This window comes from Salinivibrio costicola subsp. alcaliphilus (assembly GCF_001996185.1).
GTDB classification, from domain to species: domain Bacteria; phylum Pseudomonadota; class Gammaproteobacteria; order Enterobacterales; family Vibrionaceae; genus Salinivibrio; species Salinivibrio costicola.
The window spans coordinates 1-44181 of sequence record NZ_MUFR01000029.1 but is presented as its reverse complement, the minus strand read 5'-3'; the positions used below and the strand labels follow the sequence as shown (position 1 = coordinate 44181).

General features: G+C 50.0%; 36 protein-coding genes and 3 tRNA genes. 15 read left to right on the top strand and 24 right to left on the bottom strand.

From position 1 onward, the window contains the following. Positions 1-143: 143 nt before the first annotated feature. Complete coding sequence (locus BZJ21_RS10855; RefSeq protein WP_077461683.1) at positions 144-761, bottom strand: c-type cytochrome; 618 nt, start codon at positions 759-761, stop codon at positions 144-146. Positions 762-910: 149 nt separating this feature from the next. On the opposite strand from BZJ21_RS10855, the gene yihA reads away from it, so the two are divergent. Beyond that, positions 911-1555: a ribosome biogenesis GTP-binding protein YihA/YsxC gene (yihA, locus tag BZJ21_RS10850; RefSeq protein ID WP_021022591.1), complete on the top strand. Its 645-nt coding sequence runs from the start codon at positions 911-913 to the stop codon at positions 1553-1555. 333 nt (positions 1556-1888) lie between these two features. On the opposite strand, the gene BZJ21_RS16925 is transcribed toward yihA, so the two are convergent. Next, complete coding sequence (locus BZJ21_RS16925) at positions 1889-1936, bottom strand: hypothetical protein (protein WP_438616993.1); 48 nt, start codon at positions 1934-1936, stop codon at positions 1889-1891. Between the two features lie 198 nt (positions 1937-2134). Beyond that, complete coding sequence (gene polA / locus BZJ21_RS10845) at positions 2135-4885, bottom strand: DNA polymerase I (protein ID WP_077669779.1); 2751 nt, start codon at positions 4883-4885, stop codon at positions 2135-2137. Positions 4886-5340: 455 nt separating this feature from the next. Here polA and elbB point away from each other — a divergent pair, with 455 nt between their 5' ends. Continuing rightward, positions 5341-5991, top strand: a complete 651-nt coding sequence (gene elbB / locus BZJ21_RS10840; protein ID WP_077669778.1) for an isoprenoid biosynthesis glyoxalase ElbB — start codon at positions 5341-5343, stop codon at positions 5989-5991. A 642-nt stretch (positions 5992-6633) separates the two neighbouring features. On the opposite strand, the gene BZJ21_RS10835 is transcribed toward elbB, so the two are convergent. The 3 genes from BZJ21_RS10835 to recQ all read right to left on the bottom strand — a co-directional run bounded on the left by BZJ21_RS10835 (position 6634) and on the right by recQ (position 9584). After that, entirely contained in the window at positions 6634-7302 is a 669-nt protein-coding gene (locus BZJ21_RS10835) for a 7-cyano-7-deazaguanine/7-aminomethyl-7-deazaguanine transporter (protein ID WP_077669777.1), read from the bottom strand. A gap of 112 nt (positions 7303-7414) precedes the next feature. Continuing rightward, complete coding sequence (locus BZJ21_RS10830) at positions 7415-7717, bottom strand: DUF3630 family protein (RefSeq protein WP_077577289.1); 303 nt, start codon at positions 7715-7717, stop codon at positions 7415-7417. Then, on the bottom strand, positions 7704-9584 hold the full coding sequence (gene recQ, locus BZJ21_RS10825; protein ID WP_077669776.1) for an ATP-dependent DNA helicase RecQ: 1881 nt from the start codon (positions 9582-9584) through the stop codon (positions 7704-7706). Before recQ ends, BZJ21_RS10830 begins: the two co-directional genes overlap by 14 nt. A gap of 171 nt (positions 9585-9755) precedes the next feature. Between recQ and rarD the strand changes: the two genes are divergently transcribed. Beyond that, positions 9756-10688, top strand: a complete 933-nt coding sequence (rarD, locus tag BZJ21_RS10820; RefSeq protein WP_077461710.1) for an EamA family transporter RarD — start codon at positions 9756-9758, stop codon at positions 10686-10688. Beyond that, complete coding sequence (locus tag BZJ21_RS10815; protein ID WP_077669775.1) at positions 10685-11329, top strand: LysE family translocator; 645 nt, start codon at positions 10685-10687, stop codon at positions 11327-11329. Before rarD ends, BZJ21_RS10815 begins: the two co-directional genes overlap by 4 nt. Before the next feature lie 96 nt (positions 11330-11425). On the opposite strand, the gene uvrD is transcribed toward BZJ21_RS10815, so the two are convergent. From uvrD to lptM, 7 genes are all read right to left on the bottom strand, one after another. Further along, a complete protein-coding gene (uvrD, locus tag BZJ21_RS10810) occupies positions 11426-13606 on the bottom strand; it encodes a DNA helicase II (protein WP_077669774.1) in 2181 nt (726 codons plus the stop codon). Positions 13607-13794: 188 nt separating this feature from the next. Beyond that, complete coding sequence (locus tag BZJ21_RS10805) at positions 13795-14523, bottom strand: HAD-IA family hydrolase (protein ID WP_158075525.1); 729 nt, start codon at positions 14521-14523, stop codon at positions 13795-13797. A gap of 1 nt (position 14524) precedes the next feature. Beyond that, positions 14525-15487, bottom strand: coding sequence for a tyrosine recombinase XerC (gene xerC, locus BZJ21_RS10800; protein ID WP_077669772.1), 963 nt, complete (start codon positions 15485-15487; stop codon positions 14525-14527). Next, the gene (locus BZJ21_RS10795; protein WP_021022158.1) at positions 15484-16176 is read right to left on the bottom strand and encodes a DUF484 family protein; all 693 of its coding nucleotides are present in this window, start codon (positions 16174-16176) and stop codon (positions 15484-15486) included. The genes xerC and BZJ21_RS10795 overlap by 4 nt, the downstream gene beginning before the upstream one ends. Continuing rightward, entirely contained in the window at positions 16173-17003 is an 831-nt protein-coding gene (gene dapF, locus BZJ21_RS10790) for a diaminopimelate epimerase (protein WP_077669771.1), read from the bottom strand. Before dapF ends, BZJ21_RS10795 begins: the two co-directional genes overlap by 4 nt. A gap of 8 nt (positions 17004-17011) precedes the next feature. Beyond that, complete coding sequence (gene lysA, locus BZJ21_RS10785; RefSeq protein WP_077461693.1) at positions 17012-18265, bottom strand: diaminopimelate decarboxylase; 1254 nt, start codon at positions 18263-18265, stop codon at positions 17012-17014. A 24-nt stretch (positions 18266-18289) separates the two neighbouring features. After that, positions 18290-18400, bottom strand: coding sequence for an LPS translocon maturation chaperone LptM (gene lptM, locus BZJ21_RS16670; protein WP_236719551.1), 111 nt, complete (start codon positions 18398-18400; stop codon positions 18290-18292). Between the two features lie 77 nt (positions 18401-18477). Here lptM and cyaY point away from each other — a divergent pair, with 77 nt between their 5' ends. Further along, positions 18478-18789, top strand: a complete 312-nt coding sequence (cyaY, locus tag BZJ21_RS10780; RefSeq protein ID WP_021022161.1) for an iron donor protein CyaY — start codon at positions 18478-18480, stop codon at positions 18787-18789. 55 nt (positions 18790-18844) lie between these two features. Here the strand turns inward: cyaY and BZJ21_RS10775 are convergent, their stop codons facing one another. Further along, positions 18845-21430 carry a class I adenylate cyclase gene (locus BZJ21_RS10775; protein ID WP_077669770.1) on the bottom strand — a complete coding sequence of 862 codons (2586 nt, stop codon included), beginning with the start codon at positions 21428-21430 and terminating at the stop codon, positions 18845-18847. Positions 21431-21819: 389 nt separating this feature from the next. On the opposite strand from BZJ21_RS10775, the gene hemC reads away from it, so the two are divergent. From hemC to BZJ21_RS10755, 4 genes are read left to right on the top strand one after another with little or no spacing between them, the layout of a single operon-like run. Then, the gene (hemC, locus tag BZJ21_RS10770; protein ID WP_077647405.1) at positions 21820-22755 is read left to right on the top strand and encodes a hydroxymethylbilane synthase; all 936 of its coding nucleotides are present in this window, start codon (positions 21820-21822) and stop codon (positions 22753-22755) included. After that, positions 22752-23516, top strand: coding sequence for a uroporphyrinogen-III synthase (locus BZJ21_RS10765; RefSeq protein WP_077669769.1), 765 nt, complete (start codon positions 22752-22754; stop codon positions 23514-23516). Before hemC ends, BZJ21_RS10765 begins: the two co-directional genes overlap by 4 nt. Further along, positions 23509-24645 carry a uroporphyrinogen-III C-methyltransferase gene (locus BZJ21_RS10760; RefSeq protein WP_077669768.1) on the top strand — a complete coding sequence of 379 codons (1137 nt, stop codon included), beginning with the start codon at positions 23509-23511 and terminating at the stop codon, positions 24643-24645. The genes BZJ21_RS10765 and BZJ21_RS10760 overlap by 8 nt, the downstream gene beginning before the upstream one ends. Continuing rightward, positions 24642-25838, top strand: a complete 1197-nt coding sequence (locus BZJ21_RS10755) for a heme biosynthesis HemY N-terminal domain-containing protein (protein ID WP_021022166.1) — start codon at positions 24642-24644, stop codon at positions 25836-25838. The genes BZJ21_RS10760 and BZJ21_RS10755 overlap by 4 nt, the downstream gene beginning before the upstream one ends. A 143-nt stretch (positions 25839-25981) precedes the next feature. Here BZJ21_RS10755 and BZJ21_RS10750 read toward each other — a convergent pair whose 3' ends face one another. From BZJ21_RS10750 to BZJ21_RS10715, 8 genes are all read right to left on the bottom strand, one after another. Next, entirely contained in the window at positions 25982-26809 is an 828-nt protein-coding gene (locus tag BZJ21_RS10750; protein WP_021022167.1) for a hypothetical protein, read from the bottom strand. Positions 26810-26929: 120 nt separating this feature from the next. After that, positions 26930-27868: an ABC transporter permease gene (locus BZJ21_RS10745; protein ID WP_077577298.1), complete on the bottom strand. Its 939-nt coding sequence runs from the start codon at positions 27866-27868 to the stop codon at positions 26930-26932. 3 nt (positions 27869-27871) lie between these two features. After that, a complete protein-coding gene (locus tag BZJ21_RS10740; RefSeq protein WP_021022169.1) occupies positions 27872-28849 on the bottom strand; it encodes an ABC transporter permease in 978 nt (325 codons plus the stop codon). A 59-nt stretch (positions 28850-28908) separates the two neighbouring features. Next, complete coding sequence (locus BZJ21_RS10735) at positions 28909-30462, bottom strand: ABC transporter substrate-binding protein (protein WP_077647396.1); 1554 nt, start codon at positions 30460-30462, stop codon at positions 28909-28911. A 90-nt stretch (positions 30463-30552) separates the two neighbouring features. Beyond that, complete coding sequence (locus BZJ21_RS10730) at positions 30553-32271, bottom strand: ABC transporter ATP-binding protein (RefSeq protein ID WP_077669767.1); 1719 nt, start codon at positions 32269-32271, stop codon at positions 30553-30555. A 710-nt stretch (positions 32272-32981) separates the two neighbouring features. Further along, positions 32982-33058: transfer RNA gene (locus BZJ21_RS10725), tRNA-Pro, on the bottom strand. A 24-nt stretch (positions 33059-33082) separates the two neighbouring features. Then, positions 33083-33158, bottom strand: a tRNA-His gene (locus BZJ21_RS10720). 32 nt (positions 33159-33190) lie between these two features. Beyond that, positions 33191-33267 (bottom strand) — tRNA-Arg (locus BZJ21_RS10715). 323 nt (positions 33268-33590) lie between these two features. Between BZJ21_RS10715 and BZJ21_RS10710 the strand changes: the two genes are divergently transcribed. Beyond that, entirely contained in the window at positions 33591-34025 is a 435-nt protein-coding gene (locus BZJ21_RS10710; RefSeq protein WP_077669766.1) for a c-type cytochrome, read from the top strand. A gap of 69 nt (positions 34026-34094) precedes the next feature. Here the strand turns inward: BZJ21_RS10710 and rep are convergent, their stop codons facing one another. Further along, positions 34095-36122 (bottom strand): DNA helicase Rep, encoded by a 2028-nt coding sequence (rep, locus tag BZJ21_RS10705; RefSeq protein WP_077669765.1) that lies wholly within the window; start codon positions 36120-36122, stop codon positions 34095-34097. A gap of 167 nt (positions 36123-36289) precedes the next feature. Here rep and BZJ21_RS10700 point away from each other — a divergent pair, with 167 nt between their 5' ends. The 4 genes from BZJ21_RS10700 (at position 36290) to ubiK (ending at position 41450) form a co-directional block, all read left to right on the top strand. Further along, positions 36290-36850 (top strand): TetR/AcrR family transcriptional regulator, encoded by a 561-nt coding sequence (locus BZJ21_RS10700; RefSeq protein WP_025744533.1) that lies wholly within the window; start codon positions 36290-36292, stop codon positions 36848-36850. A 21-nt stretch (positions 36851-36871) separates the two neighbouring features. Then, the gene (locus BZJ21_RS10695) at positions 36872-37978 is read left to right on the top strand and encodes an efflux RND transporter periplasmic adaptor subunit (RefSeq protein ID WP_077577389.1); all 1107 of its coding nucleotides are present in this window, start codon (positions 36872-36874) and stop codon (positions 37976-37978) included. A gap of 12 nt (positions 37979-37990) precedes the next feature. Continuing rightward, positions 37991-41083 carry a multidrug efflux RND transporter permease subunit gene (locus tag BZJ21_RS10690; RefSeq protein WP_077669764.1) on the top strand — a complete coding sequence of 1031 codons (3093 nt, stop codon included), beginning with the start codon at positions 37991-37993 and terminating at the stop codon, positions 41081-41083. Between the two features lie 100 nt (positions 41084-41183). After that, a complete protein-coding gene (gene ubiK / locus BZJ21_RS10685) occupies positions 41184-41450 on the top strand; it encodes a ubiquinone biosynthesis accessory factor UbiK (RefSeq protein ID WP_021022177.1) in 267 nt (88 codons plus the stop codon). 124 nt (positions 41451-41574) lie between these two features. On the opposite strand, the gene ilvC is transcribed toward ubiK, so the two are convergent. After that, the gene (ilvC, locus tag BZJ21_RS10680) at positions 41575-43059 is read right to left on the bottom strand and encodes a ketol-acid reductoisomerase (protein WP_077669763.1); all 1485 of its coding nucleotides are present in this window, start codon (positions 43057-43059) and stop codon (positions 41575-41577) included. Between the two features lie 131 nt (positions 43060-43190). Between ilvC and ilvY the strand changes: the two genes are divergently transcribed. Continuing rightward, complete coding sequence (gene ilvY / locus BZJ21_RS10675) at positions 43191-44054, top strand: HTH-type transcriptional activator IlvY (protein ID WP_077669780.1); 864 nt, start codon at positions 43191-43193, stop codon at positions 44052-44054. Positions 44055-44181: the final 127 nt, after the last annotated feature.

Here is a 44181-nt window from a genome sequence, read left to right as displayed (position 1 = left end):
AGCAACGCCCTTGCGAGTCGGATTATCTTCCCCTCAGTCGGGGCGATTCAGGTTTCTTTCAACCTGACGGGTTTGCCAGCTTCGCTGGGCAAACAAAAAGCGGCTGCGTTATTCACAACCGCCTTTGCTGTCACGTTCGGTAATTAATGCAGACCACCGAGATAGCTCGACAGCGCATCAATTTCCTCGTCAGTGAGCTTGGCAGCCACCGATCGCATCATGTTATTCATATCATTATGACGTTCCTCTGCACGGAACATCTTCAACTGACTCGCCAAGTAGTTTGCGGGCTGGCCAGAAATTTTCGGGAAACCAGAAGAGGGAGTGCCATTACCGCGTGGACCGTGACAAGCGACACACGCCGCAATGCCTCGCTCTGCATCGCCCGCCATATAGAGTTGACGGCCAATTTCAACCGCGCCTTCGGGGGTTGTGCCAGGCTTGGGCGTGAGCGTTGCGTAATAAGCAGCCAGGTCAGCCATATCCTGCTCCGATAAAGGAGCCACCATGCCAGCCATCACCGCGTTGTATCGCCCTTGCTCACCGCCGCTTTGCGCGCCAAGCTTAAATTCCTTCAACTGCTTTTCAATGTAGTTGGCGTGCTGACCCGCCAAGTTTGGGTAATCAGGCAAAACACTGTTACCGTCAGCACCGTGACAGGCGGCACAGGTATTGGATTTGGCTTTGCCCGCTTCAGCATCTCCTTGGGCCCAGACTGAAGTGCTGGCCAGGAGAGTCAATATTAGCGCTAATTTCTTCATGACATTCCGTTTATAATTATCAAGCTTCCAGTACCACTACTTAGTTACCGTCATGGTACAATTACCGATCAAAAACCGAGCACGGTTATTTTACACAAATTCACACAAAAGTAATCAGTCTACTACACCAAGACGAGACGGAGTTAACAGTGGAGCAATCACTTAATTACCGTAACACCCAGTTTGTTACTAGCGCACCAGACATCCGCCATCTTCCTGATAATACAGGAATCGAAATCGCTTTTGCTGGCCGCTCAAACGCCGGTAAATCTAGCTCCCTTAACCGTCTATGTGACCAAAAGAGCCTAGCGAAAACCAGTAAAACCCCCGGTCGGACACAATTGATTAACCTATTTAAGGTGGACGAGGGTTGCCATATTGTCGACCTCCCTGGCTATGGTTATGCCCAAGTCCCTCTAGAAATGAAAGAGAAATGGCAGCGATCGCTGGGAGAATATTTACAAAAACGTGATCAACTTGGCGGATTAGTGGTGTTGATGGACATTCGCCACCCGATGAAAGACTTGGATCAGCAGCTGATTTATTGGGCCGTTGAGTCAAAATTGCCCGTTTTAGTGTTACTGACCAAAGCGGACAAGCTTAAAACCGGTGCACGTAAACAGCAATTGATGAAGATTCGAGAAGCGTCACTGGCATTTTGCGGCGATGTCGAGGTCGAATTGTATTCGTCACTCAAGGGCATTGGCGTGGATAAATTACGTCAAAAACTGGATGCCTGGTATCACACCACGCCGCCATTGCTTGCCGAAGAGCAACCACTGCCTAGCGAGTAATCGCCTTTTATCGGCGTAAGGGACGCACAACGTCTTCCCTCACGGATCTGGCGCTAAAAGACGAAAGCTAAAAAAAAGCCGACCCTCATCGAGGGTCGGCGAATCTTTGTGCGTGCGTGATCTGAATCAGACCCTGTAAACACATAAAGAACAAGAAGCTGTGCGTATTATAACCAGGTTTCCCAACAAAATTAAAGTAATTGCTCTAATTTTTTGGAATACAGGATCAACACAGCTGAAAATAGTTAAAAAGGCAGTGGCAGGGCTGCTCGCGTCGCGGCATATCAACCAATAAAAAAAGCCCCAGTCAGTATCCTGACTGGGGCTGCTGAATCAGCCAAATCCAATAACGTGAAACAAAAGGTCTGAAAGATAGAACATCTTACCTCTGTACCCTACGCTGATAACTGTATATCAATCACCCAGCCTTGAAAAGTATATTACGTAATTTTTTTTCATAAAAATACACAAAAAAGAACGAAAACCACCATAGATCAGTTGGATACTAAACAAAAAAAAGCCGAATTCGCATTCGGCTCTTTATACTAAAAGGTCGATATATAGATAAAAACCGTAAACTTAGTGGGCTTCTCCCCAGTTATCGCCAAATCCTGCCTCAGCGATTAAGGGCACATCAAGTACAGCCGCCGACTCCATCAATTTTCGTACTTGGCTTTCAACTTTGGACATAGATGACGTTTTTACTTCCAACACCAGCTCATCGTGAACTTGCATCACCAGACGCGCGTCATTCGCGGCGTTGGCCTGAATCCACTGATCAACCAATATCATTGCACGCTTAATAATATCGGCGGCGGTACCTTGCATCGGCGCGTTGATAGCCGCACGTTCGGCTCCTTTGCGACGCATGCCATTGCGTGATTTTATTTCAGGTAAGTACAAACGACGGCCAAAGATAGTCTCCACATAACCTTTTTCTGCGGCTTGCTCACGGGTGCTATCCATATATGCTTTCACGCCTGGATAACGATCGAAGTAGGTGTCCATGTAGGTTTGCGCTTCATGGCGACCAATACCAAGCTGGCGTGAGAGGCCAAAGGCACTCATACCATAAATCAAACCAAAGTTGATCGCTTTGGCGCGGCGACGCTGCTCATTGGTGACCTCATCAAGACTCACCCCCATCACTTCGGCCGCCGTGGCCACGTGAATATCTTTGCCCTCACGGAACGCTTCTAACAAGGCTTTATCACCGGATAGGTGCGCCATAATCCGCAATTCGATCTGCGAGTAATCCACCGCTAAAATCGTATGATCCGGTTCCGCGGTGAAGGCTTCACGAATACGGCGACCCTGCTCGTTCCGAATCGGGATATTCTGTAAGTTTGGATCGGTTGACGATAAACGCCCAGTGGCTGTGACCGCTTGATGATACGAGGTATGCACGCGGCCCGTTTGTGCATTGATCATGCGTGGCAGTTTATCCGTGTAGGTTGATTTGAGTTTCGCAAGGCCACGATACTCCAAGATACGCGCAGGCAACGGGTAATCGAGCGAGAGCTCTTGCAGCACTTCTTCATTGGTCGACGGGCTACCTGACGGGGTTTTCTTGACCACAGGCAGACCCATCTTCTCAAATAAAATCGCCTGTAATTGCTTCGGCGAGCTTAAGTTAAACTCTTCGCCGGCAATCTCAAACGCTTCACGCTCAAGCTCAATCAAACGGGTATGCAGCGCTTCTGATTGCGTCGCCAGCTTGTCTTTGTCAATTAATACACCATGACGTTCCATGCGCGATAGCACACTGACCAGTGGCATTTCATAAAACTCAAAAATGGTTTTTAACTTTTCATCACTGGTGACTCGTCCAATCAAATACTGATGTAAACGTAGGGTAATATCCGCATCTTCCGCGGCATAGGGTGCGGCCTGTTCCAACGGGATCTGATTGAAGGTGAGCTGCTTTTTTCCTTTACCCGCAATTTCTTCAAAGCTAATGCAGGTATGCTGTAAGTAACGCTCAGCGAGACTGTCCATGTCATGACGCCCCGCGACACTGTTGTAAACGTACGACTCCAGCATGGTGTCGTAGGCTATCCCTTTTAATGTGATCCCGTGGCGCGCAAAGACACTGGCATCATACTTTAGGTTTTGGCCGACTTTCGCCGCCGAGGGATCTTCCAACCAAGGGCGCAATACAGTGATCACATCTTCCAGTGATAGCTGCTCAGGCGCTTCGAGATAATCATGGGCCACCGGTACATAAGCCGCTTCGCCCGGCGCCACCGCAAATGAAATACCAACCAGGTTGGCTTCCATATAGTTAAGGCTATCGGTTTCCGTATCCACCGCCACCACGTCAGCTTGACGAATTTTCTCTAACCATGTTTCCAGTGACTCGCGCGTGAGTACGGTTTGATAATGATCACGATCGATACTGACTGCCTGCGATAAAGGCTCATCAGAGGTTGATTCCTCTGGCGCATCTCCCTCGTCGAGCTCTTTTAGCCAACGACGGAACTGTAAATCGCGATACATGGCCACCAAGGTGTCATTATCAGGTGCTTGCTTAATCAGTTGTTGCGGGGTGAAATCAAGCGCCACATCTAATTTGATAGTAGCCAACTGATAGGAAAGATAGGCGCCCTCTTTATTGTCCGTTAGCTTTTTTGCCATGCTCTTGGCGCCGCGGAAGCTCAGCTCAGCAATTTTATCCAGATTGGCGTAGATATCATCCAAGCCGCCGAGGTTGGCAATCAACGCCGTCGCAGTTTTATCGCCCACCCCCGGCACACCAGGAATGTTATCGACTTTATCCCCCATCAGCGCGAGATAATCAATAATATGCTCAGGACCAAAGCCATACTTATCACGCACCGCATCCGGGTCCATCACCACATTAGTCATGGTGTTGATTAAGGTGACATGCTCGTCCACTAATTGAGCCATATCTTTGTCGCCGGTGCTGATCAGTACCGGCATTCCGGCTTGTGAGGCCTGAGTGGCCAGTGTGCCGATAACGTCATCGGCTTCGACCCCCTCTACCGCAAGTAAAGGCAACCCCATTGCTTTAATGATCTTATGCAGGGGGGCTATTTGCCCACGTAAATCATCTGGCATCGGTGGACGATTCGCTTTGTACTGTTCGTACATGTCATCGCGGAACGTCTTCCCTTTGGCATCAAAAATCACCGCGACATGAGAATGCGGGTATTGGCGCAATAAACTGCGCAGCATATTCACCACACCATAGACCGCACCCGTCGGCTCACCTTCACTATTGGTGAGGCTGGGTGACGCATGGTAAGCCCGGTAAAGATAAGAGGATCCATCCACCAGGATGAGGGGGTTATCGGGAAGAGTTGCCATATCAGTATCTTGATTGCCAGTTAAACACGTTAGTCGTTAAGCATGCCACGAGTCGTGACCCCTGTTAACCATGGTTTTTCCCATCGCGTCGTCTATCTGTGGATAACTTTGTTGGTAAATATTTTATAGGGTTTTTGGCTTGTCTAAATAGAGAAGAAAAATAAATTTTTAACCTTTAATAATCAAACAGATAAATAAAAACAAAGGATCCTGATCTTGATCGAACAAGGATCTTGTGGTGTGGAAAAAGAAATCGCTATGGGTCTCAAGGTTGCAGAGAAAGTCATCATAAACTGCGGAGATAATCACCAATTTCATTGCCGAAGTTCGCTAAGCTTTCGCCTAACCCAGTACCAATGCGACACTGATAAACGTAGCCTATATTAGCGTCGTTGATCGTTGTGCATTGCCCACACTGATTGCGATATTTTTAATCTCGATACAAGGAGAGCGTGATGAAAAAGGTGGCTGTGATCTTATCTGGCTGCGGCGTGTTTGACGGCGCAGAGATCCAAGAGACCGTATTGTCGCTGCTAGCACTAGAACAAAACAATGCGCAATGGCAGTGTTTCGCACCAGATATCGATCAGCACCATGTGATCGATCATCGTACTGGTGAGCCGATGAACGAAACGCGCAATGTGCTCACCGAAGCCAGCCGTATTGTTCGTGGTGAGATTCTTCCGCTTACCGATTTAAACGTCGATGACTTCGACGCCTTACTGGTCCCCGGTGGCTTTGGTGCAGCCAAGAACTTGTCAGACTTTGCTTACAATGGCGATCCGGTGCAGGTACACCAAGATATGTTTGCGGTTTGCCAAGCTTTTATGCGTGCAGAAAAGCCCGCCGGTTATATGTGTATCGCACCAATCATGATCCCGCAGATCTATCCAAAAGGTGTAAAAGGCACCATTGGCAATGAACCTGATATCGCTGCCGCCTTTAATCGTATGGGGGGTGAACATATTGACTGCCCAGTATCGGATTATGTGCTGGATCAGCGCCATCATCTGCTATCCACACCGGCCTATATGCTAGCAACGTCTGTTTCGGACGCAGCTAGTGGTATCAATCGGATGGTGAAAAAACTGGTTGAGCTCGCCTAAGCAAATAATAACGGGAAAAAGAAAGACACAAAGAAAAAAGCGACGCCGAGGTGGGCGTCGCTGTAACAAGTGAGCGCAAAAACAAAGCTGTCTAGTAACAGTTTGCTGGCCCCAATACACTGGAAGCAATGTGAGCAATGTCGTGCCTTCAACGCCTAGCTTGTGGGCTTTGCCCTGAAGACAAGTTAACAATAACCATTCTCATTACCATTTTCAACACTTAGTTGATAATCTTTTTCATTTATTGATCTTGTGCTCAGACTCATTCGCTGTCATCAAACTGTTATTGCACCCACCGCCATCACGCCAACACTCCTGGTTCGAAAAGCCAGCGCCCAAAAAGAAAAAAGCGACATCCCGAAAGATGTCGCCTAGCAAAAAACGGACTAACTTAATCACTGTTTGATAAGCGCCCCGCTAATACACTGGAAGCAATGTGAGCAATGTCGTGCCTTCAGGAACGTCGTGTCATGTCCCTGAGCGCAAGTTAATAATAACCATTCTCATTATCGTTAATCAAGAAGAAAATACGTTTATTTTTTATTCGCTGTACATTTATTGATCTGCTTCTCAAAATAAAGCCGGTAATCGGCAGGCTGACATAAAAAAGAGCCGCGATGCGACTCTTTATTCTGCGACTGACTAGGACGTTTGCTGCACCGCCCCCGACGGCGTCACCTGTGTGATTCGTCGAATAATCACATTGAGCAACACCCCGTACATAGGAATAAACAGCCCCAAACTAATAATCAGCTTAAAGGCGTAGTCGACCAGGGCAATTTCAACCCAGTGCTCCGCCATAAAGGCATCTTGGCTTTGGTAAAACGCAATCGCAAAAAAGGCGAGCGTGTCTGAGGCATTACCAAACAAGGTAGAACAACTCGGCGCCACCCACCATTGGCGCTGTTGGCGTAAGCGATTGAACACATGAATATCTAAAATCTGACCCAGTAGATAGGCCATAAAGCTGGCAATCGCAATCCGAGCCACCGTGAGATTAAACGTGCCCAGCTCCGCGAATCCTTGGTAACTGCCCTGATAAAACAAGACGGATAACACATAGGAAATCAGCAAAGCTGGCATCATCACGAATAAAATGATGCGACGCGCTAATCCAGGGCCATAAATTCTGACAGTCAGATCGGTAGCCAAGAAAATAAACGGAAAGGTAAATGCTCCCCAGGTGGTGTGGAAACCCCAAACGGTAAAAGGGATCTGCACCAAGTAATTACTGGAGGCAATAATGATAAGATGGAATATCACGAGGTAACTCAGCGCTTTACGCTGCTGAGCGAGAGAAAAGTGGCTCATAGTGCACCTTTTTGTTATTGGGGGCGAGGGAACCCAAAATACTTAGCTACCTATCAACAGGCAGCGCGAGGTGGCGAATTATACAGCAATCAATCGGCGGTGCCAGTGTAATTTAAAGAGGCGGATGACGTATCCACCAGCGCCGCAAGAAGGCTATCACTTCATCACCATCACTCTCCAATGGCTCCAACCATACGCTCTGGGTGTAATGGGCCGCTTTGAGCATCAGACGCGTGCCTTCAAAGTCAATTAGCCAGGTCATCATGTCGGCGTCTTGCTGACTTTCCAGTACTTGAGCTTGTAACACGTCAAGCAATGGCTGACAGATAACCTCGGCATTATCCGCATCCAGCTGTGGCTGAGAAAATGCCAAGGCACAGTCTGATTCAATCAAAGACCAATTACTCGGTACCATAACCGTACTCACTGATGCCAAGGTGATCGTCAATTAAATCTAAAAACGCATCGCCGAATTTTTCCAGTTTGCGCTGGCCGACGCCACTGACCGCCAACAGCTCAGCGTGTGAGGAAGGCAGCATCTCGGCCATTTCCATCAAGCTGGCATCGTTAAACACCACATACGGTGGAATATCTTCCTCATCGGCAATCGCTTTACGTAACTTACGCAACTTGGCAAATAGCTTTTTGTCGTAATGGCGCTGACTCAGCTTATTGGCTTTGGTGCGTGGGCTGAGGCCGATACGTGGTACCGCCAATTCAAGCGCCATTTCGCTACGCAATAGTGGCCGCGCTTGTTCAGTCAACTGCAACACCGAGCTGCGGGCAATGTTTTGCACCAGATAACCGCGGTGGATCAATTGGCGAATAATGCTCACCCAGTATTCATGACTCCACTCTCGCCCGATGCCATAGGTCGATAGCTTATCGTGACCATGATCTTTAATGCGCTGATTTTGCATACCGCGCAATACTTCCACCACATACCCGACCCCGAAGCTTTGGTTGACACGGTACACGCATGACAGCGCTTTTTGCGCTTGCTCAGTGCCATCGAAGTGAGTAGGTGGGTCGAGACAAATATCACAGTTGCCACACGGGGTTTGGCGGTTTTCGCCAAAGTAGTTCAGGAGCACTAAACGGCGACAGGTTTGCGCTTCGGCAAACGCGCCCATCGCAGTCAATTTATGGCTTTCGACCTGCTTTTGTGGCCCCTCGGGCTTTTCTTCCAAACAGCGATGAAGCCATCCCATGTCGGAGGGGTCGTACAACAACACCGCTTCAGCCGGTAGTCCGTCTCGTCCGGCACGGCCGGTTTCTTGATAGTAAGACTCAATATTGCGCGGCACATCGTAATGCACCACAAAGCGAACATTGGGCTTGTTAATCCCCATGCCAAATGCCACGGTTGCCACCACAATATTGACATCATCACGTTGGAACGCCTCTTGCACCGACCCGCGCGCCTCTGTGGTCATCCCTGCATGGTAAGCAGCGGCGAGCATATTGTTGTCGCACAGTTTTTGCGCGACCTGCTCTACTCGCTTGCGACTATTGCAATACACAATGCCCGACTGACCGCGTAGGCCAGTTAAAAAATGTACCAATTGCGCTAAGGGTTTATGCTTTTCTAATAGCGTGTAACGAATATTCGGGCGATCAAAGCTGCCCAGGTGCACCAGCGGATCGTTCAGGGTAAGGCGAGATAGAATGTCCTCGCGCGTGGTGGCATCCGCGGTCGCCGTCAGCGCCATCACCGGCACATCGGGGAAATGCTGTTTCAGCTGACCCAAAGAGGCATATTCGCGGCGAAAGTCATGCCCCCACTGGGAAATACAGTGCGCTTCATCCACCGCCACTAATCCAAGTTGCCAATCACTTAAGCGATGAAGAAAATCACGGCCCAGGGCACGCTCAGGCGACACGTACAGCAGTTTCACCTCGCCATGGTTTAAGGCGCGCAAAGTCTCCGCTTGCGCCTCGGGGGTCATCGCCGAGTTTAAGCAAGCCGCCGTGACGCCATTGGCATTGAGCTGATCGACCTGATCTTTCATCAACGAGATCAAAGGCGAAATCACCACGGTCAAACCAGTACGTACCAACGCAGGGATCTGATAGCACAGTGATTTCCCGCCTCCGGTTGGCATAATCACCAAGGCATCACGGCCAGCAATCGCCGCGTCAATCACCGCTTGCTGACCCTCGCGAAATTGATGATAACCAAACACAGCTTTGAGTACCTGGTGGGCAGGACTCGTGGCAGGGTCAATGGTAGCGGCGTCGGTCGCCGTTGGTGTATCGACATGAGCGGGGATGGCGGACATAATCAAGCTCGTTACTCAAACTGGCGCTCATTCTACCGACACCCTCTGACTGATGAAACCCTGAGCACTAAGAAAGGTGCTTGCGCCGGTGCTTACAACTTGTTACATCTAGTCAACATGCATGAATACGCGTTCATTCCTTATCGATACCCATAACGAGAAAGCACCGTGATTCCAGATCCGAAACGCGCCCGCCAAGGCGTGCTATTAGCCCTTGCAGCTTACATTATGTGGGGAATTGCCCCTATATACTTTAAAACGGTCAACCATATTCCGGCGCCAGAAATCTTGTCGCATCGGATTATTTGGTCGTTTGTCTTTTTGGCATTGCTGCTGTTTTTTACCCGTCGTTTTTATCAGCTTAAACCGATTATCCGCGAGCCGAAAAAGCTGTTGATGTTGATGCTCACCTCTTGCTTTATTGGCTGTAATTGGCTGATTTTTATCTGGGCGATTGTCAATAACCGCATGCTGGATGCCAGCCTTGGCTACTACATTAATCCACTGGTGAACGTGGCACTGGGGATGATCTTCCTTGGTGAGCGTTTCCGTCGTCTACAGTGGCTTGCCGCCGCGCTAGCGTTGGTGGGGGTATTGGTACAATTGATTACCTTTGGCTCACTGCCTTGGATAGCCCTGGTGCTGGCCACCAGCTTTGCGATTTACGGCTTACTGCGCAAAAAAATCAATCTCCCTGCGGTGCCAGGGTTGTTTGTGGAAACCTGCACACTCTTGCCCGTTGCGCTGATTTATCTATGGCAGTTTGCCGATACACCTAGCGCTAACCTGCTCGATAACCCCATCAGTCTAAATATGCTACTGGCCGCTGCCGGCTTGATCACCACGATACCTTTACTGTGCTTTACCGGCGCCGCCACCCGCTTACCTTTAACGGTATTAGGCTTTTTCCAATACATCGGCCCAAGCTTAATGTTTTTACTCGCCGTCGGCTTGTATGACGAACCTTTCACCCTCGACAAGGCCACGACGTTCGGCTTTATTTGGGCCGCCTTGGCGATATTTAGCGTTGATGCCTATCAGAACAAACGACATCAAGTCACCAACATTAAACGTGCCGCGTTATCAACAGGAAAACCAGAATGAACGAGCTGACTATTCTCGCCACGCTAGCGGGGGTACATATGATTGCGCTGCTCAGCCCCGGGCCCGACTTTGCCTTGGTGCTCCAAAATGCGACCCGTTATGGCCGTGCCACTGGCTTAGCGATTGCGCTAGGGTTATCGCTCAGTATTTTGGCACACACAATATTGAGCATTACCGGCATCAGTCTGTTGGTGCATCAGCACCCGCAACTGTTTATGTGGGTACAGGTGGCGGGGGGCAGTGTACTGATGTATTTAGGCCTTAGCGCCATTAAAGGTTTGCTCGCCGCCACCACAGCGCCAGTGCAAACCGCCAATGATGCGCCTGCGGTACGCGGCCAAAAACAGGCCTTTTGGAAAGGGGTGCTGACCAACCTTTTTAACCCGAAAGCCTTGGTGTTTTTTATTTCGTTGATGAGTACCTTGGTACCGGCCAGCATGTCTGCCAGTGGCAAAGCCATGGTCGTGGCGGTGGTGTTTCTGCTTTCATTAGGGTGGTTTTCTTCGCTCGCCTGGCTGCTATCAGGCAGTCGCGTACAGCAAGTGCTCACCAAAGTCGCCCCAGTTATCGATGGCCTGTGTGCGTTGTTGTTTTTGCTGCTAGGTGGCGCGGTCGTGTGGCAAGCCGGCGTATTCGGCTAACGCCGCGGCTGCAAAAATGCAGGCGATGGAGCAAATACCAATACGCCCAGCCGAGGCTGGGCGTATGTTACGTTTTCTAGCGTTAAGCAGCGGGGATTAAAGCGCTTCCAGTTTGGCGTACTGAGTTACCAACCACTTAATCCCTTCCCCATTAAAGGCGACTTGCACGCGGCTTTGTCCGCCACTGCCTTCAAAGTTGATGATGGTGCCTTCACCAAATTTAGGGTGTTGAACCCGCTGACCCAAACTAAACCCGGTTTGGTTAAAGTTCTCCTGAGTCTGCGTTTTGGAAAAACGACCACCGCTTGCAGCAGGGCGTGAGACATTGGCACGCATCCGCACTTCTTCCAAGCAGGCCTCGGGCAGCTCACGAATAAAGCGCGAGATCTTATGGAACATGTCTTTGCCGTACACACGCCGCATTTCTGCGTAGGTCAGATAGAGTTTTTCCATCGCTCGCGTCATGCCGACATAGCAAAGACGACGCTCTTCTTCTAGGCGACCCGCTTCTTCGGCTGACATCTGGCTGGGGAACATGCCCTCTTCCACTCCGACCATAAAGACTAAGGGGAACTCGAGACCTTTGGCACTGTGCAAGGTCATCAATTGGACCGCGTCATCAAACTCGTCCGCTTGACCTTCACCGGCCTCAAGGGCGGCGTGGGCCAAGAATGCCGACAGCGGTGTCATCCCTTCCGCTTCCGCCTCTTCGGGTGGCGTAAATTGGCGCGTGGCCGTCACCAACTCTTCCAAGTTATCGACGCGTGCTTGCGCTTTTTCGCCTTTTTCTTGCTCGTACATGGCGCGCAAGCCGGAATGACGGATCACGGCATCGGTTTGTTGATACAGTGCCATGTCACGGGTGTCATCTTCTAGCGCATTGACCAGCTCGATAAACCGGCCCAATGCATTGGCCGCACGCCCTGCCAGCGCTTTTTCGGCCAAGATTTGCTCGGCAGTGTGCCACAAGGTTTGGCCACGATCGCGCGCCGCACCACGAAGCGTCTCAAGAGTGCGATCACCAATCCCTCGAGTGGGCGTGTTTACCACCCGCTCAAACGCCGCATCGTCATTGCGATTCGCCATCAAACGTAAATACGCCAATGCATCTTTGATTTCCTGACGCTCAAAAAAGCGCATACCACCGTAGATACGATAAGGCAAACCGGCTTGAATTAAGGCTTCTTCCAGCACCCGGGATTGGGCGTTGTTGCGGTATAAAATGGCGCTGTCACTCAGTACGCCCCCTTCGTCTTGCCAGGTTTTAATTTTCCCGACTACAAAGCGCGCTTCATCTAGCTCATTAAACCCGGCATACACCGAAATAGGCTCGCCCTCTTTGCCCTCGGTCCACAGGCTTTTGCCCATCCGGTCGGCGTTGTTTTCAATCAGGGTGTTCGCCGCTTGCAAAATCGTACTGGTCGAGCGGTAGTTTTGCTCCAAACGGATAGTCTGCGGGGTGGTGAAATCGTCCAGAAAACGCTGAATATTTTCGACTTTCGCGCCACGCCAGCCGTAAATGGATTGGTCGTCATCGCCGACAATCATCACTCTAGCCTGTTGACCGGCCATCATGCGTAGCCACGCATATTGGATGTTGTTGGTATCTTGGAACTCATCCACCAAAATGTGCTGGAAACGTGCTTGGTAATGATCACGGATCACCGCTTTATCGCGCAATAACTCTAAGGTTCGCAGCAAGATCTCGGCAAAATCGACCAAACCGGCGCGATCACAGGCTTCTTGATACGCCTGATAAATCCGTAGCCAAGTGCTTTCAACCGGATCATGGCGGGTATCAATGTGCTTGGGACGCAAGCCTTCATCTTTTTTGCCATTGATGTACCAACTCGCTTGCTTGGCGGGCCAGTGTTTTTCATCCAAGTTTTGCGCTTTAATTAACCGGCGTAGCAAGCGCTGCTGGTCGTCTGAATCAAGAATTTGGAAGTCTTGTGGCAGGTTGGCATCCAAATAGTGGGCACGGAGAATACGATGGCAAATGCCGTGGAAGGTGCCACACCACATGCCCGAGGCGGTGCCTTGCATCAATTGCTCAATACGGCCACGCATTTCGGCTGCTGCTTTGTTGGTGAAGGTCACCGCCATCACTGAGAACGGCGACGCCTCTTCCACCCGCATTAGCCAAGCCATACGATGAACCAGCACCCGGGTTTTACCACTACCGGCCCCGGCAAGCACTAAATGGTTGCCAAGCGGCGCGGCTACGGCGTCACGCTGTTTGTCGTTGAGTCCGTCAAGAAGAGTTGATACGTCCATCGCCACCTGCCATTTTACTGGGTATTTATACACTGGTTGGCGATTATACCAGCTCAGCGCTAAATTGCGCGCCCGATAACGATCAGCGCTTCAACCGAGTGAATGGTGGAAATATCAGTACTATGAGTAATATCGGAGCTATGAGTAATACCGGTAGTATGCGTAATATCGCATAGCAGTATCGCGGCCTAACGGTGCCACTGCTGAATTAAGCTATCGAGCTCAGATAAATCATCGATCGCCACATCCGGCAAGGTGCGCCCTTTGTGCATCATGGGTGATTGCCGCTCTGGGCGAATCCAGCATGCTTGCATGCCCGCTTGACGCGCGCCGGCAACATCCGAGCTTAAATGATCGCCGACATGTAGAATGCGCGCTGGGGCGAGGCCCAAGGCCTGCGCGGCTTGAGCAAACATCTCAGGGCTTGGCTTGGCCGCGCCGTGTTCACCGGCACGGAAAATATGCTGGAAAAACGGCGTCATTCCAATCGCATCGGTGTCGACGTTGCCATTGGTGATCGCCACCAATGGCAGCGTCTCCGACCAGGCTTTTAAGTAAGCCAAACTTTGTGCCGGCGGAGTAAAATCACTGCGATAACCGCAGAAGAAGGTCGTGGCCGCTTGAGCTTGTGCGCGCGCCTTCTCCGCGGTTAAACCAACATGTTCACCGGCAAGCGTCAGCTGGGCAACCCGCATCGCGGTCACATCAAAGCGTTGTGCTGGGTTCTGGTCGCGCGCTTGGCGACGAAACCCCGCCATCGTCGCGTTATCAAGCGCGGCAATTGGCGGACAATGCTCGCGCAAATAGTCAGTTAACGCCGCCTCGGCGCGTGCGATCACCGGCCAGTTATCGTACAAGGTGTCATCCAAGTCAAAACTCACCGCATCAAACGCCTGTAAGCGACGATAAAATTTCATATCACGACTCCGAGTTCGGTTTTTTATCTGGACCTGATTTGCGCGCTCTGGGATGCGCGGCATCGTACACTTTCGCCAAGTGTTGAAAATCTAAGTGGGTATAAATTTGTGTGGTGCTCAAATCGGCATGGCCGAGTAGCTCTTGCACTGCACGCAGATCCCCCGAAGATTCCAACATATGGGTGGCAAAACTGTGGCGCAATTTATGGGGATTAATATGACTATTGACCGACTGCTTTTGTCCCCACTCTGCCATGCGTTTTTGCACGCTCCGATGCGAGATACGCTGGCCGAGCTTAGAAATAAACAGCGCGTTTTCTGGGCCTTTGAGGAGCTGATTACGGACTTTGAGCCAGTTCATCACCCAGGTTTTTGCCATGCCGGAAAAAGGCACAATGCGCTCTTTTTCTCCTTTACCGATGACACGTAAATCCCCTTTGCGTACTGAGACATCACGGACGTTAAGATCCACCAGCTCGGCCAAACGTAGCCCCGCGCCATACATCAGTTCCATCATCGCCCGATCACGCACCGACAAAGGATCGTCTTCGTCCACTTCGAGCAGCTGATGCATTTCATCCACATCCAAATTTTTCGGGAGATGACGGCCTTGTTTCGGCGCCGAGACCCCTTTGGCAGGATTGGCGGCAAGCTGTTCGTCTTGCACCAGATAGTCGAAAAAGCTACGCAGCGCGGACAAACGTAAAGCAATACTGCCCGGTTTCAGCCCATCACGTTTGGCTTGGCTCGAAATTTGTCGCACCCAGTCAGCATCAACATCGGTCCAGTGAGCGATGCCGCGCGCGGTCAGAAAGTCGACAATTTTATCTAACTGGCGCTGATAATTACGCTGGGTATGCGCACTGAGACCACGCTCGCTCAGCTGATATTGATAAAAACGGTCCAAAGGCACCGTCAGTGAGCGCGGTGCGCTGGCAGGTTCGCGAGGTGTCTCGTCGGTCACTGGCTCTCACCTTTTTGCGCCCACTGGCTGCATAAAATGGCTAAATGCGAAGCCAGCTGCTCAAGAAACAGCGTATCCATATCCGGCTGGAAGTGCCCCCCATCTGCACTGGCAAAGCTCAGTAGTCCCCACTCTTTGCCCTCACCTTTAATTGGCACCAAGGCAAATGACCCCAGTTCAGGTGGCTGTGCCATCACCACTTCGGCATCGACTCGGCGCAAACGGCCCAAATAGCAACGGCGTCCGGCAAAGTGATGGTTTTTCAGTTGATCCACCGCTTGACGAGGAATGGCCGTCATCCCCGCAATATCGTGATAAACACAGACACTGACGTTGAGCTGTAATTGCGCACTGAGCGTCTGTAATATTTTTTGCACGTCGTGCGGCTGATTCGTGCGAAGTAGTGCTTGATGCGTCTCAGCAAACGCACGAAATAAGCGATCGTTTTTGGCACCGAGACTCATCAGCTGGGTAATGTCTTCTTCTAACTCTGCGACGCGCTCACGCAAGCGCTTGAGCTGAATTTCGACCAAGGAGACTGCCCCTTGTTCAGCGTGCGGGATGGTTAACCGCGCCAGCAAATCACGCTGACGCAAAAAAAAGTCAGGATTATCAGTTAAATACTCGGCTACCGTATCCTCGCTCAACGGCATGGTTTCCAATGTGGTAGCGTCTATCCCGTGATTCATAATTGCAATTGTCCATCATATACATGTGTTGCAGGCCCGGTCATCGATAAAGGCTGGCCTGGACCACGCCAGAGAATCCGTAAATCGCCGCCCGGTAGCGTGACGGTGACTTGCTCATCCAACAACCCTTGATCAATCCCTACCGCTACCGCGGCACAAGCGCCACTGCCGCAAGCCTGAGTCTCTCCGGCGCCGCGCTCATACACCCGAAGCTTAATCGCATTACGAGAAAGTATCTGCATAAAGCCGGCATTCACACGCTCGGGAAAGCGCTCATGATTTTCAAGTAGCGGCCCCAGCGTCTCGACATCCGCCGTATCAATATCATCGACCACTGTGACGACATGTGGGTTTCCCATGCTCACGGCCCCGACAAATAAAGTCTGTTCCGCTACGCGCATCAAATAGGTCTTTTCTTGTGAATTAGCCCGAAACGGGATCTTGCCCGGCGTGAAAATAGGCTCGTCCATATTCACCCGCACCTGGTTGTCGTTCTCAATATGTAGCCGCATTTTTCCCGCTTGGGTGCTGACATTAACTTGATATTTATTAGTGAGCCCTTTCATGCGCACAAAACGGGCAAAACAACGCGCGCCATTGCCACATTGGGCAACTTCAGACGCATCAGGATTAAAAATCCGATAGTGAAAGTCGGTTTCCGGATCATAAGGCGGCTCCACCACCAGTAGTTGATCAAAGCCGATACCCCGATGACGATCGGCTAAACGCCGGATAAGATCCGGGGAGAAAAACGCATTTTGTGTAACACAGTCAACCACCATAAAGTCGTTGCCCAGTCCGTGCATTTTTGCAAACTGTATCTGCATGCCAATCCTTATTCTGGTAGGCGCTTTTCAAGCTGCCACAGTGACGCCAAGCTTTCACGCTCACGCACTAAGTATGCGTGTTCACCATCGACAACGATTTCGGCAGGACGACAGCGCGAATTATAGTTAGAGGCCATCACAAAGCCATACGCACCCGCTGAACGCACCGCCAACAAATCATCTGGGGCTAATACTAGCGAGCGATTCTTACCTAAATAATCTCCGGTTTCGCACACCGGACCCACTAAATCGTAGGTTTTGGGCTCTCCTTGACGCGGCACCACCGGAATAATTTCTTGGTAAGCTTGATACAAGGAAGGACGAATTAAGTCGTTCATACCGGCATCAATAATGGCAAAATTCTTATGTTCGCTGTGTTTAAGAAATTCCACCTTGGTGAGCAAGACGCCGGCATTAGCAGCAATGGCACGGCCTGGCTCAAAAATCAGCTCAAGATGGCGATGCTTATCCAAACGCGCCAGCAGCGCTTTGGCATATTCCGAAGGCTGCGGTGGTTTTTCATCACTGTAGGTGACCCCGAGGCCGCCACCAACATCAAGGTGGCGAATCTGAATGCCTTCTTGCGCCAAAGTATCAATTAAGGCCAACAGGCGGTCTGTGGACTCAATAAAGGGGGTCAGATCCGTTAGCTGCGAACCGATATGGCAATCAATACCTTCCACCTTCAGGTGGGGCAAACTGGCAGCATAGCGAAAACTATTTAGCGCTTCCCCGAAAGCAATGCCAAATTTATTTTCTTTGAGGCCCGTGGAAATATAAGGGTGCGTATTGGCATCAACATCCGGATTAATGCGCAGAGAGATTGGCGCCTCGACACCCAGCTCGCCCGCCACTTGGTTTAGGCGGTCAAGCTCAGAGTGTGATTCGACATTGAAACATTTTATCCCCACTTCCAGCGCTCGCCGCATTTCAACCGCCGTTTTACCCACTCCTGAAAATACGACCTTCGCCGGATCGCCGCCTGCAACCAAGACGCGTTCCAATTCACCTTGCGACACAATATCAAAACCCGATCCTTGCCGTGCCAGAATATCTAATACGCCAATATTTGAGTTCGCTTTCACGGCATAGCATACAAGATGTGGATGATCGCCCACGGCACAATCAAAAGCATGCCAATGACGCTCCAAGGTCGCGCGCGAGTACACATATAATGGCGTGCCGTAATCGTTGGCAAGCTGAGCCAATGGCAATGATTCGGCCCATAGCTGGCCGTCGTCCTGATAATTAAAGTAATCCAAGGTGTTCGTCCCTGTTGTCGTGGGTTATTGATTTTGCGTCGGTTGTTCGTCCGGATAATGCAGGGGCCCTTGTTGGCCACAGCCGGTCAGTGTCATGATGCCTGTGAGTATCAATAAAATGACGAGTTTTCGCATAGTGAATGCCAGTGATTATCGAGTCAATGCCCTCTATAATCGCATCACAACCATGAAAAGCAATAGGATATAACGGGATGAATACAACGGAATATCATCAGCTAGTCGATTTGCAAATGCAGGCCATCGAAGAAGGTATCGATGACTCAGGCGCCGACATCGATTATGAGAGTGTCGGCAATGTGATGACACTCGAATTTGACGATGGCAGCCAGATCATCATTAACCGTCAAGAGCCGATGCAAGAAATTTGGGTCGCGTCAAAAGGTGGCGGTTTTCATTTCGCGTTAAAAGAGGGCGAGTGGACGTGCAGCAAGACCGGCTTAATCTTAATGGATTTAGTCCAACAAGAGTGCAGCAGGCATGCTGGAGAGCCGGTATCTTGGTGATCTGAAGCAGGCGCTAACAATGCCCAGAGAGCGCACTAAAAAGCCGCTCTCTGGGTTATTTAAATGACGCCACTTGTCCACTAAAGCCATCGTGAGGTGGTTGGCGAGGCGGCTGCCATTGTGTATCGCACTTAAAAGGTAACGCCTGTGGCTCACCGCGATCATCGGTAACAATCTGATAAAACTGCGGCAAGTTAAAGTTAATAAAATTAGCACTGTAGCTATAACGGTCGTGAGAGGAGGTATAAAAACGGTTCACGCCCTGTACCATCTCTGTTTTATCACCACTGCACTGGCGGTACACTTCAACGCGATTGCTCTCATCAAGAATATAAAGATTGTAGCCATTGGCGCAGTCTTCAAAGAAAAACTGCACCAAGCCTTCACTGGCGTAGGCATCGACGACCGCGGGTGGGTGCACATCTTGCGGATTATCCACCACCATCACCGGCGTGCCATTCACTTTATTCGTGGAAATGCAGCGATAAAAATCGACCGAATTTTCTAAACGTTGCACGGACACGCCACGACGTTCAAAGAACAAGCCGTGCGTTTGCGATCCGATACGCAACGCTTTGAATCGACGTCGTTTTTCCTTTTCAACCGGTTTTAGCCTAAGTTCAATGCATTCCGCCACCAGTTGGTAGACCAAGTTGCGGATCAGGCCGCGCATTTTACTCGAATAGCAGAACACATCGACCGATTCAGGTGGCACCGCATCTTGGTGCATTTTTCCTAACATGGTTTTCAGCGCTTCAAGAATCGCATCATCACCGCGATAGTTGAGTGTCCGGACCTCATTCCACGAGTTGCGATAGACCAAATCAACACTGCCCACCAGGCAGGTTTGCTCGGGGCCATAGCTAAAGATATCGCTATTTTTAAAATCAAACCGCATCGATGGTTTTTTATACGCCGACGTCGGGTCTTGCTCTAAGTTAATAAACAAGGCGAGCTGACGAATTTCACAGGGGCTTGATAACGCGTCCAAGGTTGGGCGTGGCGGCCGCAGAGAGAAGGTGTTGCGAATGTCACTGACCAATTGATACAGGGTATCAATATCAACATCTGCATCACGTACTACGGTGTGCAAATGCGTCGACTCGGTCAGTAAACCATTAAAAAACGCCCAAGCGATCAGCTTAGACAGATAGCTGTTATGCTCCAGTGGCGCACGACCGATGATGTCGACCGGATTCAGGGAATGTTTATATAAATACCATCCCGGTCGATTCGTTCGCCCTTCGGGCACTTGAATCAAGGTCAGGTTTGGCTCGTGCAGATCCGGTGAAATCTGCGGATTCAGCAAGGTCACTTTACCCGGTAGCTCTTCAAACGCGGCATAAAGCTTACGCGCTAACGTACTGATATCTTGCGGGCTGATCGCCGAGGTGATGTCATTGCGGCGCGCAAAGCGAATCAAATTACGATAGCTTTGCATTAACGCATCAAGCAGCTCGTTGTGTGCGTACTGCACTTCCTCAACCTTCCAGTGACGACGGTTATCCAGATACGTCAACGCCTGCTCGTCCCAGCCCCACTCATGAGCCAATAGACGCAGCACGTCACGCCGCCATGCCACTGAACCGGTCGACGGTGACTGCGTTAATTTTTCATGGGTTTTGAGATAAAAACAGCGACGGACAAGGTCTAAGCGGCGGGCGTCGCCAATTGACTCGAGGTAGCGCGTCACTTTTTCCAACATCAGGTAATACGCATCGGACTGGTATACATCAACCCAGCCGGCATAAAAGCGGCGCTTACCATCAACACTTAGTAGTTGGGTGCCAGGGTACTGCCACGAGTACGCTTCAAGTAATATCGCTTTGAGTACCGATTTATACGGTGAATCGATACTTTTATAAAGCTGCCACAAGCTCGAGCCGAAGTATTCTTCCGCCGGGATGGTCGGCAGGCCGCCAAAATCAACCCAATCACGTCGGTCAAGACCATGGTCTGCCACCAAGGTATCGACATAGTCGTCGTAACAGTCTTCCATTTCTGGCGGGACCATGTACCAAAGCAGCTTTTGCCCCGCAACACGCATTGACGAACGATAAAATTCATCAAGCAACAAGAAGTGCTGACTGGTACCACAGTTATCACTGGTCATGGTTTGGCTGAGGTGATGGCGGAACCGCCCTTCACACACTAAAAAGAAGTTGGCTTCAACCCCTTGGTTTAGCGCCCATTCGGAAATCGCCATGCACTTGGCATCGAGTTTATCACGCTGGGCGGTGGTGACGGCAGCATCAATGCATACCCAGATATCCAGATCACTGGTGAGGCTTTGTCCCATCGAGCCGGTACTGCCCATGGTATACATGCCTTTAATCGGATGACGACGACGTTCATCAACGCATGCAGTTAAAGAGGAGAAGCGCGTCTTTGAGTGGATCAGACAGTCAGAGACAAACTCTCGTTGTGTCTCGTCAAGCTGATAATCAGCGATACCAAAAGGCACACTGTCGCCACAAAACCCGGGCAATGCGGGGTGGTTGAGATGTAAAAGCACTGGCAGCACATCAAAAATGGCTTGAGCTTGACGACTCATTGCTGACCGCGCGCGATCCATTCTCACGCGGTTAAACGCCTCTATGCGCTCAGTTTGCTGTTGTACGTATGTTTGCAAGGCAATCATCCAGATTCGTTGACATCCAGGTCAACAGGTCGACGTTACTGTCTTCACCGTATCCGCCCAATTGCAGATAACAAAACGTGATCAATGTAACACTCTCGACAACTCGGGTAAAGTCAATAACCCCGATGCCTGTGTGGTGAGATTCGTGACGCACTATAGGCGATTTTTGAGACCAATATCAACTTTTACGCTCTACTACCTTAGTCGTAACTTTCACTTTTTGCCGCCCAACGATCTCACTATTTGCGTAAATAATACGCTATCGATCACATTTTTTCACCTATATGACGATAAGCCCATCATAAATCTCGAAAGCGATTGACGACTATTACGAGCCACCCAATGGCAATGATACGATGGTGGTTATGAATCAAGAAGGAAGCAACACCATGTACTCAACACCCGTGCGCATTGCCACACGCAAAAGTCCTTTGGCGCTCTGGCAAGCGGAATTTGTTAAAGAAGCACTCGAAGCTTCCCATCCTGGCTTGACCGTCGAGCTCGTGCCTATGGTCACTAAAGGTGACGTGATTCTGGACACGCCCCTCGCTAAAATCGGTGGTAAAGGCTTGTTTATTAAAGAGCTTGAACAAGCAATGCTTGACGGCCGCGCAGATATTGCCGTGCACTCGATGAAAGATGTCCCGGTTGAGTTTCCAGAAGGGCTGGGGTTGGTCACCATCTGTGAGCGCGGTGACCCACGCGATGCTTTCGTCTCTAACCATTACAACAGCATTGATGATTTACCCGAAGGGGCTGTCGTCGGCACGTCTAGCCTGCGCCGCGAATCACAACTACGTGAACGTCGTCCGGATCTGATCATTAATACCTTACGCGGCAATGTCGGCACCCGCTTAGGGAAATTGGATGATGGTCAGTATGATGCGATCGTTCTCGCCGCCGCTGGGTTAAAACGGTTAGGTTTACATGAACGCATACGTAATGAAATTCCACCAGAAGTCATCTTGCCGGCGGTTGGGCAAGGTGCCGTGGGTATCGAGTGTCGACTGGATGATGAACGTATTCGGACCTTATTGGCCCCCCTTTCTGATGCCAGCACCACACAACGTGTACTTTGTGAGCGCGCGATGAATAATCGTCTTGAAGGCGGGTGCCAAGTGCCTATTGGCAGCTATTCGGAAATTCAAGGCGACAAAATTTGGTTGCGCGCATTAGTGGGCGAACCGGATGGCTCGACCATCTTACGTGCCGAAATCACCGGTCCATTAGAGAAAGGGGAAGCACTAGGGACAGATTTAGCCGAGCAGCTCCTCGCTCAAGGTGCGCGCCAAATTCTGGATAAACTTTATCAAGACGACGCATGACCACGGTTATCGTTCGCCCCGAGCCAGACTGCAGTGAGTTAGTCGATCAGCTTACCCGACAAGGGCTGGCGGCGATCGCCTGCCCGCTACTCAGTTTTGCGCCGGGGCGAGACTTACCAACCTTCGCCACCTTGCTCGGCTCACTGCCCGCTGACAGCATCTTGGTCGCAGTGAGCCCACGCGCCGTGGCCTTTGCGCATCAGGCATTGCAACGCCAGGAGATGGCCTGGCCCAGTGATTGTCATTATGTTGCCGTTGGGCAACGCACTGCTCATGAGTGGCAAGCCGTCTGCGGTCAGACTGTCCAATACCCGGTCCGCGAAGACAGTGAGGGCATGCTAGCACTGGCTCCATTTATGGCGGTAAAGGAGGCGCAGGTGGTGATTCTTCGCGGTGACAGTGGCCGCGATATGATGGCAAAAACACTCAGCGATCAAGGCGCGCAAGTTCACTATTGCGAGACCTATCGGCGACAATGGGCCATTGAGCCTTTAGTATCGCAAGTAGTAAGCTGGCCTAAAGACACTATCGACACCGTGGTGATCACCAGTGGCCAACAATTAGCCTACTTTGATCAACTTATCACATTAAGCGGACAGCACTGGCTGCGCCAATGCCGTATACTGGTGCCCAGTAAAAGGATTCAAGATCAAGCCACAGGGCTCGATTTTGACACGATTACGACCGTTGACAGCGTGGCCAATTCAGCCCTAGTTCACACGCTGCTCAGGTTAAGTAAAACGGGACTTTCGGATGACTGACAACAAAAACACCGACACCAAATCAAACAAGGCTACGACGCCCTCGTCACCCAAGACACAAGCCACGGATGCCTCCTCATCAGGGAAAACAGCAAAAAAAAGCGCATCATCAGGAGGACGTGGCGGTATTGTTCTTGGCGCGATTGCCATCGCGATAGCACTCGGCTCGAGTGGATGGGTGTTCTATCATGGGCACCAGCAAGCGACTGTTTTACAAAACACAGTATCGGCGCAACAATCTCAAATTGCTAACCTTGAACAATCCCTTAGCCAGCAACAAAAAGCCGCTGAAAAAGCAAGAGAGCAACTTGAGGACGCCACTACAACACGACTTAATCAACAAGATAGCAGCCTGAAGAGTCTGCAAAAGGCAATGGCCGATGTGAAAGGCCGCCGACCTAACGATTGGTTACTTGCGGAAGCGGATTATTTAATTCGTATGGCAGGGCGCAAAGTGTGGCTTGAGCACGATGCGCAAAGCGCCACAGCGCTGATGGAAGCAGCAGATCATCGCATTGCCCAGCTCAACGACCCGTCGTTGGTACCGATTCGCCAAGCGTTAGCTGACGATATAACGGCTTTAAAAGCGGTCAAGCGGGTGGATAAAGATGGCATAGTGTTGCGCTTAACGAGCATGCAACGACAAGTCGAGGACTTACCCCTTGCCAGCGCCGTGATCCCTGAGGCAGAGGAAACGCAAGCTCCGGTGGTGAGCGAGTCGGTCAACGATTGGCAAGCAAACCTGACCACCTCACTGAAAGGATTTGTTGATGATTTCATTACCTACCGCAAACGCGACGGTAATGTGGTGCCACTGCTCTCGCCGACACAAAGCTATTATTTGCAAGAGAACCTAAAAAACAAGCTCGATCAAGCCATGCGGGCTGTCTATCAAGGGAATGACACCCTCTATCATGAAGCACTTGGCATGGCCCAAGACTGGGCGCTGCGCTTTTATAATCAGGATGCTAACGCCACCCGCCGTTTTGTTGAGCAACTCAACGCCCTGAACGAACAGCGTATTGGGGTCGACCTTCCGCAAAAGCTCAGCAGCCAAACGCTCGTCAGTGATGAGATTGATACCCGATTGCGCCGAGATATTGCACCGCTAACAGGAGGCCAATCATGATACGACTGCTGTTACTTGTCCTCGTTTTGGCGGCAGGCTTGGTGGTTGGCCCACAACTGGCTGGTCACCAAGGCTACGTGCTCATTTCAGCGGCCCAGCAAACCATTGAAATGAGCGTTACAACCCTCTTAGTGCTCATCGCCGCGCTCATTGTAGTGCTCTGGGCCCTAGAGTGGGTGCTAAGAAAACTCTTTTCGATGAGCAGTACTGCCAGTGGTTGGTTATCCGGCCGGAAACAGCGTAAAGCCCGCAAGCAGACCCAGACTGGCTTAATGAAATTACGCGAGGGCGAGTGGAAAAAGGCGGAAAAACTCCTCGCTAAAGCGCGCTCACACAGTGATGCTCCCATGCACAACTTGCTCGCCGCCGCAGAAGCGGCACAACAACGCCAAGATTTACATGCGCGGGATCAGTACCTACAACACGCCGCCGATATCAATGCCAACAGTTTAGCGCTCGCCCTCACTCGCGCCCAGTTACACAGCCAAAGCGGGCAGTATGAGCAAGCATTGGCCTCACTGCGGGCAATAAAACGCCAACACCCACGCAACCCTGTGATGCTGTCCCTGTTGAAAGAGACCTATATCCAATTAGAAGATTGGTCAGCGTTACTCAACCTTCTTCCAACGCTAAAAAAAGCACAGCTGCTCAATAGTGAACAACTTGACGTATTGTATGAGCGTGCCGAGCTTGGCGTTATGTCGCATGTTGCCAGTCAGAAAGGGGCAGAAGGGCTGCTTGCGCATTGGAACCAACTGCCGAAGGCCAAACGTAACCAACCCGCACTGCTCGCTGGATTAGTGCATCATTTGTCGGCGCGAAATGCCGATTCTGAAGCCTACATCTTATTGCGTGAAACCTTGAAAAAGCGGCCCGATGATCGCTTGATTGCACTGATCCCTACGCTCAACTTGCCCGACAGTTATCCGGCCGTGGTCATGCTAGAAGAGTTGCTAACCCGCGATAGCCATAATCCAGTTGTTCACAGCGCGCTGGGCCAGCTGCTAATGCAAGCAGGCAAATGGCAAGATGCGCGCAGCCACTTTGAGCAAGCACTCGAATACCGTACTGATGTCAGTGATTATGCCTACCTTGCCGATGTGTTAGATAAACTCAACCAAGGACAAGCGGCCAGCGATATCTCGCGCACCGCCTTAAAAATGGCACTGCCCGAGCGTCCGCCCGCAGCATAATACGCCTGATAGTAACAAAAACGCCCCATCATAAAATGGGGCGTTTTTGTCGATGCGATGCCATCACGTATCGCTTCTGTGGTTAACCTTACTGCTTCTGTGGTTAACCTTACTATCAAAGCTAACCCCAGTTTGCCGACTCGCTATCCTTTTTTACACAATACATTGAGCGCTGCCACTTGATTACGCGTGACCACCGTGCCGGTATTGGCATCAACACCCTGGGCGCCTTGTACCCAGTAAGGTAAACGCATCGGTAATTGATCGGTGGCTTGGGCGACCTGGGTTAAGTCCTGCCTGGACGCAAGTACCATTCCTTCTTGCTGACAACGCGGTTCCGCCTTCGCATAAGGTAGCCGCACCCAGCTCATCCCTTTTTCCGTATACTGCTTGTCACCTTGCTCTGGCTCAGGTAAACCAAAGTGGCTCAAATTGAAGGCTGCTTCGGATTGGGCTGCTTTTCCGCTTGTCTCTGGTAGAGTAGACGCTTTTGTCTCTGACATAGTAGACGCTTTTGTCTCCGCCAGTGGCGGCAAGCGTATAACTGCAGGCTGAGATAGGGGTTGACGGGTTTGGCGCAACACCGCTTGGCGTGTCGGACCAAACATGCGTACACGTTTAAGCACCACATTGGCGACATCGAGAGCCTGATAGGGACCAATTAAACAACGACCACGCCCTTCGCGAACTTGCACTTGAAAGGGTAAATCCGGCAAACCTTGGCGCAATGTTTGATAAAACTGACGTGATGGTACCCCGTTTGTGGCACCGCACTGGACCCAAAATGCTGAACTTTGCGGGTCAGGAGACTGATCACCCCACAGCCCATTGCCAATATCGCATTTTTCACCAATGATCGGCCAACCTTGCTGATTGTCGATAATCGCACAAGGTGTTTGCGCTGCATTCACTGAGGATATCATTCCCCACGTTGCCATTAGCGTGACAACCAGACCTCGCCACCGCCCCATGATTTACTCCCTTCGACACTTAATGTTCATCAGCTTAAGCAAAGTCGTACAATGACTCAAGCTGACGATTCTCAAGCTGTTAGGTACGAACAAAAATGGCTGCGTACGCAGCCATTTTTCTCATCCTTTATAAATTTTGGGGTTAAACACATCCCTGAGCCAATCACCCAGCAAGTTGATAACCAACACCAGCAGCACTAAGGCAATACCAGGAAAGACCGTTATCCACCACGAACCAGAGAAAATGTAATTAAAGCCAATACTAATTAATGAGCCCAAAGACGGCTGATCGACAGGCATACCCAAGCCTAAAAACGATAATGCCGCTTCTGACATAATCGCGTTAGCCACTTGAACCGTTGAAATCACCAAGATCGGAGACAGACAGTTGGGAAGAATGTGCCGGAACATAATACGCGGTGATCGAAACCCCATCACACGCGCCGCTTCAACATATTCTTTTTTCTTCTCCGCCAGTACAGAGGCACGAATAGTACGCGCATATTGCGGCCATTCGGCAATCCCAATAATCACCACCAGCATCAAGATCGCATATTGACTATAAAACTCGCTACCAAAGCTGGCTTTAAAAATCGCAGACACAATGATCGCCACCATCATGGTAGAGAAAGACAGCTGAATATCTGCAATCCGCATAAAGAAGCTATCTATCCGTCCGCCAAAGTACCCCGCACTCAGTCCTATGATTGTCCCTAAGATGAGCTGTAACCCCACCGCACATAGACCAATGGTCAGAGAGATACGCAGGCCATAAATCATAGTGGATAAGATATCTCGGCCCTGGTTATCCGTCCCTAATAAGAAGCGAGGATCGCTCCATTCCATCCAAGCAGGCGGTAACTCTGAGTCCATGATATCAATCGACATCAAATCATAAGGATTGGTTGGTGCCACCAAAGGAGCAAACACAGCCAGTAGGAGAAAAACCATAAAAATGGCAAAACTGGCCATCGCCACCTTGTCACGCTTAAAGTGATAGAGGAAATCTGAGGCCAAAAAGCGTTGCCAGCGACTTGGGGTGGTATGTGCTTGTGTCATCGCTTACGCCTCCTTACCGGTAATGTTAACCGTGGGATTAATCAGGCCATACAGTAAGTCGACAAATGTATTGGTGACGACAAAGATTAATCCGACGAAAATGACATAGGCAGTAATCAAAGGTGTATCGACACGGTTGATCGCTTCAAGAAAGAGAAAGCCCATTCCTGGCCACTGAAACACGGTTTCTGTCAAAATGGTATAGGCAATCATGGTGCCGATTTGCACTCCGCCTACAGTCACCACAGGTAACATGGTGTTTTTCAATGCATGCTGATAATAAACCTTATTTTCGGGGAGCCCTTTCGCGCGCGCAAATTTGACATATTCAGTGCCCAACGCTTCCAGCATTTCAGAACGCACCAAGCGAATAAATAGCGGCAACATGATAGAGGCCAATGACACGGCGGGTAATACTAAGTGCGCAAGGCCGTCTAGGGTGAAAAAGCCAGACTCCCAACCTAGCCAATTGGCCGTTTCCCCTCGCCCATAGGAAGGTAACCAGCCAAGCTCAATGGAAAAGACGTACATCAGCATGATTGCCGTCAGGAACACGGGAATCGAAATCCCTACGATACTAAAGCCCATGATAATCTTGGTAAGTATACTTTTGGGATGGATAGCGGCGTACACACCAAGTGGAATCGACACCACCACGATGATCAACGCCGCACCGACCACCAGCTCTAAAGTGGCGCCCAGTTTATCTAAAATGACATCGACAACCGGTCGTTTAAAGAAGTAAGAATTGCCTAAATCACCTTGTAGGGCCTGACCGACAAAGCGAGTATATTTGGTTATAAAGGGATCATTAAGTCCCATTTCATCGCGCAGCGCATCGCGCTCTGCTTCTGATACTGATTGTCCCACCAGCTCCCGCAAGGGGTCGCCAAGGTTGTCTTGGATAGCAAACGCCACCAGACTGATGACAAACATCACAATCAGTGCCTGTACCAGACGTTTGACTAAAAACGTTACCATGTGTGCCTCTAAGCGATTGGAGAATCAAGGCCCCAGGATTGGGGCCCTGTGTCAATCCATTACTCGACCACTAAATCGCCGAAGTAAGGGAAGTTCATACCGTTAACGATCGGTTTGATGTTAACGTTATTTTTGGCTGCCCAAGACGGATCTTGCCAGTGCAGAGGAAGGAAAGCCGCATCGTCATACAAGATCTTCTCGACCTTTTGCAGCATCGCGTTACGTTTTTCCAGATCCGTTTCTGAATTCGCATCGAGTACCAGTTTGTCCACTTCACTGTTCGAGTAATGGCCACAGTTATACTGCCCTTTACCCGTGTCAGCGTTGCGGGTCATGGTGAGGAACTCGGTAAAGTTAGCCGAATCTTCCGTATCTGGGTGCCAGCCGATCATTTGCATACCGGCTTCACACTTATCAAACTCAGGCCAGTACTGCGCTTTTGGCATGGTCTGTAAATCCACTTTGATGCCGATTTTCGCCATCATCGCGGATACCGCTTGAGCGATTTTTTCATCATTCACATAGCGGTTATTGGGGGCAATCATGGTGACAGAAAAACCATCAGGATAACCGGCTTCTTCCATCAACTTTTTCGCTTTCGCCAAGTCATAACGAGGCGCGAGATCGGCATTGTAACCCGCATAACCGACTGGGCTTTGCTGGCTTGCCGGTGTCGCGGCGCCTTTCATAATTTTTTGCGCGATGCCTTCGTTATTGACCGCATACGCCACCGCTTGACGGACACGCGGGTCTTTAAATTCATCCACCACACTTTGGTTCATTTGGAAGGTAATCACGCGTGTACCTGGCATGGTCACCAGCTGCAAATTATCAGAGCGATCGATGCGACGATAATCGTTGGGCGATACAGGGGCGATCATATCGACGTCACCCGATAGCAGTGCCGCGACACGGGTGGCATCTTCTTTGATCGGACGCAGCGTGATGTTGTCGACATTGCCTACGCTGTCTTTGTCCCAGTAATTCTCATTACGGTCAAATTCAACCACTACGCCTTGTTCACGTTCGTCGACCACGTACGGCCCTGTGCCTGACAAGTGTGTTGATGCATACGTTGAACCATTTTTCTTCAGCTCAGATTTGTCGCGTCCGTCTTCGGTCTCACCACTATAGAATTTGCTGTCCATGGGGAACACGTAGGTCATCACGTTTTCTACCAGTGGGTAGGTGCCGTCGGTGACCACATCAACGGTGTGCTCATCGACTTTTTTGATGTCAACGATTGGGGTGAAAATCCCTTTAAAATCCGGCGAAGATTTCAAACGATCAAACGTCCAAACAACGTCATCAGCACTAAATGGGTTACCGGAGTGGAAAGTGACCCCTTCGCGAAGGTTGAAACGCACGGTTTGATTGTCGATACGCTCCCACGAGGTGGCAAGACGAGGCTCGAAGTCCATCTCTTGGGTAAAGCGGACCAAGGGGTCGAAGACCATGTGTGATAGCTGTAAGGTACCACCAGACAGTTGCTCATGCGGATCCAAAGAAACGGGATCCGCGTCATAAGCCACTGTAATGTCGGCAGCGGCAGCACTAAAACTTAGGCCAGCGGCCATGAGTGCCACGGCTATCTTGCTCTTCATTGTTTTCATTGCATAGCTCCTTTATGCGTAGGGGATATACCCCCTGCTGTGTTTGCATCATAGATACGGTGCGGCCCTTGGCCGCGTCGACATAGCACGCTATGCCGGTTGCAAACCTTCTGTGCTCATTCCCTTAAACTCAGGCATTAATGAGATAAGATGACGGCTATATTCATGTTGTGGGTCAGTAAACAGTTGCTCGGTTGGAGCGACTTCAAGTAGCTGACCTTTACGCATCACCCCAATGCGATCGCACATTTGACGAATCACCGGTAAATCATGGCTGATAAATAACATGGTCAGATTGAGCTCGTCTTGCAGATCTTTAAGCAGATTTAAGATCTGAGCCTGAACAGAGACATCTAACGCGGAGGTTGGCTCGTCACAAATCAGCAACCGTGGTCGCGTCGCCAGTGCGCGGGCAATCGAGATACGCTGACGCTGGCCACCAGAAAACTCATGCGGATATTTGATCCCAGCACCACGGCCTAATCCCACGTGATCGAGCAAGTCTCCGACAATTTGACGGATTTGCGACTCACTTTCTGCCAAGCGGTGAAAGCGAATCGGCTCCGCGATAATGTCATAAATCTTCATCCGCGGATTCATGGATGAATAGGGGTTTTGAAACACCATCTGCATTTGACGACGGATTGGACGACGGGCCCGCTCACTTTTTATCGCGGTCAAATCGATATCTTCAAAAATAATCTGGCCGGTATTGGGCGGATACAGCCCGGTAATCGCCCGAGCGATGGTTGACTTCCCGGATCCTGACTCGCCGACCAGACCAAAAGTTTCCCCTTCAACAATATCAAAGCTGACGTGGTCCGAGGCTTGGACATATTCGCGACGGCTGGCAAAAAACGAATCCTTGGTCACAAATCGCAACGAGACGTCCTTTACTTGTAACAAGGGGCCAGAATAAGCGCGTTGGTCTTGGCTTTGTCCTAGCCAGTGGTTCTTCACATCCAGCTCAAGGGTTTCGCCTGCTTCTTCGATGTAATTCACCAAAGGAAAACGATCCAGTTTGATATCGGAACGTGGCACGGCGGAGATTAAACTTTGGGTATAAGGATGTTGCGGATCGCCCAACACTTGCTGTGTGGTGCCGAGTTCAACTAAGTCACCTCGATACATGACCGCGACACGATCAGTCACATTCGCCACTACGCCCATATCGTGGGTCACTAACATACAACCCACATTTTTCTGCTGGCATAAATCGCGAATCAAATTGAGAATTTGATCTTGAATCGAAACATCCAATGCTGTCGTTGGCTCATCAGCGATAATTAAATCTGGCTCACCGGCCAATGCGACCGCAATCACCACGCGCTGACGCATCCCACCAGAAAATTGATGCGGATACTGCTTAATACGCAACTCAGGCTCTGGGATCCCGACTTGCTCCATCAGGCTTATCGCACGCTGATAGGCTTGCTGGGACGTCAGATTAAGGTTGGTTATTATCGTTTCTGTCAGCTGTTGCTCGACAGTAAATAACGGGTTCAGCGAGGTCATGGGATCTTGAAAAATAAAGCCAATCTTATCGCCACGCACTTTGCGCATTTGATTGGGTGTCAGGCCCGATATTTTTTGACCATCGAGGTACACATCACCACTGGCAATGCGTCCTGGAGGGCTAAGTAAATCAATCACCGCATTTCCAACGGTTGATTTACCTGCGCCGGACTCACCGACCACGCCGACAATCTCACCACGCTCAATCGTTAATGACAGCGAGGTCACGGCCGCGTGGACACCATGGCGAGACGGGTACTCTATTCGGAGGTTATTAACTTCTAGCAGTGACATTTTTCATCCTTGATATCGTCAAAAGGTGACGATCAACGTGCTAACCAAAACAAGGGGCTGCCTCGCCTTGGAGAGATGCGATTCCAATCTGGCAAATATTTCACAAAAAATCAACATCACAGAAGAAAACACCATAAAGGCCTAATCATCTCGGATATTCATTCATCTAACTACCAGCACTTGCCCGGCGGCAAGACACAAAACACACTTCATATCATAAAGATATAAGCTATTCCCACTCCCTCTGTTTTAAAGCAAATCACGCATAGAATAAAGCCATCTGAATTAACAGCCACATAACATCCGTAGTGATAATGACTGATTTATAAATGATGGACACACTTCATAAGTTATAAGTTACTTATTAAGTAGTTTTTTATCCTTATCAAAGACAGGTATAGCAGTTATATCGATCAGTTGTGAATTTATGACCAATTGATGACTTTTTATCTCGCTAAACCTTGATAGCGCTCTAATTTCCGTATTTTATTTTCTATGTCAGCGAATAGACAAAAGGAAACAGAGAAGAGAAACAGAGAAGAAAGAGGAGAAGGAAGAAAACGAAAAAACCCCAGCCGTTAGGCTAGGGTTTGTAATAGTGGTCGGTGAAGAGGGATTCGATGCGACCGGGCTTCCGGCCCCCGACCCTCTGCACTCGGCGAACAGATATAAATGAAAAACCCCAGCCATTAGGCTAGGGTTTGTAATAGTGGTCGGTGAAGAGGGATTCGAACCCCCGACCCTCTGGTCCCAAACCAGATGCGCTACCAAACTGCGCTATTCACCGACATATCGCTTAGTGCGAAAATAATGGGGTGGCTGACGGGACTTGAACCCGCGACAACTGGAATCACAATCCAGGGCTCTACCAACTGAGCTACAGCCACCACTGATTTTCTGCCATATTCCTATCCCGGAATGGCGCGCCCGACAGGATTTGAACCTGTGACCTTTGGCTTCGGAGGCCAACACTCTATCCAACTGAGCTACGGGCGCTTGCCCCGTTGGCGGTGTCGAATATTACGGATATCACCACCAGCCGTCTAGCATTTTTTTTAATTTTTTTACTGACTGGTCTCTTTTTCAACAAATCGCGTAGAAATCGTCAGTAAGGTCTCTACTATAACGGTTTAACGTAACAATCTAAAGCGCTATAATCACCTAATCTTTACACGGGGTTAACCTAGCGAGGTTGGCCAATCCGTTGAGACGAGACTGACAGGCCGCAACCGAATCACTCTTGATTGATTCACCCCTTAAGGTTGGCGGCAAATAACATAAAAAAGGCGTTAAGCCACCAGTAATGTGGGAGTGTCATTGTGAGCGCAAAGGGAAAAAGTCTAGGTCGTATTATGGTTGCCTCGGTAGCAGCCCTACTATTTGCTTCTGCTGCGCAAGCATTAGAAGTGTCTGAACAAGAAAAAGCCGCAATCGCCGAGCGCATTGCACCTGTGGGTGACGTGTATATTGATGGAGAAGCCCCCACGCAAACGGCGGCAGCAGAGCCAACTGGCCCACGTAGCGGTGACCAGGTCTATAATACTTACTGCACAGCCTGTCACAGCACTGGTGCAGCTGGCGCCCCCAAAACCGGTGATGCCGCCGCTTGGGGCCCACGTGTTGATAAAGGCATGGAAACCCTAGCCAAACATGCGATCAACGGTTTTAATGCGATGCCTGCCAAAGGCACCTGTATGGACTGTTCGGATGATGAAATCGTCGCGGCTATCGAGCACATGCTCGACGCACTCTAATAGCACCGCTCATCAATCGTTTGACAATAACGCCGCCTTCGCGGCGTTACTTACTGAGCAAGACTGTGTTTAGGATGACTTGTTTTTATCGAGCATGGCTTTTAAGTTAGCGATCGCCGCTTGCCCTTTTTCCATTCTCTCTTCTTGAGACACAGGTTTTTTCTGCGACTCCCACTCAAGATCATCAAACGGCAATTCGTCGAGAAAACGGCTTTGTTGTGGCTTGATAAGCTCGCCAAACTGACGCCTTTCTTTGCAAACGACAAAGGTCAGCGCCTTTTGCGCACGGGTCAATCCGACGTAAGCTAAACGCCGCTCTTCGTCGATATTATCTTCATCAATACTCGATTGATGAGGCAACAAGCCTTCTTCCATACCGATCAAATACACGTATGGAAATTCTAGACCTTTCGATGCGTGCAACGTCATCAGCTGTACTTGGTCAGCCTCGTCATCATCTTCGCCTCGCTCCATCATGTCACGCAGCGTCAGGCGCTGAACCACTTCTCGCAGGCTTCGTTCAACCTGATCCGGATTATCCCCCTGAAGATCAGCGACAATCCAACTGTGAAGCTGTGAGACGTTTTTCATCCGCATCTCTGCCACTTTGGGACTGGATGAACTCTCATACAGCCAATCTTCATACTGTGTATCTCGCAACAGTGATCGTATCGCGGACACGGTATCGCCCCGCTCAGCCTGATCAGACAGTTCCACAATCCACCGCGTAAACGCTTGCAGGGCAGCCAGCCCTCGCCCAGATAAATGCTGGGTCAGGCCTAACTCAAAGCTCGCCGCAAACAAGCTCTTGCCGCGCTGATTGGCATAACTGCCGAGTTTTTCTAATGTCACCGTGCCAATTTCGCGTCGCGGCGTATTGACTACGCGCAAAAACGCATTGTCGTCATCTGGGTTGGTCAACAAGCGCAAATAGGCCATGATGTCTTTAATTTCGGCGCGCGAGAAGAAGGACGTGCCGCCTGATATTTTATACGGGATACGATTTTGTATCAGGGCTTTTTCAATCAAACGCGATTGGTGATTGCCACGGTATAAGACCGCGTAATCTTTGTATTGCGTACGCCCTAAAAAACGGTGGCCTATCAGTTCCCCAACCACACGTTCCGCTTCATGCTCTTCGTTATTGGCAGTCAGCACTTTGAGCATGTCGCCATCGGGCAAGGCAGAAAATAGCGTTTTTTCGAATACATGGGGGTTATTGGCTATCAAGATATTGGCTGCACGCAGTATTCGACTGGTTGAGCGGTAATTTTGCTCCAACTTCACCACATGCAGACGCGGAAAGTCTTGTTGTAAGTACACCAGGTTTTTCGGCTGAGCGCCTCGCCAGGAGTAAATCGATTGGTCATCATCCCCTACCACGGTAAAGCGTGATCGCTCACCCACCAGCAGCTTCACCAATTGATACTGGCTGGTGTTGGTATCTTGATACTCGTCGACCAATAAATAGCGAATACGTGCTTGCCAACGCTCACGCACGGTTTGGTTTTGGCTAAGTAGCGCCACCGGCATCAAGATAAGATCATCAAAATCGAGCGCGTTATAGGCCCGCATTTGTTTTTGATAGCGCGCATAGCAGGCGGCAAATAACTGGTCCCGCTCACCTTGTGCTTGCGCCAGCGCTTCATCGGGTCCCAACATGGCATTTTTCCAGTTGGAGATGGTGTGCACCAATTGACGCAGCAAGTCTTTATCATTATCTAGCTCTTGTTCGGTCAGAGCTTTGAGTAGCGCTAATTGGTCTTGATCATCAAACAACGAAAAGCCCGCTTTTAACCCCAAGGTTTTGTATTCTCGGCGGATAATATTCAGGCCCAAGGTATGAAAGGTTGACACCATCAAGCCGCGCGATTCTTGCTTACCCAAGCTTTGTGCCACGCGCTCTTTCATCTCTCGTGCCGCTTTGTTCGTGAAAGTCACCGCGGCAATATGACGCGCTTTATAGCCACATTGTTGAACCAAATAGGCGATCTTATGCGTAATCACGCGTGTTTTTCCCGAGCCTGCGCCAGCTAACACCAGACAGGGGCCAGAAATATGGCGGACTGCATCCGATTGCGCAGGATTAAGCTTCATGATGGCGGCACCTCGTTAATGGCTGAGAGGGCATTGTAGAAGGAATCTTACTGATGTCTATCTCACCCAAGCAAGGCTCAACAAGCTTGCTACAATTTATGCTTGTCATACGCACAAAATTCACTCTAAAATGAATGAACGTTCATTCACTAGTAAGTTCATCATCAATGGACAAACGTACGCAAATATTCGCGGCGACAGAGCAACTGATTGCCACGCGTGGGCTCGACAAGGTCTCAATGCATCAGGTCGCCACCCAAGCGCAAGTGGCCGCCGGCACCATTTATCGCTATTTTAACGATAAAGAAGACTTGCTTCGTCAACTGTCTATGCACCTTATGATGCAATGTGCGACCCATATTCAACAGGGGGTAAAGGATGAACCAACCCTAAAAGATCAATTTGAGCGGTTATGGCGCAACACGTGGACCATGATGCTACAACGCGATCACTTATTATTATCTCGTGACCAGTTTGATGCTCTGCCACGCGATGATCAGTCACAAACCCAGCAAGAGCGAGAGGCCTTCTCTGATCTTTATCAAGTCTTTCAGGAAGGTAAGCGGCAAAAGCGCTTTAAGCCACTGGACGATGAGGTGCTCATCACCTTGGGGCTTGAACCCGTTTTTTGTTTAGCTCGCAAACAGGTTCGGGGTGTTATAACTCTAGACAGTTATGCTATCGCAGATGCGATCCAAGCTTGCTGGGATGCAATTTCTCTTCACTAACGACGCTCGGAGCTTACTTCGATGAAAAAATGGTTTTTCTTTATGGTTATCCTTGCACTGCTGCTGTTTGGCAGTGTGATTGGCTTTAACCTTTTTAAGCAGCAAAAGGTTGCAGAGTATATGGCAAACATGCCAGAGCCGACGCACCCAGTGACGGCAGTGACCGTTAACGCTGAACCCTGGACACCCACCATGGATGCCATCGGGTTTGTTGAGCCCAATCAAGGGATCACCTTAACCACGCAAATTGCCGGTGTGGTGGATGTGATCAACTTTGAATCAGGCCAAACCGTTAAACGTGGGCAAAATCTGGTTGAACTCGACTCTAGCGTTGAAAAAGCCAACTTGGCAAGTACGCAAGCACGATTACCCGCCGCAGAAGCCAAGTTCAAACGTTATCAAGGACTGTTTACTAAAGGGTCGATTTCTAAAGAAGCATTGGATGAAGCTGAAGCGAATTACCGTTCTTTACAAGCTGACATTAATGCGCTTGAAGCCACCATTGCACGTCGTAATCTTCAAGCTCCCTTTGATGGTGTGATTGGCCTGCGTAATGTATTTATGGGTGAGTACCTGCAGCCAGGTACCGATATTGCTCGGCTAGAAGATACCTCGGTAATGAAACTGCGCTTTACCGTGCCGCAAACCGATATCTCGAAGCTCCGTCTAAGCCAGGCATTACGCATTACAGTCGATGCTTATCCTGAAAAAGAATTCATCGGCTCTATCAGTGCTATCGAGCCTGCGGTCAACAGCCAGAGCGGCCTGATTAAAGTGGAAGCCAATATTCCCAACAATGATGGCCAGTTACGCTCAGGGATGTTCGCCCGCGCCGATATCGTTTTGCCGACGGTTGAGAATCAAATCGTGATTGATCAAACCGCGATTAACTTCAATCTATACGGTGAAAGTGTGTATGTGATCCGTGAAGAAGATGGAGAAAAGCGCGCTTATCAACAAGTCCTTAAAGTCGGCGAGCGTCGTGGCCATCAAGCACGCATTATCGACGGTCTAAAGCCTGGCGATCAGGTTGTTACGTCCGGCCAGGTGCGCTTAAGCAATGGCTCTAAAGTGAAAATCGTCGACAACGACGCTCTCACTCCACCAGAACAATTACCTCAATTGTAAGACGAGGATGTGATGCGCTTTACTGATATTTTTATCCGGCGCCCAGTGCTAGCTGCGTCAATCAGTATTCTGATTGCGCTGCTCGGCTTGCAGTCTTTATTTAAGATGCAAGTTAGGGAATACCCGGAGATGACCAATACCGTGGTCACCATCACAACCAGCTATTATGGTGCCAGTGCTGACTTGATTCAGGGTTTTATTACCACCCCGCTCGAGCAAGCTGTCGCCCAAGCTGACAATATTGACTTTATGACCTCAGAATCGGTGCTGGGATCATCGACAATCACAGTCAACATGAAGCTAAATACCGATCCGAATGCCGCCTTGGCAGATATACTGGCCAAAGTCAATTCGGTAAGGGCACAGCTCCCGGCAGAATCAGAAGATCCGTCCGTATCCATGTCGACCGGCTCTACGACCGCGGTCATGTATATCGGTTTTACCTCGCCAGAACTCGACTCGAGCCAGATCACCGATTATCTTGAGCGCGTGGTTAAACCCCAATTGTTTACTGTGGGTGGGGTGTCAAAAATCGATCTATATGGCGGGGTGAAGTACGGCTTACGTGTATGGCTTGATCCTGAAAAGATGGCGGCCTTTAAGCTAAGTGCCACTGATGTCATGTCAGTACTCGATGCCAATAACTACCAGTCGGCAACCGGTCAAGCTACCGGTACCTTTATGGTCTACAACGGCAGTGCGGATACGCAAGTTTCAACGCCAGAAGAGTTAGCCAAACTGGTGGTTGATACGCAAGATGGCCGCATCGTGCGGTTAGGCGATATTGCTAACGTCTCGCTGGAAAAAAGTCACGACCGAGTCCGAGCGCTTGCCAATGGTTCTGAGGCAGTTGTCGCAGCCATTAACGCTACTCCCTCAGCCAACCCGATCAATATTGCTGCCGACGTGGTGGACATGTTGCCCGAAGTGGAACGTAACATGCCCAGCAACATTGAAATGAACGTGTTGTATGACTCGTCGAATGCGATCAATGAGTCAATCAATGAGGTAATCAAAACCATCATCGAAGCCGCGTTAATTGTGTTGGTGGTTATTACTCTGTTCTTGGGCTCGTTCCGCGCGGTAATCATCCCCATTATTACCATCCCGCTGTCGCTGATTGGTGTAGCGCTAGTGATGGAAATGATTGGCTTCTCACTGAACTTGATGACGCTACTGGCCATGGTTCTGGCCATCGGCTTGGTGGTCGATGACGCCATTGTGGTGCTCGAGAATATCGACCGTCATATTAAGTTAGGTGAGTCGCCGTTCCGTGCCGCCATCATTGGTACCCGTGAGATAGCAGTGCCCGTTATTTCTATGACGCTAACACTGGCAGCCGTTTATGCCCCTATCGCCATGATGGGCGGGATCACCGGCTCCCTGTTTAAGGAGTTTGCATTAACGCTTGCTGGGGCGGTGTTTGTGTCCGGTATTGTGGCACTGACGCTCTCGCCGGTGATGTGTGCGACCTTGTTAAAAGCCAATGCGCAACCGAGCCGTTTTGAGTTAGCAGTACATCGCTTCCTTGATGGGATGACAGATAAGTATGCGCGTATGCTCAGCAAGGTGATGGAGCGCCGTCCGGTGATCGTGACGTTTGCGGTGATTGTATTCGCTTCCCTGCCGGTGCTGTTTAGCTTTATCCCTAGTGAGCTTGCTCCGTCAGAGGATAAAGGCGTGGTGGTCATGATGGGTACTGCGCCCTCCACCGCTAACTTGGATTACATCCAAAACAGCATGGAGGAAGTAAACCAAAAACTGGACCAGCAACCCGAAGTGGCTTTCTCACAAGTCTTCTCCGGGGTACCTAAGTCGAATCAAGCCTTTGGTATCGCCTCATTAGTACCTTGGAGCGAGCGGGAAGCGAGCCAGTCTGAGGTAGTCAAACGCATGGCGAATGAAGTGAAGGATATTCCAGGTATGAAGGTCACCACCTTCGAAATGCCGGAATTGCCAGGTGCTTCCTCAGGTTTGCCTATTCAATTTGTGGTGACATCGCCCAATAACTTCGAAAGCCTGTATCAGGTAACCGCTGAAATCATGGGCGAAGTGCAATCAAGCCCAAATTTCGTTTACTCGGAGCTTAACCTTAACTTCGACTCCGCCACCATGAATATCCATATTGATAAGGATAAAGCGGGATCGTATGGCGTCACCATGCGTGATATCGGTACGACGATCGGGACCATGATGGCCGACGGCTACATTAATCGTATTGACTTTGACGGCCGATCGTATGAAGTGATCCCGCAAGTTGAGCGTAAATATCGCCTTAATCCTGAGTCGATCGAAAGCTACTACGTGAGCGCTGCCAACGGTGATTCGATACCTCTCGGCTCTTTGATTGATATTGAAGTGACAGGCGAGCCGCGCTCGTTACCTCATTTTAATCAATTGAATGCCGCGACGATTAGTGCCGTTGCTGCCCCTAGCGTGACCATGGGTACCGCCGTAGAGTGGTTTGAAAGCAAAGCGGCAGAACTGCCAAAAGGGTATCAGCACGATTATCTTGGTGAATCGCGTCAATACGTCACTGAAGGCAGTGCACTGTATGCAACTTTCTTGTTTGCGCTGGCGATTATTTACTTAGTGCTTGCGATTCAGTTCGAATCGCTACTCGACCCTCTGGTGATCTTGGTCTCAGTGCCTCTGGCGATTTGTGGCGCTTTGATTGCTTTGGCGTGGGGGCTGTCATCGATGAATATCTACTCGCAGGTGGGGCTGATAACCTTGATAGGTCTAATTACCAAGCACGGTATTTTGATCTGTGAAGTTGCCAAAGAGCAGCAGCTATATCACCAAGCCAGTCGAATGGATGCGGTAAAAGAGGCTGCAAAAATTCGTCTGCGTCCGATCTTGATGACAACAGCTGCAATGATTGCAGGCCTTATCCCGCTTATGTTTGCCAGCGGCGCCGGTGCCGAACAACGCTTTAGCATCGGGATAGTCATCGTGGCGGGTCTTGCCATCGGGACATTATTCACGCTATTCGTTCTGCCAGTGATTTATACCTATCTGGCCAGCAAGCACAAGCCGCTGCCGGTGTTTGTCGAAGACGATGAGCTTGATAAGCTCGATGAAGACTATCGTGCATCACATTAATGCATCCTATTAAGGGCCTACGGGCCCTTTTCTTTTGTCATCCTTTCGACAAGCTGTACGTATTTACATAGAATAAAGACAGTTAATAAAGGAGTATTCCATGTTTGACCCGAAAAAACTTGAGCAAATGGCCAAGCAAATTCACGATGCCATGCCTCAGCCTGTCAAAGAGTTAGGCACGGATATGGAAAGCCGTGTGCGCCAAGCCATTCAAGGCCAGCTGACTAAGCTTGACGTGGTAAGCCGTGAGGAGTTTGATGTACAAACTCAGGTATTACTGCGCACGCGTCAAAAGCTCACCGAGCTCGAAGCAAAGCTTGAAGAAATGGAAACAAAGATCGGCCAATCGCAAGATAACCAGCAATAACCGATCGCATCAACGCAAAAAGCCTGACCCTCAGGCCAGGCTTATCTCTGCGTATCATTTCAACTGACGGCAGTCAGTTATCGAGCGCAGTTAGCTATTAAGCGTAATTAGTTATCAAGCGCGATTAATTATCAAGTGCAATCTGCTTCATATCAGTCATATAGCCGCGTAACTCTTCGCCGATATATTCGATCGGGTGATGACGAATACGGTCATTCACTTCAATCAAGGTGGCGTTATCAACCTGATTAGATGTTTCTGACAATCCTTTGCCAATCACATCCGCGCCCACCGTTGGCATAAAATGCTCGCGCAACAATGGCGTCGCGACATTAGCGAACAAGTAGTTACCGTACTCTGCCGTATCGGAAATAACCACGTTCATTTCGTAAAGACGCTTACGTGCAATGGTGTTGGCAATCAACGGCAACTCATGCAATGACTCGTAATACGCCGACTCTTCCACAATACCGGATGACACCATGACCTCAAAGGCAAGCTCGACCCCAGCACGCACCATAGCAACCATCAAAATACCGTTATCAAAGAATTCTTGCTCACTGATACTGGCATCTGACTCGGGATAGTTTTCAAACGCGGTCTGTGCCGTTTCCTCACGCCAAGTGAAAAGATCTTTATCGCCATTATCCCAATCGGCCATCATGGTCGCGGAGAAATGGCCAGAGATAATGTCATCCATGTGTTTGTTGTAAAGGGGACGCATAAGCTCTTTAAGCGACTCCGACAGCTCAAAGGCTTTTACTTTCGCGGGGTTGGACAAGCGATCCATCATATGCGTGATGCCACCGAATTTCAGCGCTTCAGTAATGGTTTCCCAGCCATATTGAATAAGTTTCCCCGCATAACCCGGCTCAACACCTTCTGCAATCATTTTCTCATAGCAAACAACCGATCCGGCCTGCAGCATGCCACACAGGATGGTTTGTTCGCCCATCAGGTCTGATTTTACTTCCGCCACAAACGAAGACGCTAGCACCCCGGCACGATGACCGCCGGTTGCGGCTGCCCATGCTTTCGCAACCTCAAAGCCTTCGCCGTTAGGATCATTTTCTGGGTGGACCGCGATCAGCGTCGGCACACCAAAGCCGCGTTTATACTCTTCACGCACTTCGGTACCTGGACACTTAGGCGCCACCATAACGACGGTAATATCTTCACGAATGCGCTGACCCACTTCGACGATATTAAAGCCATGAGAGTAACCGAGCGCAGCGCCATCTTTCATCAACGGCATGACGGTCTCTACGACGTTGGAGTGTTGCTTATCTGGGGTCAGATTGATCACCAAATCCGCTTGTGGGATCACATCTTGGTAGCTCCCCACTTTAAACCCATGATCGACCGCGTTTTGGTAAGAAGGACGCTTCTCATCAATCGCCGCCTGACGCAGTGCATAAGCCACATCGAGACCAGAGTCACGCATGTTTAGACCCTGGTTAAGCCCTTGCGCCCCACAGCCAACAATCACCACTTTTTTACCTTTGAGGAATTCGGCCTCGTTGGCAAATTCATCGCGCGACATAAATCGACAAACGCCTAATTGTTCCAATTGTTGACGCAAATTCAGGGTATTAAAGTAGTTCGCCATAGGGTGCTCCATTGATTCGAATCCATGATTGGGTGTGTTTTCACCGCTTAATTTTGATACTACCTTAACCGTCACATTGCCTAAAGTGATATATTCACAACATGACATTGCAAATAAAGCAAGAACACACCATGAACACCAAACAACTTACGGGTTTTCTTCACCTCTGTGATACCAAAAGCTATACCCGTGCGGCAAAAGCCATGCATGCTAGCCCATCGGCCTTAAGTCGGATTATTCAACGGCTTGAGGGGGACATCGGTCAACCGTTGTTTATTCGGACTAACAAAGCCGTTACCTTAACACCCGCAGGAAAAACGTTATTACCCGTGGCGCGAGAAATCTTACAACTATGGCATACCACCAAAGCCAATATTAATGAACATGCCTCTTTGCTCGGCGGTAAACTCACGCTCTTTTGCTCGGTCACCGCCAGCTATAGCCATTTACCTGAGCTCCTCGCGCGATTTCGTCAGCAATACCCAAATATCGAGCTACAACTGCTGACCGGCGATCCCGCTCAGGCAGAAGAAAAGGTGCAAGACAATAGTGCAGACATTGCCATTGCCGCTAAACCAAAGTATTTGTCGTCAAGTTTAGTCTTTCAACCCATTGATACCGTGAGCTTGTCGGTTATCGCGCCGGCAATGGCCAGCAGTGGCATTGATCTGCAAACCATTGACTGGCAACACACACCTTTGATCTTGCCCGAAGCAGGGACAGCCCGTGATCTCGCGGATCAGTGGCTAGCCAGCAAAAGCATCGAACCAAACGTCTACGCACAAATAGCGGGTCACGAGGCGATAGTCAGTATGGTGGCATTAGGCTGTGGTATTGGTGTTGCACCGGATGTGGTGATTGATAACAGTCCAGTAAAGGACAAGGTTGAGCGCTTACGCCAAGAAATTGTGCAACCTCTCGAACTAGGCCTTTGTTGTAAAACTTCCCGCGCCAAAGAGCCTTTACTCAATGCCCTACTCGATACGATGCGATAATCCAAAAAGCCCCAACATCACTATCCAGGGGCTTAAACGCAAAAAACCCCAGCTTTTCAGCTAGGGTTTCTAAGTAGTGGCGGAGTGGACGGGACTCGAACCCGCGACCCCCGGCGTGACAGGCCGG

Excerpts from the sequence above, each read along its gene's own strand:
- BZJ21_RS10755 (WP_021022166.1), top strand. The coding sequence starts at position 24,642 with ATGATACGACTGCTGTTACTTGTCCTCGTTTTGGCGGCAGGCTTGGTG.
- BZJ21_RS10795 (WP_021022158.1), bottom strand. The coding sequence starts at position 16,176 with ATGAATCACGGGATAGACGCTACCACATTGGAAACCATGCCGTTGAGC.
- recQ (WP_077669776.1), bottom strand. The coding sequence starts at position 9,584 with ATGTCCGCCATCCCCGCTCATGTCGATACACCAACGGCGACCGACGCC.
- BZJ21_RS10835 (WP_077669777.1), bottom strand. The coding sequence starts at position 7,302 with ATGAGCCACTTTTCTCTCGCTCAGCAGCGTAAAGCGCTGAGTTACCTC.
- BZJ21_RS10735 (WP_077647396.1), bottom strand. The coding sequence starts at position 30,462 with ATGAAAACAATGAAGAGCAAGATAGCCGTGGCACTCATGGCCGCTGGC.
- BZJ21_RS10815 (WP_077669775.1), top strand. The coding sequence starts at position 10,685 with ATGAACGAGCTGACTATTCTCGCCACGCTAGCGGGGGTACATATGATT.
- BZJ21_RS10760 (WP_077669768.1), top strand. The coding sequence starts at position 23,509 with ATGACTGACAACAAAAACACCGACACCAAATCAAACAAGGCTACGACG.
- BZJ21_RS10745 (WP_077577298.1), bottom strand. The coding sequence starts at position 27,868 with ATGACACAAGCACATACCACCCCAAGTCGCTGGCAACGCTTTTTGGCC.
- BZJ21_RS10805 (WP_158075525.1), bottom strand. The coding sequence starts at position 14,523 with ATGAAATTTTATCGTCGCTTACAGGCGTTTGATGCGGTGAGTTTTGAC.
- polA (WP_077669779.1), bottom strand. The coding sequence starts at position 4,885 with ATGGCAACTCTTCCCGATAACCCCCTCATCCTGGTGGATGGATCCTCT.
- BZJ21_RS10830 (WP_077577289.1), bottom strand. The coding sequence starts at position 7,717 with ATGGTACCGAGTAATTGGTCTTTGATTGAATCAGACTGTGCCTTGGCA.
- BZJ21_RS10750 (WP_021022167.1), bottom strand. The coding sequence starts at position 26,809 with ATGGGGCGGTGGCGAGGTCTGGTTGTCACGCTAATGGCAACGTGGGGA.
- BZJ21_RS10700 (WP_025744533.1), top strand. The coding sequence starts at position 36,290 with ATGGACAAACGTACGCAAATATTCGCGGCGACAGAGCAACTGATTGCC.
- BZJ21_RS10690 (WP_077669764.1), top strand. The coding sequence starts at position 37,991 with ATGCGCTTTACTGATATTTTTATCCGGCGCCCAGTGCTAGCTGCGTCA.
- elbB (WP_077669778.1), top strand. The coding sequence starts at position 5,341 with ATGAAAAAGGTGGCTGTGATCTTATCTGGCTGCGGCGTGTTTGACGGC.
- uvrD (WP_077669774.1), bottom strand. The coding sequence starts at position 13,606 with ATGGACGTATCAACTCTTCTTGACGGACTCAACGACAAACAGCGTGAC.
- ilvY (WP_077669780.1), top strand. The coding sequence starts at position 43,191 with ATGAACACCAAACAACTTACGGGTTTTCTTCACCTCTGTGATACCAAA.
- BZJ21_RS10740 (WP_021022169.1), bottom strand. The coding sequence starts at position 28,849 with ATGGTAACGTTTTTAGTCAAACGTCTGGTACAGGCACTGATTGTGATG.
- BZJ21_RS10855 (WP_077461683.1), bottom strand. The coding sequence starts at position 761 with ATGAAGAAATTAGCGCTAATATTGACTCTCCTGGCCAGCACTTCAGTC.
- ubiK (WP_021022177.1), top strand. The coding sequence starts at position 41,184 with ATGTTTGACCCGAAAAAACTTGAGCAAATGGCCAAGCAAATTCACGAT.
- ilvC (WP_077669763.1), bottom strand. The coding sequence starts at position 43,059 with ATGGCGAACTACTTTAATACCCTGAATTTGCGTCAACAATTGGAACAA.
- dapF (WP_077669771.1), bottom strand. The coding sequence starts at position 17,003 with ATGCAGATACAGTTTGCAAAAATGCACGGACTGGGCAACGACTTTATG.
- lptM (WP_236719551.1), bottom strand. The coding sequence starts at position 18,400 with ATGCGAAAACTCGTCATTTTATTGATACTCACAGGCATCATGACACTG.
- cyaY (WP_021022161.1), top strand. The coding sequence starts at position 18,478 with ATGAATACAACGGAATATCATCAGCTAGTCGATTTGCAAATGCAGGCC.
- rep (WP_077669765.1), bottom strand. The coding sequence starts at position 36,122 with ATGAAGCTTAATCCTGCGCAATCGGATGCAGTCCGCCATATTTCTGGC.
- BZJ21_RS10765 (WP_077669769.1), top strand. The coding sequence starts at position 22,752 with ATGACCACGGTTATCGTTCGCCCCGAGCCAGACTGCAGTGAGTTAGTC.
- BZJ21_RS10730 (WP_077669767.1), bottom strand. The coding sequence starts at position 32,271 with ATGTCACTGCTAGAAGTTAATAACCTCCGAATAGAGTACCCGTCTCGC.
- BZJ21_RS10775 (WP_077669770.1), bottom strand. The coding sequence starts at position 21,430 with ATGATTGCCTTGCAAACATACGTACAACAGCAAACTGAGCGCATAGAG.
- hemC (WP_077647405.1), top strand. The coding sequence starts at position 21,820 with ATGTACTCAACACCCGTGCGCATTGCCACACGCAAAAGTCCTTTGGCG.
- BZJ21_RS10695 (WP_077577389.1), top strand. The coding sequence starts at position 36,872 with ATGAAAAAATGGTTTTTCTTTATGGTTATCCTTGCACTGCTGCTGTTT.